The 57,671-nt window shown below is 44.7% G+C and carries 53 protein-coding genes (2 of these 53 only partly in view); 20 read left to right on the top strand and 33 right to left on the bottom strand.

Features of this window, described 5'->3' with window-relative positions:
* The 4 genes in view from OAG1_RS06005 to OAG1_RS05990 are tightly spaced (at most 54 nt apart) and all read right to left on the bottom strand, a layout consistent with a single transcriptional unit that may run on beyond the window.
* Nucleotides 1-2,182, bottom strand: partial view of an FAD-binding and (Fe-S)-binding domain-containing protein gene (locus OAG1_RS06005; RefSeq protein WP_338624846.1) — the 5' portion only. It extends 647 nt beyond the left edge of the window; 2,182 of the gene's 2,829 nt are visible here — the first part of the coding sequence; the start codon lies at nucleotides 2,180-2,182; its stop codon lies off the left edge, out of view.
* Between the two features lie 54 nt (nucleotides 2,183-2,236).
* On the bottom strand, nucleotides 2,237-2,902 hold the full coding sequence (locus OAG1_RS06000; RefSeq protein WP_338624844.1) for a lactate utilization protein: 666 nt from the start codon (nucleotides 2,900-2,902) through the stop codon (nucleotides 2,237-2,239).
* A complete protein-coding gene (locus OAG1_RS05995) occupies nucleotides 2,889-4,364 on the bottom strand; it encodes a LutB/LldF family L-lactate oxidation iron-sulfur protein (RefSeq protein WP_338624842.1) in 1,476 nt (491 codons plus the stop codon). The genes OAG1_RS06000 and OAG1_RS05995 overlap by 14 nt, the downstream gene beginning before the upstream one ends.
* Nucleotides 4,361-5,143, bottom strand: a complete 783-nt coding sequence (locus tag OAG1_RS05990; RefSeq protein ID WP_338624839.1) for a (Fe-S)-binding protein — start codon at nucleotides 5,141-5,143, stop codon at nucleotides 4,361-4,363. Before OAG1_RS05990 ends, OAG1_RS05995 begins: the two co-directional genes overlap by 4 nt.
* A 219-nt stretch (nucleotides 5,144-5,362) precedes the next feature.
* Between OAG1_RS05990 and OAG1_RS05985 the strand changes: the two genes are divergently transcribed.
* The 3 genes from OAG1_RS05985 (at nucleotide 5,363) to OAG1_RS05975 (ending at nucleotide 7,984) form a co-directional block, all read left to right on the top strand.
* Nucleotides 5,363-6,265 carry a LysR family transcriptional regulator gene (locus OAG1_RS05985; RefSeq protein WP_338624837.1) on the top strand — a complete coding sequence of 301 codons (903 nt, stop codon included), beginning with the start codon at nucleotides 5,363-5,365 and terminating at the stop codon, nucleotides 6,263-6,265.
* 88 nt (nucleotides 6,266-6,353) lie between these two features.
* On the top strand, nucleotides 6,354-7,046 hold the full coding sequence (locus OAG1_RS05980; protein ID WP_338624835.1) for a hypothetical protein: 693 nt from the start codon (nucleotides 6,354-6,356) through the stop codon (nucleotides 7,044-7,046).
* A gap of 125 nt (nucleotides 7,047-7,171) precedes the next feature.
* Nucleotides 7,172-7,984 (top strand): M14 family metallocarboxypeptidase, encoded by an 813-nt coding sequence (locus OAG1_RS05975; protein ID WP_338624834.1) that lies wholly within the window; start codon nucleotides 7,172-7,174, stop codon nucleotides 7,982-7,984.
* A gap of 269 nt (nucleotides 7,985-8,253) precedes the next feature.
* On the opposite strand, the gene OAG1_RS05970 is transcribed toward OAG1_RS05975, so the two are convergent.
* On the bottom strand, nucleotides 8,254-10,968 hold the full coding sequence (locus tag OAG1_RS05970; RefSeq protein WP_338624832.1) for a bifunctional acetate--CoA ligase family protein/GNAT family N-acetyltransferase: 2,715 nt from the start codon (nucleotides 10,966-10,968) through the stop codon (nucleotides 8,254-8,256).
* A gap of 323 nt (nucleotides 10,969-11,291) precedes the next feature.
* Here OAG1_RS05970 and OAG1_RS05965 point away from each other — a divergent pair, with 323 nt between their 5' ends.
* Nucleotides 11,292-11,696 (top strand): CBS domain-containing protein, encoded by a 405-nt coding sequence (locus OAG1_RS05965; RefSeq protein WP_016402709.1) that lies wholly within the window; start codon nucleotides 11,292-11,294, stop codon nucleotides 11,694-11,696.
* Between the two features lie 70 nt (nucleotides 11,697-11,766).
* Here OAG1_RS05965 and OAG1_RS05960 read toward each other — a convergent pair whose 3' ends face one another.
* The 4 genes from OAG1_RS05960 to pomA form a co-directional block, all read right to left on the bottom strand.
* Entirely contained in the window at nucleotides 11,767-12,270 is a 504-nt protein-coding gene (locus OAG1_RS05960; protein WP_016402708.1) for an ACT domain-containing protein, read from the bottom strand.
* Between the two features lie 198 nt (nucleotides 12,271-12,468).
* Complete coding sequence (gene thiI / locus OAG1_RS05955; RefSeq protein ID WP_338624831.1) at nucleotides 12,469-13,932, bottom strand: tRNA uracil 4-sulfurtransferase ThiI; 1,464 nt, start codon at nucleotides 13,930-13,932, stop codon at nucleotides 12,469-12,471.
* Nucleotides 13,933-14,090: 158 nt separating this feature from the next.
* Complete coding sequence (locus OAG1_RS05950) at nucleotides 14,091-15,008, bottom strand: flagellar motor protein MotB (RefSeq protein ID WP_040307387.1); 918 nt, start codon at nucleotides 15,006-15,008, stop codon at nucleotides 14,091-14,093.
* 10 nt (nucleotides 15,009-15,018) lie between these two features.
* Nucleotides 15,019-15,783 carry a flagellar motor protein PomA gene (pomA, locus tag OAG1_RS05945; RefSeq protein WP_221074381.1) on the bottom strand — a complete coding sequence of 255 codons (765 nt, stop codon included), beginning with the start codon at nucleotides 15,781-15,783 and terminating at the stop codon, nucleotides 15,019-15,021.
* Between the two features lie 223 nt (nucleotides 15,784-16,006).
* Between pomA and OAG1_RS05940 the strand changes: the two genes are divergently transcribed.
* From OAG1_RS05940 to dxs, 3 genes are read left to right on the top strand one after another with little or no spacing between them, the layout of a single operon-like run.
* A complete protein-coding gene (locus OAG1_RS05940) occupies nucleotides 16,007-16,252 on the top strand; it encodes an exodeoxyribonuclease VII small subunit (RefSeq protein ID WP_016402704.1) in 246 nt (81 codons plus the stop codon).
* Nucleotides 16,249-17,136, top strand: coding sequence for a (2E,6E)-farnesyl diphosphate synthase (gene ispA / locus OAG1_RS05935; protein ID WP_338624825.1), 888 nt, complete (start codon nucleotides 16,249-16,251; stop codon nucleotides 17,134-17,136). Before OAG1_RS05940 ends, ispA begins: the two co-directional genes overlap by 4 nt.
* Nucleotides 17,137-17,170: 34 nt before the next feature.
* Nucleotides 17,171-19,039: a 1-deoxy-D-xylulose-5-phosphate synthase gene (gene dxs / locus OAG1_RS05930; RefSeq protein ID WP_338624823.1), complete on the top strand. Its 1,869-nt coding sequence runs from the start codon at nucleotides 17,171-17,173 to the stop codon at nucleotides 19,037-19,039.
* A 4-nt stretch (nucleotides 19,040-19,043) separates the two neighbouring features.
* On the opposite strand, the gene OAG1_RS05925 is transcribed toward dxs, so the two are convergent.
* The 14 genes from OAG1_RS05925 to nrdR form a co-directional block, all read right to left on the bottom strand.
* Nucleotides 19,044-20,573, bottom strand: a complete 1,530-nt coding sequence (locus OAG1_RS05925; protein WP_016402701.1) for an ABC transporter substrate-binding protein — start codon at nucleotides 20,571-20,573, stop codon at nucleotides 19,044-19,046.
* Between the two features lie 98 nt (nucleotides 20,574-20,671).
* Nucleotides 20,672-21,706 (bottom strand): peptide ABC transporter ATP-binding protein, encoded by a 1,035-nt coding sequence (locus OAG1_RS05920; RefSeq protein ID WP_338624820.1) that lies wholly within the window; start codon nucleotides 21,704-21,706, stop codon nucleotides 20,672-20,674.
* Nucleotides 21,703-22,683, bottom strand: coding sequence for a dipeptide ABC transporter ATP-binding protein (dppD, locus tag OAG1_RS05915; RefSeq protein ID WP_016402699.1), 981 nt, complete (start codon nucleotides 22,681-22,683; stop codon nucleotides 21,703-21,705). The genes OAG1_RS05920 and dppD overlap by 4 nt, the downstream gene beginning before the upstream one ends.
* Before the next feature lie 10 nt (nucleotides 22,684-22,693).
* Nucleotides 22,694-23,596, bottom strand: coding sequence for a dipeptide ABC transporter permease DppC (gene dppC, locus OAG1_RS05910; protein ID WP_152781800.1), 903 nt, complete (start codon nucleotides 23,594-23,596; stop codon nucleotides 22,694-22,696).
* 13 nt (nucleotides 23,597-23,609) lie between these two features.
* Nucleotides 23,610-24,620 (bottom strand): ABC transporter permease subunit, encoded by a 1,011-nt coding sequence (locus tag OAG1_RS05905; RefSeq protein WP_016402697.1) that lies wholly within the window; start codon nucleotides 24,618-24,620, stop codon nucleotides 23,610-23,612.
* 58 nt (nucleotides 24,621-24,678) lie between these two features.
* Nucleotides 24,679-26,268 (bottom strand): ABC transporter substrate-binding protein, encoded by a 1,590-nt coding sequence (locus OAG1_RS05900; protein ID WP_016402696.1) that lies wholly within the window; start codon nucleotides 26,266-26,268, stop codon nucleotides 24,679-24,681.
* Nucleotides 26,269-26,658: 390 nt separating this feature from the next.
* Nucleotides 26,659-27,138 carry a phosphatidylglycerophosphatase A gene (locus OAG1_RS05895; protein ID WP_016402695.1) on the bottom strand — a complete coding sequence of 160 codons (480 nt, stop codon included), beginning with the start codon at nucleotides 27,136-27,138 and terminating at the stop codon, nucleotides 26,659-26,661.
* A gap of 24 nt (nucleotides 27,139-27,162) precedes the next feature.
* Nucleotides 27,163-28,140 (bottom strand): thiamine-phosphate kinase, encoded by a 978-nt coding sequence (gene thiL / locus OAG1_RS05890; RefSeq protein ID WP_338624814.1) that lies wholly within the window; start codon nucleotides 28,138-28,140, stop codon nucleotides 27,163-27,165.
* Between the two features lie 4 nt (nucleotides 28,141-28,144).
* Nucleotides 28,145-28,561 carry a transcription antitermination factor NusB gene (gene nusB / locus OAG1_RS05885; RefSeq protein WP_016402693.1) on the bottom strand — a complete coding sequence of 139 codons (417 nt, stop codon included), beginning with the start codon at nucleotides 28,559-28,561 and terminating at the stop codon, nucleotides 28,145-28,147.
* A 15-nt stretch (nucleotides 28,562-28,576) separates the two neighbouring features.
* Nucleotides 28,577-29,047: a 6,7-dimethyl-8-ribityllumazine synthase gene (ribE, locus tag OAG1_RS05880; protein ID WP_016402692.1), complete on the bottom strand. Its 471-nt coding sequence runs from the start codon at nucleotides 29,045-29,047 to the stop codon at nucleotides 28,577-28,579.
* Nucleotides 29,048-29,150: 103 nt separating this feature from the next.
* On the bottom strand, nucleotides 29,151-30,263 hold the full coding sequence (ribBA, locus tag OAG1_RS05875) for a bifunctional 3,4-dihydroxy-2-butanone-4-phosphate synthase/GTP cyclohydrolase II (RefSeq protein ID WP_016402691.1): 1,113 nt from the start codon (nucleotides 30,261-30,263) through the stop codon (nucleotides 29,151-29,153).
* Nucleotides 30,264-30,327: 64 nt separating this feature from the next.
* Entirely contained in the window at nucleotides 30,328-30,984 is a 657-nt protein-coding gene (locus OAG1_RS05870) for a riboflavin synthase (protein WP_338624809.1), read from the bottom strand.
* Nucleotides 30,984-32,117, bottom strand: a complete 1,134-nt coding sequence (ribD, locus tag OAG1_RS05865; protein WP_338624807.1) for a bifunctional diaminohydroxyphosphoribosylaminopyrimidine deaminase/5-amino-6-(5-phosphoribosylamino)uracil reductase RibD — start codon at nucleotides 32,115-32,117, stop codon at nucleotides 30,984-30,986. Before ribD ends, OAG1_RS05870 begins: the two co-directional genes overlap by 1 nt.
* The gene (gene nrdR / locus OAG1_RS05860; protein ID WP_016402688.1) at nucleotides 32,118-32,567 is read right to left on the bottom strand and encodes a transcriptional regulator NrdR; all 450 of its coding nucleotides are present in this window, start codon (nucleotides 32,565-32,567) and stop codon (nucleotides 32,118-32,120) included.
* A 354-nt stretch (nucleotides 32,568-32,921) separates the two neighbouring features.
* Here nrdR and OAG1_RS05855 point away from each other — a divergent pair, with 354 nt between their 5' ends.
* Both OAG1_RS05855 and OAG1_RS05850 read left to right on the top strand, forming a co-directional pair.
* A complete protein-coding gene (locus OAG1_RS05855) occupies nucleotides 32,922-33,482 on the top strand; it encodes a DJ-1/PfpI family protein (RefSeq protein ID WP_152781806.1) in 561 nt (186 codons plus the stop codon).
* A gap of 74 nt (nucleotides 33,483-33,556) precedes the next feature.
* Nucleotides 33,557-33,889 (top strand): ribbon-helix-helix domain-containing protein, encoded by a 333-nt coding sequence (locus OAG1_RS05850; protein WP_338624803.1) that lies wholly within the window; start codon nucleotides 33,557-33,559, stop codon nucleotides 33,887-33,889.
* Between the two features lie 617 nt (nucleotides 33,890-34,506).
* Here the strand turns inward: OAG1_RS05850 and glyA are convergent.
* Nucleotides 34,507-35,760 carry a serine hydroxymethyltransferase gene (gene glyA / locus OAG1_RS05845; RefSeq protein ID WP_016402684.1) on the bottom strand — a complete coding sequence of 418 codons (1,254 nt, stop codon included), beginning with the start codon at nucleotides 35,758-35,760 and terminating at the stop codon, nucleotides 34,507-34,509.
* A gap of 303 nt (nucleotides 35,761-36,063) precedes the next feature.
* Between glyA and OAG1_RS05840 the strand changes: the two genes are divergently transcribed.
* Together OAG1_RS05840 and OAG1_RS05835 are read left to right on the top strand one after the other, a co-directional pair.
* A complete protein-coding gene (locus OAG1_RS05840) occupies nucleotides 36,064-37,059 on the top strand; it encodes a ChaN family lipoprotein (RefSeq protein ID WP_338624801.1) in 996 nt (331 codons plus the stop codon).
* Nucleotides 37,060-37,307: 248 nt separating this feature from the next.
* Nucleotides 37,308-37,574 (top strand): Lpp/OprI family alanine-zipper lipoprotein, encoded by a 267-nt coding sequence (locus tag OAG1_RS05835; protein ID WP_016402681.1) that lies wholly within the window; start codon nucleotides 37,308-37,310, stop codon nucleotides 37,572-37,574.
* Between the two features lie 46 nt (nucleotides 37,575-37,620).
* Here the strand turns inward: OAG1_RS05835 and OAG1_RS05830 are convergent, their stop codons facing one another.
* Nucleotides 37,621-38,532: a L,D-transpeptidase family protein gene (locus OAG1_RS05830; RefSeq protein WP_016402680.1), complete on the bottom strand. Its 912-nt coding sequence runs from the start codon at nucleotides 38,530-38,532 to the stop codon at nucleotides 37,621-37,623.
* Nucleotides 38,533-38,805: 273 nt separating this feature from the next.
* Between OAG1_RS05830 and ettA the strand changes: the two genes are divergently transcribed.
* Nucleotides 38,806-40,470, top strand: a complete 1,665-nt coding sequence (gene ettA, locus OAG1_RS05825) for an energy-dependent translational throttle protein EttA (protein ID WP_338624797.1) — start codon at nucleotides 38,806-38,808, stop codon at nucleotides 40,468-40,470.
* A gap of 54 nt (nucleotides 40,471-40,524) precedes the next feature.
* Here the strand turns inward: ettA and OAG1_RS05820 are convergent, their stop codons facing one another.
* From OAG1_RS05820 to OAG1_RS05800, 5 genes are all read right to left on the bottom strand, one after another.
* On the bottom strand, nucleotides 40,525-43,320 hold the full coding sequence (locus OAG1_RS05820; protein WP_338624795.1) for a tetratricopeptide repeat protein: 2,796 nt from the start codon (nucleotides 43,318-43,320) through the stop codon (nucleotides 40,525-40,527).
* Between the two features lie 146 nt (nucleotides 43,321-43,466).
* Nucleotides 43,467-44,207 (bottom strand): exosortase-dependent surface protein XDP1, encoded by a 741-nt coding sequence (gene xdp1, locus OAG1_RS05815; RefSeq protein ID WP_338624793.1) that lies wholly within the window; start codon nucleotides 44,205-44,207, stop codon nucleotides 43,467-43,469.
* A 242-nt stretch (nucleotides 44,208-44,449) separates the two neighbouring features.
* Nucleotides 44,450-45,187, bottom strand: a complete 738-nt coding sequence (locus OAG1_RS05810; protein WP_338624791.1) for a ferredoxin--NADP reductase — start codon at nucleotides 45,185-45,187, stop codon at nucleotides 44,450-44,452.
* 24 nt (nucleotides 45,188-45,211) lie between these two features.
* Nucleotides 45,212-45,751, bottom strand: a complete 540-nt coding sequence (locus tag OAG1_RS05805; RefSeq protein ID WP_016402675.1) for a lipocalin family protein — start codon at nucleotides 45,749-45,751, stop codon at nucleotides 45,212-45,214.
* A 32-nt stretch (nucleotides 45,752-45,783) separates the two neighbouring features.
* Nucleotides 45,784-46,542 carry a sulfite exporter TauE/SafE family protein gene (locus OAG1_RS05800; RefSeq protein ID WP_338624789.1) on the bottom strand — a complete coding sequence of 253 codons (759 nt, stop codon included), beginning with the start codon at nucleotides 46,540-46,542 and terminating at the stop codon, nucleotides 45,784-45,786.
* A gap of 154 nt (nucleotides 46,543-46,696) precedes the next feature.
* Here OAG1_RS05800 and lhgO point away from each other — a divergent pair, with 154 nt between their 5' ends.
* The 4 genes from lhgO (at nucleotide 46,697) to OAG1_RS05780 (ending at nucleotide 50,440) form a co-directional block, all read left to right on the top strand.
* Nucleotides 46,697-47,902 (top strand): L-2-hydroxyglutarate oxidase, encoded by a 1,206-nt coding sequence (lhgO, locus tag OAG1_RS05795; protein ID WP_338624787.1) that lies wholly within the window; start codon nucleotides 46,697-46,699, stop codon nucleotides 47,900-47,902.
* A gap of 216 nt (nucleotides 47,903-48,118) precedes the next feature.
* On the top strand, nucleotides 48,119-48,592 hold the full coding sequence (locus OAG1_RS05790; RefSeq protein ID WP_338624783.1) for a peroxiredoxin: 474 nt from the start codon (nucleotides 48,119-48,121) through the stop codon (nucleotides 48,590-48,592).
* A 17-nt stretch (nucleotides 48,593-48,609) separates the two neighbouring features.
* Nucleotides 48,610-49,407, top strand: coding sequence for a S1/P1 nuclease (locus OAG1_RS05785; protein ID WP_338624781.1), 798 nt, complete (start codon nucleotides 48,610-48,612; stop codon nucleotides 49,405-49,407).
* Nucleotides 49,408-49,480: 73 nt separating this feature from the next.
* A complete protein-coding gene (locus OAG1_RS05780; protein WP_338624779.1) occupies nucleotides 49,481-50,440 on the top strand; it encodes a DUF523 and DUF1722 domain-containing protein in 960 nt (319 codons plus the stop codon).
* 15 nt (nucleotides 50,441-50,455) lie between these two features.
* Here the strand turns inward: OAG1_RS05780 and OAG1_RS05775 are convergent, their stop codons facing one another.
* On the bottom strand, nucleotides 50,456-51,355 hold the full coding sequence (locus OAG1_RS05775; RefSeq protein WP_338624777.1) for a carbohydrate kinase family protein: 900 nt from the start codon (nucleotides 51,353-51,355) through the stop codon (nucleotides 50,456-50,458).
* 202 nt (nucleotides 51,356-51,557) lie between these two features.
* Here OAG1_RS05775 and sigZ point away from each other — a divergent pair, with 202 nt between their 5' ends.
* The 4 genes from sigZ (at nucleotide 51,558) to OAG1_RS05755 (ending at nucleotide 55,792) form a co-directional block, all read left to right on the top strand.
* Nucleotides 51,558-52,097 (top strand): RNA polymerase sigma factor SigZ, encoded by a 540-nt coding sequence (gene sigZ / locus OAG1_RS05770; protein WP_338624775.1) that lies wholly within the window; start codon nucleotides 51,558-51,560, stop codon nucleotides 52,095-52,097.
* Between the two features lie 72 nt (nucleotides 52,098-52,169).
* Nucleotides 52,170-53,660, top strand: coding sequence for a glutathione synthase (locus tag OAG1_RS05765; protein WP_338624773.1), 1,491 nt, complete (start codon nucleotides 52,170-52,172; stop codon nucleotides 53,658-53,660).
* A 70-nt stretch (nucleotides 53,661-53,730) separates the two neighbouring features.
* A complete protein-coding gene (locus tag OAG1_RS05760; protein WP_338624771.1) occupies nucleotides 53,731-54,906 on the top strand; it encodes an aminotransferase class I/II-fold pyridoxal phosphate-dependent enzyme in 1,176 nt (391 codons plus the stop codon).
* Nucleotides 54,907-55,096: 190 nt separating this feature from the next.
* Entirely contained in the window at nucleotides 55,097-55,792 is a 696-nt protein-coding gene (locus OAG1_RS05755; protein ID WP_338624769.1) for a hypothetical protein, read from the top strand.
* 100 nt (nucleotides 55,793-55,892) lie between these two features.
* Here OAG1_RS05755 and OAG1_RS05750 read toward each other — a convergent pair whose 3' ends face one another.
* Together OAG1_RS05750 and OAG1_RS05745 are read right to left on the bottom strand one after the other, a co-directional pair.
* Nucleotides 55,893-56,729 carry a S1-like domain-containing RNA-binding protein gene (locus OAG1_RS05750; RefSeq protein ID WP_338624767.1) on the bottom strand — a complete coding sequence of 279 codons (837 nt, stop codon included), beginning with the start codon at nucleotides 56,727-56,729 and terminating at the stop codon, nucleotides 55,893-55,895.
* Between the two features lie 90 nt (nucleotides 56,730-56,819).
* Nucleotides 56,820-57,671, bottom strand: partial view of a methyl-accepting chemotaxis protein gene (locus tag OAG1_RS05745; protein ID WP_338624765.1) — the 3' end only. The gene runs 1,065 nt beyond the window's last position; only the last 852 of its 1,917 coding nucleotides appear in the window; its start codon lies beyond the right edge, outside the window — the gene reads right to left on this strand; the stop codon is at nucleotides 56,820-56,822.

Genomic DNA, 57,671 nt, shown 5'->3' with positions numbered 1-57,671 from the left:
CGGGCGGTGCCATAGTGCGCGAGGCACAAGACGGAATATACACCACCTTTTGTTTATGAAAGCGCGCTTGAGGTGGTTGATACTTGGCCCGACGCGGAAAACTAGGGTTCCAAGTAGGCACCTTACCCGCCGACACCTTAGTAATGCCTTTGCTAATGGCACCTAGGGCTTTGTCGCCCAGTATTTTATGGCCAAGCTCTGCCGTGCCTAAACCCAAGCGTGTCATTGTAGCTACGCTAGAAAAATGCTCCGCTGTCCAACGGGCAATGTTTTGATGTTTAGCATAGTGTTTTTCGCGCAGCTTACGCACCAAATCGCCGGTGTTAATGCCAACAGGACAACGATCGGCACACAAACCTACTGCTGCACAAGTATCTACGCCTTGGTACTTAAAGTCTTTTTCTAGCTCGGCCAAGCGCAGCGGCTTATCGCCATTTCGGCGTAATTCGCTTAATTCACGGTACAGAACAATGCGTTGCCGCGGGCTTAAACTTAGGCTGCGCGAGGGACAAACCGGTTCACAAAAGCCGCATTCAATACACTTATCCACTAGGTCATCGGCGGCTGGCATCGGTTTTAAGTTTGCTAAGTGGGCTTGGCTATCATCATTAAGAATAACACCGGGGTTAAGCAAACCTTGTGGGTCAAACAAGTGCTTAATTTGTTGCATTAGTGCAATGCCTTCGGCGCCCCACTCTAGCTCAACAAAGGGTGCCATGTTGCGGCCAGTGCCATGTTCGGCTTTTAGAGAGCCTTGATATTTAACCGCCACCAGCTGGCTGACTTCATCCATAAAACGGCCATAACGTGCCACTTCATCGGGGTCTTCGAAGCCTTGGGTGAATACAAAATGCAGGTTACCAGCTAGCGCGTGGCCAAAAATAATCGCTTCGTGATAACCATGTTTGGTGAACAATGCTTGCAGCTCGTTCACGCCATTGGCTAGGCGCTCTACTGGAAAAGCCACATCTTCGATAATTACCGTTGTGCCGGTTTCTCGCACTGCGCCCACAGCAGGAAACATGCCTTTGCGAATGGCCCACAAGGCAGCCGTTTCTGAAGATTTAGTGGTAAACGCAACCTCACCGATGCGGGGGAAATTAAGCAAACTGTCCATCACTTGTTGGCATAATTGGCTTAATTCATCGGCTTGGCTACCACGCGTTTCCACTAGTAAAGCGCAGGCTTGATTATCTAGGTCGGCGATAAACTTGGGCATACCCGCTTGGTTAGCCACTGATGCTAGCGCGCGGCCATCCATTAACTCCACTGCCGCAACCGCTTGCTTGGCTAATACTTCTACCGCTTTACAGGCCACATCACTATTTTCGAACACCAACAACGTTGAGGCTTTATGTGGATGCTCCACTACAGTGTTGTAGGTAAGCTCGGCGATAAAGGCCAAGGTACCCTCTGAGCCAATCATCAAGTGCTGCAAAATATCGAAGGGGTCGGTAAAGTCCACCAGCGCGTTTAAGCTATAACCCGTGGTGTTTTTTAGTCGATATTTATGGCGAATTTTGTCTGCTAAAGCGGTGTTTTGTTGGGTGGTTAGAGCCAACTCGCTCAGCTGATTTAACAAGCTAGCATGGCTTTGCTTAAAGGCCGCTACACTTTGTGGGTCAGCGGTATTAAGCACCGTTCCGTCGGTAAGCACCAAGGTAATTGATGCCATAGTGTGATAAGAGTTTTGAGCGGTGCCGCAACACATGCCCGAGGCATTATTGGCCGCAATGCCACCAATTTTACAGGCATTAATCGAAGCCGGGTCAGGGCCGATTTTTCGCTGAAAAGGCGCTAAATAACGGTTGGCGTCGGCGCCTATCACCCCTGGCTGCAGGCTAATCTTATTGCCATTATCCAATATTTTATGAGAGCGCCAATCATCACTAAGCAGAATAAGCACAGAATCACTGATCGCTTGCCCCGACAAACTGGTGCCTGCAGCACGAAAGGTATAAGGCAGCTGCAAATTAGCACAACTGGCCATTACTAATTGCAGTTGCTCTAAGGTGTTAACTTTAACCACCAGCTGCGGAATTAGGCGGTAAAAACTGGCGTCGGTTCCATAAGCTAAAGTTTGCGCTTCACTGGTCATTAGCTGCTCGGGAGCAAGCGTAAGTGACAAGTGCTCAAACAATTGTTGGTAAGGTCCGTCTAACTCGTTATGTGTTTGAGGCATATTTTTGGCTGCTCCACTGCTTCTGCTTGGTGTTAAAAATTGGTTTAATCTCGGCTACTCGCCACTTATCACAATCACAATTAGCTGGCTGGGGCCGTGTGCACCATAAGCTAAGGTTTGCTGAATATCGGCGGTTTTAGACGGCCCCGATATCAGCACTACGTTACTTGGTAATCCTTTATGCCAATGTTGCTCGCTGATTAATTGGCTAAAATTATCGACAATTTGGCTGGCTTTAATCACAGCCACATGACACGGCGCAATCAGCGATAAGCTGCGGGGCTCATCTGCACTGGGTTTAAGCACTAAAGTGCCGGTATCGGCAATACCGGCTGCACAGCCAGTAAAAGTGACATCGGTACTATCAAACAAGGCGGTTTTTAACTGCTCAAAAGGCTGCAAAAAGTGGTTTAGTTGTAAGTTATCGGCAAGCGCTAAACTAAAAGCTTTGCTCCATTCGCCGCCTTCCCCACATAGCGCAGTTTGCCATTGATGCTGTTGCTGTAACTCCAGCAAACAAGCTGATAATTGCTTAGCATTGTCTAGGATAATTACATCAGTATGGGCGGCCATTAAGCTTTGTTCAAAACGGGCTAAAGCCTGCTCTGGTGAAGAAGCCTGCCAGGCATTAGCACTGGTTTGGTTTGTCGGCGCTAAGGCCGCTACTGCAGCCAAGCGCTGCATAATGTTTTGCTTGGCACTTGAGTTACTCATCGCCATTAGCGTGCCCCCCAGTTGCTGAACGAGTTACCGACTTGCTAGCGCGGCGCTTCATAGTTTGGTGAAAGGTTTGGCTGGCTAACTCAGGTTTATTACGACAACGGGTCCACTCTCCCATTGGCATAGGTAAATATTTGGCAAGTTTTACACCAACAGCCATAGCCCAATTGTAGATACTAGGATGAGTACTCAACCAAGCCCACATCCGCCACGCGGTGTGCTCTGCCCAACTAGCGGCACTCGCTTGCCCTTTCAAACTTGGCGTTTGCTCTGCAGCGGGCAGCTTTGCATCGTGGCGCAAGCGCTGCAACAAACTAGGAATGGGGATCTTAACCGGACACACTTCTTCACAGGCACCACACAAGCTTGAGGCGGTTACTAGGTCACTGGTTTGCGCTAAACCCTGTAAATGGGGCGAAATTATTTTCCCAATAGGGCCTGGGTAAGTGGTGCCGTAAGCATGGCCACCAACGCGGGTATAAACCGGGCAATGGTTCATACAGGCACCGCAGCGAATACACTGCAGGGTTTTACGCAAGGCTTCGTCGGCATAGGCTTGTGAGCGACCATTATCGAGCAATACCAAATGCACTTCGTTTGGCCCGTCTCGCTCTGGCGCACGTCGTGGACCAGAGATCATATTGAAGTAAGTGGTAATATGCTGGCCTGTCGCCGAGCGAGTTAAAATGCTAAATAATGGTGGCACATCACTTAAAAACTCCACCACCTTCTCAATACCAGTAACCGCAATATGCACTGGTGGCACGGTAGTAGTCATGCGGCCATTGCCTTCGTTTTCAACCAAACATAAGGTGCCGGTTTCAGCCACCGCAAAGTTCACCCCAGATATGCCCACCTCTGCTTGCTTAAACTTGGTGCGCAAAGCTTCGCGGCCGGTTTGGATTAACTTGTCTACCGATAAGGTGTAATCGAAGTCTTTAATATGTTGCTGAAATAAATCGGCTACTTGCTGCTTATTTTTGTGAATGGCCGGCATGATAATGTGAGATGGCGTTTCTTTGGCCAGCTGCACAATGTACTCACCCATATCGCTCTCTACACATTCAATGCCTAGGCCTTCTAGATGTTGGTTAAGCTCGATCTCCTCGGTCACCATGGATTTACCTTTAACGACCTTAGTAGCGCCTTGGCTTTGAATTAACTCGGCAATTAACTGTTGAGCTTGCTTGGCATCTTCAGCCCAATGCACTTGTATGCCATTGGCTTGGCAGTTTTTCTCTAACTGCTCTAGTAGCTGCGGTAACTTGCTTAAACAGCGTTGGCGAATGTTCTCGGCGTGTTCACGCAATTGTGCGAGCTCTTGCGGATCGCTAAACGCGTCTTTGCGCTTTTGCTGCAAGTAATCCATAGCGCCGCGAAAGTTACTGCGTAAGGTTTGATTGGCTAAGGCATCGCTAGCTTGTTGTTTAAACTGGCTAGCCTGGTAATGCTGTACACTCATGCTTTAGCTTCCTTGGTGCGTTGCCATAAAAAGCTCGCGAGGTGCTGGCCGTTAAAGCGACTGGCTTCTCCTCGATAGGCCAAATGTCCGTTAATGTTAGCTAAGCAGCCCCAATCGGCACTCACTAAATAGCTGGCACCAGAGCCTTGCAAATGCCTGGCTTTGTCTTCCACCATGGCTTGGCTTATCTCGCTATGGCGCAGTGAGAAGCTGCCGCCAAAACCACAACATTCGCTTTCGTATTCAGCTTTTTTAAGTTCTACTTTATCCAGCTGAGACAGCAAAGCTTGCGAGCTGGCATGGACTCCCAACTCTCTTCGCCCGCTGCATGAGGTGTGTAACACAACCGAGGTTGAGGGCCCTTGGTCGTGTAATTTTGCCCGGCAAACATGGGCTAAAAATTCGCTAAACTCAAAAACCCGTTCAGCAAATGCTTCCGCTTGGTCGGCGTAAATATCATCATTAGCAAATAAGTGGGGATAGTGTTTAAACATCATTCCGGCACAAGAACCCGACATCACGACTATTGGATAATCTTCGGGAAATAGTGCCATTTGGCTTAGGGCAACGGTTTTTGCTTGTTCTTGGTAGCCAGAGGTATAGGCAGGTTGGCCACAGCAGCTTTGTTTTTCTACCCAAATAACCTCTACCCCTTCTCGTTCAATTAGCTCTATGGCGGCAATGCCTCCATCGGGATCGAGCAGGTCTAGCAAACAAGTTGCGTAAAAATACACCTTACTGGGTTTGCTGGGGTATATCCTTAATCCCGTTTGACTCATCCCTTTCCCTTACTAATAAACAACCAGCTATAAAACAAGGTTTAGCATTTCAGCTTTGATTTTAGTTAATCCTGCTCCGGCGGAAATCAGACCTTAGTACAAGTAAACCGTGAAGTACCAAGCAAGCCTTAGCTAAAACCACACTTTTAATTAACATTTACTTTACACCTTGGTGATTTATCCATATATAGAAACAAAGAAATTAATTATTTCCAAAATATGCCAAATGTAGATGATTTGATTTTATTTGCCGACGTGGTTGAGCAAGGCTCGTTCTCTCGGGTTGCAGAACAGCGCGGGTTAACTAATTCGGTAGTGAGCAAGCGCGTGGCTCGTTTAGAGCAGCAACTGGCGGTGCAACTGCTCTATCGCACTACCCGTAAACTCACACTCACCGAGGCTGGCCAAGCACTATATAGCCAAGCCAAACACATTGCGCTTAGTGCACAAGAAGCCTTTGCCGAAGTAGGCGAATATGGCGAAAGCCTAAGCGGCAAGATCCGCATTAGTGTGCCAACTATTTCGGGGGAACTGCTGCTTGCCGAAGCCTTAGCAGCATTTAGCGAACAACACCCAGAAATTAGCATTGAGATGTCGATGGATAATCGCTTTGTAGACTTGCTAGAAGATGGATTTGATTTAGTGATTCGCACCGGTAGCTTGCCTGACTCATCGTTAATTGCCAGGCATATTATTGACTCGCATTGGGTGGTGGTAGCCAGCCCAGCTTACTTAAAACAGCATGGCACTCCAAAAGCCCCAGATGAGCTTAAACAACATCGCTGCTTAAGTTATAGCTATCAAGAAGGTGGCGCCGAAGATTGGTTATTTAAAGTGAAAGAGACCACTCAAGCCATTCGCATTAACAGTGGCTTTAGCACCAACAACGCACGAGCATTACGCAAAACCGCGTTAGCTGGGCATGGTTTAATTTATGTGCCACGCTGTTTGGTGTACCAAGATTTAGCCAAACAAGACTTACAAGAAGTGCTAACGGGCCAAGCTGCAAAGGTGCTAGGCATTTACGCCATGTACCCTTTTACCCGCCAGCAGCCGAAAAAAATCAAATTGCTTATTGAACATATTCGACAGCAATACCTAGCCATTTCGGAGTATTTTTAGGCATTAAGCACAAAATGATCAAATAACAACCAGCGTTATTAAAATGCCCTCTATACTTTGCTTAAGCCAATAAAACGCTTGAGTAATAATGCCAACTCGATTGTTAATACTAAGCTTTTTGTTTACGCCTTTTTTCATTAATGCAGCGGCATTGATGAAAGTAGCCGTGCTCGACTACGACCTTGACTCCGGCGAAGATGAGCCCGGTTTAGATTATTTGGTAGAGGCCGCCGCGCAAATAGATATTGAGCTGGAACTTATCCCGCTGCCGGAAGCGCGTGCCCACCGCTTAGTGCAAAATGGTGAGCTAGACGGAGAGGCTTTCCCCTACGAAATTCCTACCCGTGATTCCAGCCACATGATAAAAATAGATGTGCCCATCGAGAGCTCATCATTATGGATTTGGGTTCCGCACGACCAAAACTGCGTGAATGACCCAAACCAGCTAAGTAACTTTAAGCCGGTAGGTTTAAATGGAATACCCTACTTTGATATCTTTTATCAATTGTCAGAAATGGGGTTTGAGAAAGTATCTACTCCGCACATAATGGTGGAGATGCTTCGCCGCGGCCGCGCAGATTACTTCCCAGCAACCAAACGCTCCATAGAGTTCTTACTTGATGAAACCGATCAGGCGCTAATTAAGCCTTGCTTTAATGAGCCCTTCATTACCATAACCAGCTACTTTTACTTGAATGAAAAACATCACGCAATTGCCGATTTGTTTCAACAAGAACTCGCCGAAGTAGTAAGCCTTCACCCCGACGATGACGACGATTAAACACTTAAGCTAAAGCGCTAATTCCTTTTAGAAAAACAAGTAAATACCGCTCAAGACTAGAGCCTAAGCAAAAGTACTGGTAGTGTTCGTTTAAGCAATCACTTAACCATGCAGGAGCTTAGGTTTTGAGCCGTTCTTCATTCCAACAGTTTCATTGGCAGTCTCAGCAGTTTGGCTGTGCCAGCAATGACATCGATAGATTCTATTCATTACTTCATGAACAAATGCAGCGCTTAGGCATGCAACAGCAAACACTTGGTAAAATTGAAAGCTACCCTGTTGATTTATATCGCTCTGCGGCGCCCAAGCAACATTTACCTAATATTCTTATTAGCGCGGGCTTTCATGGAGAAGAAGCAGCTGGACCATGGGGAATGCTAAAGTTTCTTAGCCAGCTTAACGATGATGTATTTCTATCAGTAAACCTAAGCCTATTGCCGCTAGTAAACCCTACTGGATTTAAAGCCGGACATCGCTTTAATCAATATGGCGAAAACCCCAATCGCGGTTTTGGAGTAGCCGACGGCACCGCAATTGAAACCGAAGAAAGCTCTAAAGAAGGCAAGCTGCTTATTAAGCAACAAGCGCTGCTAAAGGCACTAAGCAGTGACGGCATACTGACCTGCCACGAAGATGTATTGCAACACCACTGCTATGTGTATTCTTTTGAACCAGAGCAAAATGCTGGGCCTTTTAGCCTAGGTTTGCGAGATAGTTTAGCGCAGTACTTTAAGGTGGCAGAGGATAACAGCATTGACGGTTGCCCACTGGACAATGGTTTGATTCACAACCATTACGATAGCTCCTTTGAATCTTGCCTAGTGCGCATTGGCGCTAAACACGGCGCGTGCAGCGAAACCCCTGCACTAGAAGACTTTGACCAGCGCATTAATGCTAACTGCGCTGTGATGCAACAGTTTGTTAGTTCAAGCCAATAACTAAAAAGCTGCTAACTAGGGGCTGTTGATCTTTGCTGATGGTTTTTGCAGCAATTTATTAGCCATTTAGGCAAGGCAGTGAGTGTGCAGTTAAGTGGGCTTAATAATCACTCGCTAACGCTGAATAAATGGCTAAGAAATGCTGCCCGAAAGGTTCGGATAAGCGAACTTTACTCTTTGTTAAGCACTTCTTGCTTAGCCCACTAGGCTTCTAAGTGCTCGCCGCGATTAAAGCCCGCTTATCTCGAACAAAATTTCAACACCAAAGATCAACAGACCTTAGCCTCTGCTGGGGGATTGTTTTGTAGCTCAAGCTGCATTTCAATGACCCCATCTTCCAATTCAAACTTCACTTTAAAACCAAGGTGTTTGGCTAAACCCGCCATGCCACGGTTTTGGATCATGGTCATGCCACTTAAGGTTTGGGTGCCCATTTGTTGATAGTAGCGAATCATCTTTTGCAGCAAGTGTTTACCTAAACCTTGGCCTTGCAAATCGCTTCTCACCACCATGGCAAACTCGGCATCTAAGTTGTCGGGATCGATGCTGGCGCGCACTACCCCTAGTATCATCCGGTCGTCTTCGGCTTGCTCATCTACCGCAATAAAGGCCATTTCTCGGGCGTAATCAATTTGAGTGAGCAAAGCCATTTCTTCATGGGTCATTTGCCCACGCGCGCCAAAGTAACGCTTGTAGCGATCTTCTTCGGTAAGTGATGAATCGAAAGCTAAGTGGTTAGGCTCGTCTTCAGGCAAAATTGGGCGAAGTAATACTTTGGTGCCACTTTTGGTCTGGCAATACTCTTCCAGCTCTTTGGGATAAGGGCGAATAGCAAGGCGCTGGCTTGAACGCTGATCGGTTTTTTGCAAACGCATATTCACGTCAAGCAAGGTTATGTTATCGCCAGCAGCCAGCACCGGATTAAGATCTAAGCGGGCAATCTCTGGGCAATCGATAATCAAGTTTGATAGCCGAGTTAACATGCTGCAGAGCGCCTGCATTTTCAATCCGTTAGGCAAGCGCCTGTCTCGTATTTTTTCTGCTTTAAGTGCCGAAATAACTAAATAACGCGCCAAACTCATATTAAGTGGCGGCAGGGCCACCGCTGCATCTTGGGTTTCGTCCCACTCAGAGCCGCCTTCGCCCAAGAAAATAGCAGGGCCAAATACTGGGTCATTAATTACTGCCACACGCAGCTCTTGTGCGCCAGCAGTTAAGGCCATTCGTTGCAGGATCATGCCTTCAACCTTGGCTTGTGGGTAGGCTTGCTTAACCCTGTCGAGCATCGATTCTGCGGCTATTTCTAGCTCATGCTGGTTATTAATATTTAAGCTCACCCCATGCACATCAGATTTGTGCAGTATATCGGGCGACTGAATTTTTAAGGCTACCGGGTAGCCAATGGTGTCGGCGCAACTAATGGCTTCTTCAACATTGTGCACAAACCAAGTATCGATAGTTTGCAAGCCATAGGCATGCAACAAGGGCTTGGCATCATGAGTTTCCAGCACAAAAATATCTTTAGCAATCGCATGCTGGAGCAACTGCTTAGCATCTTGATCAACTAAGGTTTTGTCGGTAGTGCTGGGGGTTTCTGACAACAACTTTTGGTTGCGACGAAACTCAACCATATGCATGAATGCTCCCACAGCCCCTTCGGGGGTGCGGTAGGTAGGAATGCCTGCTTTAGTGAAGGCCAGCCGGCCAGAATAGGCGGTTTCTTCCCCCATCCAATTGGTAAGTATATTGAGGCGACGCGCCTTGCTGTCTTGCTTTATCACATTGATTAAAGCATCGGCGGTGGACTCTGCCCCCGCCAGCGCCGAAGGTGCGTGCATTAGCAGCAATGCGTCTGCTTCGCCTGAACTTGCAACAATATCTAAGGCTTTGGCATAGCGACTCGGGTCGGCGTCGCCAACAATATCCAAGGGGTTCTGTCCTGACCAAGCGCTTGGTAGCACCTCAGACAGCTTAGCCAAAGTATCCTCTGAGAACTCTGCCAGTTTCCCCCCGCGCTCCATTAAAGCATCTACAGCCAGCACCGCTGGTCCACCGCCGTTACTCAAAATGGCCAAACGCTCACCTTGCAAAGGATTGGCGTAAGTCAGTGTTTCTACCGCAGCAAACAGCTCATGTAAATCTTTTACGCGTAACATACCAGCACGCTTAAATGCCGCATCGTAAACCGCGTCGTTACCTACTAGTCCGCCGGTATGCAGGGCTGCCGCTTGCGCGCCTAAGCGGCTGCGGCCGGACTTAATCACCAATATGGCTTTGTTACGAGAGGCTGCTCGAGCCGCCGACATAAAGCGCTGGGTGTCCTTCACCGAATCGATATACAGCATAATCACTTGGGTTTTGGCATCTCTGGCTAAGAAGTCGAGCAGTTCGCCAAAGTCAATATCCAAGGCATCTCCCAATGAGATAAAAGATGAGAAACCAATGCCCTTATTATTTGCCCAATCGAGCACGGTTGTGCACACAGCAGCAGATTGCGACACAAAGGCTATCTTGCCTGGCTGGCTATTGGCGTGAGCGAATGAGGCATTTAATCCAATATTAGGTAGCATTAAGCCCAAGCTGTTTGGCCCTAAAATACGCATGCCGTAACGCTGGCCAAAGGCCAGAACCTGTTCCGCAATGGTTTGCTCTTGGTCGTCTAATTTAATATCTAAACCGCCGGCTGTAATAATGGCGGCTTTGCAGCCAAATTGGCCAAGCTTTTCCACAACATCTGGCAAACGGCTGGCGTTTACACAAACAATGGCGAGGTCTGGGCGCTGAGGGAGCTTCTCTATACTGGGATAAGCCAGTACACCTAACACCGCTTTATATTTAGGGCTCACCGGCATAACGGGACCATTAAAGCCGGCGCTCATTAGGTTTTTCATTACCACATTGCCAGGGCGTGAGGCACGATTAGATGCACCAATAACCGCGATAGACTTTGGCGAAAACAAATCATGCAGCTTGCGTTGACTCATTAGCGGGATCTCTTTGGCTGAACTTAAGCAATTATGCTCAAGTGTAACGTGTATCGACTAAGACTAAAGTATTCATTGTTCACACAATTTACATCGCTAGACCAAGGTAGTAGTAAGCGTGAGCTGAATAATAAGAGTGACTAGGAGCCAGATAATCTAATTACCCACAAAAAATACGACTATTGAGCAACATTACAACTACAATTAATTCAAAGTCACCCTGGTTTTTTTAAGTCGCACCAGTTTTTTATACAAACAACTGGACAAAAAGCATTTTTTTTATTCATATCTTAAAGAAACCCTGCAATTTTAAGGAAGAAAGCATGCCGTTAACCTCTATTCGAGCAATTGACTACATGACCAAAAATCCGGTTACGGTTACCCCTTCAAACTCACTATTTGAAGCCATTGATATCATGATTACCGCCAAGGTTTCTGGCGCAACCGTCATCAACGAGCGACGTGAAGTAGTTGGTGTTATTTCTGAAATTGACTGCTTACAGGCCATTTTAAAAGGCACTTATCATGGGGAGATTGGTGGTTCAGTCGCTGATTACATGAGTGAAGAAGTAGATATTATTGGTACCGACATGGATATTCTTGCTGTTGCAGAAAAATTGATTAAAGAAAAACGTCGCAGAATGCCAGTGGTGCAAAATGGCAAATTTATTGGTCAATACAGTATTCGCAGCATTCTTAATGCAGTGAAAGAATTTAATCTTAAATAACGAGTTCACTGTCTTTACTCACTAAAAAGGGCAGCTTAACTGCCCTTTTTTGCTCTTGGTAACATACCGATTAATGAACTTGGTTAACCACCATCTGAGATTGCAAACCTTCTATCTCGGCAATAATTCCTGCAGTGTTCTCACTGTCTGGCACCATGAGATCAAGCTCGGCAGTAAACACACTCCCCCCAGCTTCAGGTACGCTCATTCTATGGCATTCAAGCTTGTTAACATTAACGCCATGCCCCACTAGCAAACGCGTAATATCGTTAATTAGGCCGGGACGATCTTCTGCATCAATAACCAAACTTAATGATTCACTTTGAGATAAGTGGGCAGGTTTGCAGCCGTTAATACTTAGGTGTAAGTCATCTACCGCAAGCAAGGCTTGCTGCAAGGCCTGAGTATTTTTTTGCGGAACCTGTACTTTGAAGATACAAGCCACTTGACCATCTAAATTGACAACCCGACTACTTAACCACTTTCCTTGATGAGAGTGGGTAATATCGGCCAAGCGATTTAGTGTACCTGGCTTATCTTCACCGGTGGCAGTAACTAAAAATAGATCGCTCATACATCTACCCCTTTATGCTAAAACCTAGTTTAAGTTTATACCACCCAGCGGCAAAGGGTGTGACAAGACGCAGGATTTCAGCGGGTTAGCAGTAAAAGCTTGTAAAAATGCTAAGTGGGCAGAAAAATGCCTATTTTTTAATGAGTTTGCTTGGAATATCCAATAAAAAAGCCGACTTTCGTCGGCTCTATTTTATGCTTATTTGTTGCTATAAACACCGACATTTTTAAAACCAGCATCTTGCAAATACAAAGCTTGTAATTTGCTCATGACCCCACGGTCACAATACAGCATGTAATGCTTAGATTGGTCTAAATCGCCAAACTGAGTAGCTAACTTAAAGAATGGGATATGCTTAACTTCCACTTCTTCTAAGCTAAAGGGCTGTTGCTCTTGTTCTTCTATGGAGCGAATATCTAAAACAACCGCTTCTTTATCTTGTGCTAGCTCTTCTTCGCTAAGCACTTCGGTCACTTGCTCGTCGGCTTCTTTGGTCACATCATGAATATCGGTTATGCGGCATTCTTCTACTACCTTATCCAAAATCGCAAAGTCGAAGTTTTCTTCTTCAGCCAGTAGCTTAGACTCAACCGCTTTTACCGTTGGTTTGTTAGAAATAACGCCACAGTACTCTGGCATGGTTTCAGCAAAATCGTTGGTGCCAATATGCTTAGCCGTATCAATAATATCTTGTTTATCGGTGGCAATTAGCGGTCGAAGAATCAAGGTTTCTGACACTCGGTCAATCATGCTTAAGTTAACCAAGGTTTGGCTAGACACTTGACCTACCGCTTCACCGGTTACCAATGCGGGAATATCTAGATGCTGAGCTACTTTAGATGCTGCTCGCACCATCATACGCTTGAGAACTACGCCCATTTGGCCGTTGTCTACTTTTTCAAGTATCTCGTTCACCACTGGATCAAAGTCTACCGCAACAAACTTAACCCGATGCGACGAACCGAAGCGCTTCCAGAGGTGATGAGCAACCTGCTTAACGCCTAGCTCATGAGCGCGACCACCTAAATTAAAGAAACAGTAGTGTACTTTTGCGCCACGCTTGATGAGTTGATAGCTCGACACGCCCGAGTCAAAACCGCCAGAAATAAGCGACAATACACTTTCTTGTGTTGCGATTGGGAAACCGCCTAAACCTGGGTGCTTCTCTTGCACCAAATACATCACGTCGTCGGCGATTTCGATTTTCACCGTTACGTCAGGATTTTTTAAACGCACCCCATTGCTCTCACAATGTTGGTTTAAGCCACCACCAACGTAACGCTCTACTTCAATAGATGAGAAATCGTGTTTGCCACTGCGCTTAACCCGCACACAAAAGGTTTTGTCTATTAAACGATCTTTCCAAGCGTCAAAAGTTAACTCATAAATATTGTGTAAATCGGTATAGCTATGTTGTTTCACTTCCAAGAAGTGCACGATACCCGGTGTAGAAGAAAGCGCTTGAATCACCGCTTCGCGGTTCTCTTCGCTGTCGTTACGCGAAGTAACAACCATGCGATCCCAATCTAAACGCACTCGAATAGTTTCATCGATTGGACTAATTACATTGCGAATATTGCTTTGAAGAATTTTACTGAAGCGCTTACGAACCGGCTTACTCTTCATGGCAATTTCTGGAAATAGTTTAACGATGAACTTCATAACTCAAGGGCCTTGATAAATTTGGGCGCGAATTATACCGCGAGTTAAGGCAGCGAGCCAATATTGTTTAGTTTAGCTCGCCTTGGTAGGAATTTTGGGGAAAGTATAAATTGAGAACGTACAAAACTCGCTTAGCTCAGCTAAGCGAGTTGGCTGGTTTACTCTTCTCCAGAAACGGCTATCTCACCAGATTGAGAGGCCTTACCTTGCATAATACCGATTTCTACGCGGCGGTTACGGCGGCGATTCTCGATAGTATTATTTTTCATTAAGGGTTGAGTATCCGCTAATCCGCTCACGATTAAGCGCTCTTCGGCAAAGCCACGCACTTTAATGAGTTCATGAGCCACCGACACAGCACGCTGGCTAGATAAATCCCAGTTTGAGCGGTACAACTCTGACTCTGCTTGCTGGTTATCAGTATGGCCAGACACGGTGACAATACCAGGAATGTCTTTAATCACCTCACCTACACGGCGAATAACCGGGCGAAACTTAGGTTGTAAAAAAGCAGATCCTGAAGGGAAAGCGCCCTTCTCTCGCACCCGAATAATAATTTGCTGGCCAAGCGACTCCACTTCAATGGCGCCATCTTCAATTTGGTCACGCAACTGCTGGGCGATTCGCTTGGCCGTTTCATTTTGTTGGGCTTGGGTTTCGGACTGGCTTTGTGAGGACTGAGCTTGAGTAGCTGAAGCTCGGCCACCGGTTTGCTGGCCAGCAGCTTTTTGCTGACCACCAGCATCAGCTTCTTCGCCATCATGAAACTCAAGCTTGGCCTGAGTCATATCAATGGTTTGCTGCATGATGGTTTCGATAGGTGTTGGTTCAGGACGGCCCGGTCTAAACTCTTGCGCAATTACCGAGGTTCCTTTTGGAATATCTTTTACTTCCAGTAGGTTTTGCACACCAAAAGCATACTTCATTGAACCGGCAATTTGCTTAAACTTTAGTACGTCCATTTCCGAGAAAGCCAATAGCAATACAAAGAAGCACATCAACAGAGACATGAGATCGGCGAAGGTGCCCATCCATGCGGGCAGTCCTTCGGGGGGGCACTTGCAAGGTTCTTCCATACTGCGCTACCTACTCGTCTGTTGTGCCTAGTGAGCGTTTGCCTTCTGGCAAGTAGTTTTTCAAAACACCCTCAATCACTCGCGGGTTCTGGCCATCTTGAATACCCAATACAGCATCCAGAATCAAACTACGGTTAAGCTTTTCTTCACCCGCACGCAATAGCAGTTTTTCGCTAATAGGAATGGCCACCATGTTGGCAAGAATTGCACCATACAAGGTAGTCAACAAGGCTACCGCCATAGCTGGGCCAATGGATTTGGGGTCATCCATGTTAGATAACATGGCTACCAGACCAATCAGGGTACCAATCATTCCCATGGCTGGTGCTACATCACCTAAGGCTTTAAAAATACCGGCTCCAAATTCATGGCGCTCGGAGGTAAGCAAGATATCCTTTTCCATGGTGGCGCGCACGACGTCGGCATCATGGCCATCCACCAGCATATCGATACCTTTTTGCATAAAGGGGTTGGTGATCTCGGCTTCTTCTAGCGCCAAAAAGCCGCCTTTACGAGCGGCGTCGGCCATTTCTACAGAGCGCTCGATAAGATCGTCGGGCTTGTCAGCTTTAAACATAAAAGCCTTAGCCGCAATTTTAATCGCTCCCAAAAACTGACCTAGGTTGTATTTCATCAATACAACAAACAAGGAGCCACAAAAAACAATTAGTACCGAGGGAATGTCGATAAAAATCTCAATTCCGCCACCCATCACCATCGCCATAACAACAAAGGCGAAGGCGCCGATAATCCCAATCAGCGTTGCTAAATCCACTGCTTTTTCCTTTTAACCTGTAGCCTAGAGATTCTAATTAAACTAATACTAGTCTACTCGCAAAACAGAATCGAAGGTAATTTTGTGTTCTCATTTCAATATCTTGACCTACCAAGCTCTTCTATATTTATCGGCCAATATTAAAATACTTGAGTCGCAAGTTTGACCTACCCATACGGCTAAGGTAACTTTGCGCCAGAATACGCTTGATAGAGGCTCTAGCATGGTTGCAAAAAAACCAGAAAAGATGAAGTTTGAAGAAACCTTAAATGAACTTGAAGACATTGTTCAGCAGCTTGAACAAGGTGAGCTAAGCCTCGAAGATTCTCTTAAGCAATTTGAACGCGGCATCAGTTTAGCCAATGCAGGCCAAGCTAAGCTGCAGCAGGCTCAACAGCAAGTTGAGATACTTCGCCAAGGGCCAAATGGCGATTCACTAGAACCTTTAGTGCAGGAGCCTTCTGAGTGAATTCTAGTTTAGCTAGCACCATTGCTGACTACCAATCCCAAATAAACACCCATTTAGACAGTGTTTTAGCCAATCAAGTTGTTAATGATCCCAAACTACTAGCAGCCATGCGTCACGGTTTATTGCTAGGCGGCAAGCGAGTAAGACCGCTGTTAGTTTATTTGGTTGGGCAATCAAACAATGCGCCCAAAGACATACTTAATGCTGCAGCGGCGGCTGTAGAGTGCATTCACGCCTATTCGTTGATTCATGATGATTTACCCGCCATGGATGATGATGAGCTGCGCCGTGGCCAGCCTACTTGTCATATTGCTTATGATGAAGCCACAGCAATACTAGCGGGTGACGCCTTACAAAGCCTCGCCTTTAGCTTAATTGCTGAAGCACCGGCTAGCGACGCCCAAAAGGTGGCCATGCTAAAAATACTAAGCCAAGCGGCTGGTTATAACGGTATGTGTGGTGGTCAGGCACTAGATATTGCGGCAACCAACCAACAGGTTAGCCTAGAGCAGCTAGAAAGAGTGCACCAACACAAAACCGGTGCCATTATCAAAGCAGCGGTAATGTTAGGCGCAGTTTGTGGCAAGATTGAACAAGCAAATGAGCAGCAGGCTTTAGCTCGTTATGCAGATGCGTTAGGCTTAGCCTTTCAAGTTCGTGATGACATTTTAGATATAATTAGTGATACCGACACTTTAGGTAAACCACAGGGCTCAGATCAGGCCCTAAATAAGAGCACTTACCCGAGTTTACTGGGCCTTGAAGGCGCCATAGAAAAAGCTGAAAACCTAGGTAAAGAAGCGCTTCAAGCCTTAGAGAGTTTGCCTTACAATAGTGAGTTGCTAGCCTTATTAGCTGATTATGTCGTACATCGAAACAACTAGTCGTCAACAATAAGAATAATGATAAGCATTTTATATGACACTGAATATTAAAGATTACCCTACACTTGCTCTGGCTGACTTGCCTCCGCAACTTCGCCAGCTTGAGCAACAACAGCTACCTGAGCTGTGTGATGAACTTCGCCAATACCTTCTTAACAGTGTCAGCCAATCGAGTGGCCATTTAGCATCAGGTTTAGGTGCTGTTGAACTAACGGTAGCCTTGCATTACGTGTATAACACCCCGTTCGATAAACTGGTTTGGGACGTAGGCCACCAAGCTTATCCGCACAAAATTTTAACTGGTCGCCGTGAAAAAATGTCGACCATTCGCCAATTTAAAGGCTTGCACCCTTTCCCCTGGCGCGGCGAAAGTGAATACGATGTACTCAGCGTAGGCCATTCAAGCACTTCTATTGGTGCCGCCTTAGGTATGGCTATTGCGGCTGAAAAAGAACAGCAAGGCCGTAAAGTGGTTGCTGTAATTGGCGATGGCGCAATGACCGCAGGCATGGCTTTTGAAGCACTAAACCATGCTGGTGCTATTCATAACGACATGTTAGTGATTCTTAATGACAACGAGATGTCGATTTCTGAGAATGTTGGCGCACTGAATAATTCTTTAGCCAATATTCTTTCTGGCTCTTTGTATTCGTCGCTACGTGAAGGCGGCAAAAAAGTACTGAGTGGCATGCCACCGATTAAAGAGCTCGCTCGCAGAGCGGAAGAACACCTTAAAGGCATGGTAGTGCCGGGTACTTTGTTTGAAGAATTTGGTTTTAATTACATTGGTCCAATTGATGGCCATGATGTGAAAGGCTTGGTGCGCACTTTAAGCAATATGCGCGACTTAAAAGGCCCGCAAATTCTGCATGTAATGACCAAAAAAGGTAAAGGTTACCTACCCGCAGAGCAAGATCCAATTGGTTATCACGGGGTGCCTAAATTTGACCCTAGCCAAGACAACTTGCCTAAAAGCAAAGGCGCAGCCCCTACATTTTCTAAAGTTTTTGGTGACTGGTTGTGCGACATGGCAGCCAAAGATAAAAAGCTGATGGGAATTACGCCCGCCATGCGCGAAGGCTCAGGCATGGTGCGTTTTTCTAAAGAGTTTCCAGAACAATACTTTGATGTGGCCATTGCCGAGCAGCATGCTGTAACTTTTGCTGCAGGCTTAGCAATTGCCGGTTACCAACCGGTTGTTGCGATTTACAGTACCTTTTTACAGCGCGCCTATGATCAACTAATTCACGATGTAGCAATTCAAAATTTACCGGTTTTGTTTGCCATTGACCGTGCTGGCATTGTTGGAGCCGATGGCCCAACTCACCAAGGTGCTTTTGATTTAAGCTACCTACGCACCGTGCCTAACTTAGTGATTATGGCACCAGCTAACGAAGACGAATGTAGGCAGATGCTCTACACCGGCCACTTGCACCAAGGCCCAGCAGCGGTGCGCTACCCGCGTGGTGGTGCCGATAATACACCGGTAAATAGCGAAATGACCGCTATGGAAATTGGTAAAGCTCGGGTCATTAAAGAAGGCAAGAAAATCGCCATTCTTAACTTTGGTAGTTTACTGTGTAAAGCCGCACCAGTGGCCGAGCAACTAGATGCAACCTTGGTTGATATGCGCTTTGTTAAGCCCTTAGACGAAGCGTGCATTAAAGCCTTGGTTGCCGAGCATGATATGCTAGTGACAGTGGAAGAAAATGCAATACAAGGCGGCGCAGGCTCTGCAGTAAACGAATTCTTATTTGCTCAGCAGCTTAACCAAGTAAAAGTACTAAACATTGGCTTACCCGATAATTTTGTTGAGCAAGGTAGCCAAGAGCAAATTTATGACTTACTCGGTTTAGATAGCAAAGGCATTCAACAAAAAATTGAACGTTTTTGCCAAGCTTAAGCGACTAATCGAGCACCTGTAGCTGCTCAAACAATGGGAATGGACTAGCCCGATTCATATTCTTTATATCAATCCGCTGGTTCAAGGCCCAAATTTTTCGCTGCCAGTATAAGGGAACAAATACTGCTTCCTGATAGATTTGCTGCTCTAAGTACTGAATAATTTTAGCCCGTTTCTCCTCATCTAACTCTTGCTCACCGGCCAGAATAAGTTGGCTAATTTTATCATTTTGATAGGCTTTACAAGGTCCACCCTCATCGGTAATCGGTTCTCCCTCACTGAGAAACATCGCCCGCGCAATCGACAATACATTGCCCGCATCTCCCTGCCTACGTGTTAACACTAAGTCACTTGAACAACTATCCACTGCCAACTGGTAGTCTTGATCACTTAACCATTGCGGCTGCAAAGAAATATTCACCCGATCCAACATCGACACCAACTGTGAAACCACTTTAGATTGGTCACCAAATAATGACTCTGGCACAGCCATAGTTAGTTTAAAGCCTTTTTCGTAACCCGCTTGCTGTAACAATTGATGTGCCAACAACAAGTTATAACGTGGCAACAGCTCGGCATTGTAACCGGCTTGCCCAGGTATACTTAGCTGAGTAGAAGCCAAAGCATAAGGCCCTAACACCTCGGCTAAGCGAATATTGTCGATGGCTAAATTTAGCGCTTGGCGGACTCTACGATTATCTAAGGCTGGGTTACGCTGGTTTAATTCAATAGCTAACCACTTTAATCCTTCGGTTTGAATCACCGACAATTGCTTATCTTTATTGAGCAACTCTACGTAGTTCTCTGGCACGTGATCTACGATATCAACATCGCGAGAAAACAAGCTAGCCATGCGCATCTCGGCTTGTTTAATCGGCACCACTTTAATCCGTTGTACATTGCTACGATTAGTACGCCAGTAGCTTGAATGAATTTCAAACTCAGTAACAATACCCGGCACATAACGGCTTACTTTAAAAGGGCCAGTACCCGATACAGCAAAGGATGAGCTGGTATTTTCTTCAGCGGTGTAAAACTGCTTATCTGCCGGAAAAATAAAACTTAAACGTTGAATCAACTCAGAAAAAGGCCGATAAGTACGAACTTCAAATTGCAGGGTATTAAGCGCCTTTAAGCTCTTAATAGGTGCAAACAACGCATGTAAATGAGCTTGCTGAGAAATTTGTTGGAAGGTCCACTCTACGTCTTCAGCTGTGAGTGGGTTACCAGAATGAAACACTACGCCACTGCGTAATTCAAACTGAATCTGTGTGGGAGAAATAATTTTCCACTTGGTGATTAAACGTGGAGCAATACGCCCTTGTTGATCGAGTAAAAATAAGGGGTCGAACAACAAGTGATTAATAAAGTTACTATTGGCATCCAGTTCATCAACAAGTTGCTGTGGCTCGGCGTGAAAAGCGGTTCCCCAAACCAGAGTATTGGCCTTAGCTTGTTGCCAAGCGCCAAGGCTTACAAGCAACAACAAAGTAATAGGCAGGGATTTGATTTTCAACTTTGCTAACAACGCCAACGTCTTGAACCTTAAAACGATTAATGCTGCTAACTTACACGTGATGACGCAATAAAAAAAGCGGGACAAGCCCGCTTTTTGATTGGATAGCGTGCAAGTTAAGCGATTCGCCCTTCTTCTCGAGCAAAACACGCAACTTGCGCATTAGCTTCGCTTACCAAACTTGGCTGCTCTTTATTGCATCGTTCATTGGCATAACGACAACGCGCGTGGAAAGCACAACCTTTAGGTGGGTTAAGTGGCGAAGGCAGTTCACCTTCTAGCTTAATTTTCTCGCGGCGATGACTAGGGTCTAAGCGCGGCGTACTTGATAACAGCGCTTGAGTATAAGGGTGCTTAGGATTAGCAAACAGCTCCTCACAAGAAGCATATTCTACCGCCTTGCCTAAATACATCACCATCACTTCATCTGCAATGTGCTCTACTACTGATAAATCATGAGAAATGAAGATATAGCTTAGGCCCATTTCATCTTGCAGATCCATCATCAGGTTTAGCACCTGCGCCTGCACAGACACGTCTAGCGCCGATACGGGCTCATCGGCTACCACAACCTTAGGGTCAAGCATTAAACCACGTGCAATAGCGATACGTTGGCGCTGACCACCAGAGAACATGTGTGGGTAACGATCGTAATGCTCAGGGCGTAAGCCCACTTTGGCTAACATAGCTAAAGCTTTTTGCTTTCGCTCGGCCTTGCTCATATCGCTGTTAATAACCAAAGGTTCTTCGAGAATGGTCCCTACTTTTTTGCGCGGATTCAGCGAACCATAAGGGTTTTGGAAGATGATTTGGATTTTTTGACGCAAGGCTTTGGCGGCATCCTTACCCAAGCTAAGAATATCTTTGCCATCAAAGCAAAGCTCACCTGCAGTGGGCGTTTCAATCATGGTTAGTACCCGAGCTAAGGTCGACTTACCGCAACCTGACTCACCAACCACTGCTAGCGTTTTACCCTTCTCTAACTTAAAGCTCACACCATCTAGCGCTTTAACAGTAGCGTCTGGTTTAAACATACCGGCTTTTACGTGGTAATGCTTCTTAACCCCATTTACCGCTAATACCGATTCTTGGGTAGTTTCTTCTACTGGAGCAGCATCTAAAGCCGCTGCTTTCATAATGCTATCACTCATGCGCTTGGTCTCCCGCTTTCATCCAGTGGTGTAAAGCATCGCACTTGACGCATTCCTTCTCCCTGCATTGCAGGCTGTTCGTTTTGACAACGCTCGGTGGCATAAGGGCAACGCGGGTTTAACAAACAACCAATTGGTCGGTCAAACGCACCGGGCACTACACCAGGTAGTGCGTCTAAACGCTCTTTACCTGCCGATGATTCAGGTAGTGAACGGAGCAAGGCTTGGGTATAAGGATGTTTCGGCGTTGAGAAAATCTCTTCAGCTGGTCCGGTTTCTACCACTTGTCCTGCGTACATCACAATCACACGGTGAGCAGACTCAGCCACTAATGCTAAATCGTGAGTAATCAGCACCAAGCCCATGTTTTTCTGTTTTTGTAGATCCAACAACAAATCAACGATTTGCGCTTGAATGGTTACATCCAAAGCCGTGGTTGGTTCATCGGCGATCAACAGTTTTGGATCGCAGGCTATCGCCATGGCAATCATCACCCGCTGGCTCATACCACCCGACAACTGATGCGGATAGGTTTTTAAGCGCGATTCGGGATCTGGAATACCTACTTGCTCAAGTAACTCGATTACCCGTTTACGACGCCACTTTTTGTCACCGCTTTGATGAATTTTAAGGGCTTCGCTAATTTGGTATTCAACGGTATAACACGGGTTTAAGCTCGACATTGGCTCTTGGAAAATCATCGCGATCTCAGCACCGGTAATCGCGCGACGTTTATCCTCTGGCATGGCCAGTAGATCTTGCCCTTCAAAATTAAGGGTGTCGGCAGTCACTTTTCCCGGGTAGTCAATCAAACCCATGATGGACAAAGAACTAACACTCTTGCCCGAGCCAGATTCGCCAACAATACCTACAATTTCACCCTTTTCTACGCTGTAACCTACTTGGTCCACCGCACGAAATGGATTATCTCCATCACCAAACTCAACAGTAAGGTTATTCACTTCTAATAAAGACACAAGGCTTCTCCTACTGCTTCAACTTGGGATCAAGGGCATCACGTAAACCATCGCCCATTAAGTTAAAGGCTAATACCGTTAACAGAATCACTAAGCCTGGGAAGGTAACTACCCACCAAGCACGTTGTACAAACTGCAAGGCATCGGCCAGCATGCTTCCCCACTCTGGTGTTGGCGGTTGAGCACCTAAACCTAGGAAGCCCAGTGCAGCCATATCCAAAATAGCGTTAGAGAAGCCCAAAGTAGCCTGCACGATAAGCGGTGCAGTACAGTTAGGTAGAATTGTAATAAACATTAAACGCAGTGAGCCAGCACCAGCAACCCGTGAAGAAATCACGTAATCTTTGTTCAACTCGGCGATGGTTGAGGCTCGGGTTAAACGCACATAGTGCGGCATAGATACAATGGCAATTGCCATAGCTGCGTTGAAAATGCTTGGACCTAAGATAGCCACAATTGCAATTGCCAATAACAAGCTTGGCATGGCCAACATAATGTCTACCGCGCGCATGATGATGGTTTCAACATAGCCGCGGAAGAATCCAGCAATTAGCCCCAGAATAACGCCAATACCTAAGGACAGCGTTACCACTAAGCAACCAATAAACAATGATAGTTGCGCACCATGAATTAGACGCGACAAGATATCGCGACCAACATCGTCAGTTCCCAATAGGTGAGCGGTGGTACCACCCTCTACCCAAAACGGTGGTAGCAGCAAGGCATCACGATATTGTTCAATAGGAGAATGCGGCGCAATCACACTGGCTAATAAAGCCACCACAATCATTGTTGCGATGAATACCAAGCCAATTACAGCTCCGGTATTTTGACTAAAGTAGCCCCAAAATTCTTGTAACGGCGTTTGTACTTGTGGTCCAGTGGTGGCTGGAGTCGTTGTTTGTTCAGACATAATACACTCCTCCTTATTTGCCGTGACGGATCCGTGGGTTTACCACGCCGTAAAGAATATCGACAATCAAATTCACCACAATAATAATGGTAGCCACGATCAGAATGCCCCCTTGTACAACTGGGTAGTCGCGTCGACCAATAGATTCAATCAACCATTTACCAATGCCTGGCCAAGCAAAAATTGTTTCGGTAAGAATCGCACCCGATAACAAAATACCAACCTGCAAACCAATTACTGTAATTACTGGAATAAGCGCATTACGCAAAGCATGCACCACAATTACTCGCATCGGCGCCATGCCTTTTGAGCGAGCGGTACGAATGTAGTCTTCACCCAACACTTCAAGCATTGAAGAGCGGGTCATACGGGCGATCACTGCCATCGGAATGGTGCCCAATACGATACTTGGCAAAACTAAGTGATGTAGTGCCGATAGAAATGCGCCGTCTTCATCGGAGAGCAGCGTATCAATCAACATAAAACCGGTGACCTCATCTATCCAGAAGGTCACATCGAGCCGCCCGGACACTGGGGTTATCCCCAAGTTCACCGAGAACACCAGCATTAACAGCAAAGCCCACCAGAATATGGGCATGGAATAGCCGGTGAGAGAAAAGGTCATGACCGAGTGGTCAAATAAGGAACCCCGTTTCACAGCAGCAATAATCCCGCAGGGCAGGCCTACTAATATCGCAAAGATTGCTGCGCAGGTAGCCAACTCTACGGTGGCAGGAAACAAGGTCATAAATTCTTCGGTTACCGGCGTCTTGGTGATTAATGAACGTCCAAGATCGCCACTCGCAATATTCTTCACATAATCAAAGTATTGGACCAACAACGGTTGGTCTAAGCCCAACTCGGCACGCAAGGCTGCGTGACGCTCAGGAGACACGCCCCTTTCACCTGCCATTACTTCTATTGGGTCGCCAGGAATCAAGCGAATCAAAGTAAAGGTTAAAAGAGTAATGCCGATGAAGGTGGGTATCACCAACATCAATTTTTTTATAATAAACTGGAACATAACTACAGCTCTGTGTCTGAAGGAAGGAAAGGGGCTGTTGCCAGCCCCTTAAGTATATTTATTTTAGCGACACGCCATAGAAGTGGTGACCACCTAATGGATCAATCTTAAAGCCTTGAACTTCTTTACGAACTGGCTTGTAAGCCACTGAGTGAGCAATTGTTACCCACGGAGCTTGTTCTTTAAAGATTAACTGTGCTTCTTCGTACAGTGGTGCACGTTCAGCTTGAACAGAAATCTGTTTAGCTTTAGTGATTACGTCGTTAAATGGCTTATGACACCACATAGCACGGTTACCACCACCAACAGCATCACAGCCTAGTAATACGCTTAGGAAGTTATCTGGATCGCCATTATCACCGGTCCAACCAAGTAACACGGTATCGTGCTCACCTTGTTTAGAACGCTTAAGGTATTCACCCCATTCGTAGCTAACGATTTCAGCTTGTACGCCTACTTTTGCCCAGTCAGCTTGAATCACTTCCGCCATACGACGTGCGTTAGGGTTGTAAGGACGCTGTACTGGCATTGCCCAAATGTTAGTCTTAAGATCGGTCACACCCGCTTCGGCCAATAAGGCTTTCGCTTTAACCGGATCGTAAGGGTAATCAACGGTATCTTCGTTGTAAGACCACATTGTTGGTGGGATTGGGTTTTTAGCAATTTTACCGCTACCCTGGAATACCGCATCAATAATCGCTTGCTTGTTAACCGCTAGGCTAAGAGCTTGGCGAACTTTAACGTTATCAAATGGTGGTTTTTGGGTATTAAATGCCAAGTAACCTACGTTTAAGCCTTCTTGGCTCATTAGGTTGATGTCAGCATCTTTTTGCATTTGCTCAACATCAGCTGGGTTTGGATAAGGCATTACATGACACTCGCCTGCTTTAAGCTTGGCGTAACGTACTGATGCATCAGGTGTAATAGAGAATACCAAACGGTCAATCTTAGGCGCGCCTTGCCAGTAATCAGCATTACCTACGTAGCGAATAATTGAGTCTTTTTGGTATTGTACTTTTTGGAAAGGACCTGTACCCACAGGGTCTAAGTCTAGTTTCTCAGGAGTACCTGCAGCTAACATCGCATCAGCTTGCTCAGCAGAGAAGATAGATGCAAAGTCCATCGCCATGTTTGCAATAAACGGAGCTTCAGGCTTGCTTAGTACAAACTTAACCGTGTAATCGTCAACTTTAACGATCTCTTTAACCAAGTCGTTCATACCCATACCGCTGTAGTACTCGTAAGAACCACCCGATACTTTATGGTAAGGATGCTCTGGGTCATCTTGGCGTTCAAACGTGAACACTACGTCGTCAGCATTAAATTCGCGAGAAGGTTTGAAACCTTTTTTCTGACTGTGAAATTTTACGCCTTTGCGTAAATGAAAGGTGTACTCTAGGCCATCTTCAGAAACATCCCAAGACTCTGCCAAACCTGGAACAACATTGGTTGTACCTACTTCAAATTCAACCAATCGGTTAAAGATGGTCTTAGAAGACGCATCAAAAGTGGTTCCTGCTGTATATAAACTTGGGTTAAAACCTTCTGGACTGCCTTCTGAACAGAAGACAAATGTTTGCGCTTGAACGCCCACAGCTACCGCACTAGCTACAAGTGCAAGTGACAGCTTCGCCAATCCTTTCTTCATTATGATTCTCCGTGTGACATCTTGTCATGTATGCAACCGTTATGGCTGCATTTCCGGTGTGTTTGCGAATAGACTAATAATTATTGTTCTTGATAAATCTAGACCCTGCACTAGCAAATGTCGTTATACAAACAACAATTGTGAACTGAGCAAGACTTAATCAAGCCTGATCCGCTTTTTGCCCGTAATAAATTAGTATTTTTATCTGCCACTGTAAATAGCATAAACAGGATTTTATAATCCAAAAATCACTGAAGGCAGTGATAGTGATTAAGGATTCGATATAATGTCATATTTATGCAATAAAGAATAAGCTTATGCAAGGTTTGCATAAGCAGATTTAACTAAATTTAGGGGAGAACAAATTTAGCAAGCAGAGAGAATGCTCAGTTAAGCGAGGACAAACAGCACAACTTGCAAAGAAATAGCTGCAAACACACCGGCTAATACGTCATCTATCATTATACCAAAGCCACCGTGCACTTTTTTGTCCAAAATTTTGATGGGCCAAGGCTTCAATACATCAAAAAAACGAAATAATATAAAACCAAGTAGCACATTTAGGGGAGATAGCGGCACCATGAACATGGTAATCCAGTAGCCAACAAACTCATCCCACACAATCGCCCCATGATCATGTACCCCCATCGCATCACTTGCTTTTTGACAACACCAAACACCAAAAACAAAGCTCACTAGTAGCACTGCCACGTAGGCCCAAACAGGTAATGGCGCTAGCAGTAAATACAAAGGAATGGCAGCTAAGGTACCAAAAGTACCAGGTGCTTTGGGGGCTAAGCCACTACCTAAGCCAAGTGCGCATAAGTGTAAAGGGTTCCGTAAGCTTAATTTGGCTAAAGCTTTATCCATTGCAGTTCTCGCTACTCGCTAGGACTAGTTGAAGTGATCCCAACCAGTGGGTTCGATTTGATAAGGTTTATCTTGATATTTTAGCTTTATCTCGCCATGCCCAGGCGCTAACTGCCCGATACAAGTAAACTGTATTCCGCTAAAGGATAAAGATGTATCGACTGAACCTTTATTTGACTCAGGCACAGTAAAGCATAGCTCGTAATCTTCGCCACCATTTAGTGCTAAAGCAATACTTTGATCTACACCAACAGCTTCATTCATGGTTTCTGAAAGTGGCAGGCTGTCTAGGTTTAGTACCGCCGAGCAGTGGCTCTTTCTGAGGATATGCTGTAAATCGTTGTATAGGCCATCTGAAATATCAATAGTTGCAGAGGCTATATCACGCAAACCATAGCCAGCAAGCACTCTAGGTTGCGGGTAATAGTGCTGTTTTAGGCTTAGCTCTAACTGTTGAGGGTTTAAGCTGATTTTGTCTTGAAGATGCGCTAGCGCAAGGCCAGAGTCACCAATATTGCCAGTAACATATACCCAGTCACCAGGCTTAGCTCCGTCTCTGCGCAAGGCTTTACCTACAGGTACTACGCCATGAACCGTCACGGTAATACTTAAAGGGCCTTTGGTGGTGTCTCCACCAATTAAAGCGACATTGAAGTATTCAGCTAAGTCATAAAAGCCTTTGCTGAACTGGGCTAACCACGCTTCGTCAATTTCCGGCAAGGTGATCGCTAAGGTCACCCAACGCGGCTCTGCCCCCATGGCTGCCATGTCGCTTAAATTAACGGCAAGCGCTTTATGGCCAAGCGCGCGAGGTGGGATATCTGAGAAAAAATGTACGCCTTCTACCAAGGTGTCGGTAGAAATAGCAATTTGGTTATTCTCGGGAACAGTTACCAGCGCTGCATCATCACCTACACCCAGTAATACATCGGGGCGTGAAGCACTGCGCTGGAAGAACTTTTCGATGATATCAAATTCACCCAAAGGAGGCTGAGAAGACATGCAACTAAGACTTAAACTGCTGTAAACGTAGTACTTTATCTAGCACGCCATTAACAAACTTGTGGCTATCTTCAGCGGCAAATGACTTAGCTAATTCAATCGCTTCGTTAATTACAACTTTAGGTGGCACATCGCTCACCATTAATAGCTCGTAAACACCAATCAACAAAATTGCGTGTTCAACGATATCTAATTCTTCTAACTTACGAGAAAGCGAAGAGCTCATCGCTTCATCTAACTTTTCGCTGTTTGCTACTACGCCAGTCAGCAGAGTAGAAAAATACGGAACATCGGCCTTACTCATGTCTTGTTCGGTTAGGAACTGATGTTCGATGTTAGCAACGCTGTCCTTGGTCACCTGCCATTGATAAATTGCTTGAGTAGCAAATTGCCTAGCTTTACGACGTGCAGCTGGTTTCACAGAGAATTCCTCAAATTAAACTTCTATCTGATCAACTAAGTTGATCATTTCCAAAGCGCTTAGGGCAGCTTCGGTACCTTTATTACCCATTTTAGTGCCAGCGCGTTCAATCGCTTGCTCGATAGACTCAGTAGTAAGCACGCCAAAAGTTACTGGAATATCAAATTCCATCATAACTTGAGCTAAACCTTTGTGGCATTCGTTAGCCACTAATTCAAAGTGGTAAGTGCCACCACGAATTACCGTACCTAAAGCAATAATAGCATCGTACTTTTTGCTTGCTGCAATGCGTTTAGCAGCCAGTGGAATTTCTACTGCGCCCGGTACACGAACAACAGTAATGTTGTCATCGCTAATACCACCTTGACGAGTTAGCGTATCCACAGCGCCAGATAACAAGCTCTCGTTAATAAAGCTGTTAAAACGAGCGATAACAATAGCCACTTTAGCGTTTGGTGTAGCTAAATTTGCTTCAATTACTTTCATACTTAATTCTGCCTTTTCTTTGAGTCCATCAAAAAAATCGCGCTATTCTAGCACAACTAATCTGCTAGGCCCTTAATAAAATAATTTCTCACTAATACTCGAGTTATTCTTGGTCGATATACTCAACCACTTCCAAACCGAAGCCAGATAATGCGTGATAACGCTTAGGTGAGCTTAATAAACGCATTTTGCTTACACCTAGGTCGGCCAAAATCTGAGAGCCTACTCCAACTGTACGTGAAGCACTGTGCGCTTGCTTTTGTGCTGGTGTCTCACCGCGATCTTGCAGAGCAAAGGCTTTAACTTGGTCAATCAAATTATCAGCTTTATCATCGGTACTAAGTAGCACCAGCACGCCATTTTCTTGAGCAATTTTTTCTAGCGCTTTATCCAGCGGCCAGCTCATCTTTCCAGCCCGGTCACTACCTAATAAATCACTAAAGGTATTGTGCAAGTGCACACGTACAAGCGTGGCTTCATCTTCTTTTATCTCACCGGCTTGCATAACAAAGTGGACTTTTTCATCGATGGTATCGCGGTAGGTAATCAGCTTGAAATCACCGTGGCGGCTAGGCATTTTGCATTCTGCGACTCGCTCAATAGTGGTTTCGTTGTTATTACGGTATTCGATGAGATCGGCGATAGTGCCCATCTTTAACCCGTGTTCTTTACAAAACACCTCAAGATCAGGGCGACGCGCCATGGTGCCGTCTTGATTAAGGATCTCAACAATCACAGCTGCTGGTTCTCGGCCAGCTAACCTTGCCAAATCAGTTCCTGCTTCAGTATGTCCAGCGCGGGTAAGTACCCCACCTTCTTGCGCCATAAGCGGGAAAATATGTCCAGGCATAACAATGTCACTAGGCTTAGCATCGCGGGCAACTGCTGCTTGCACAGTGCGCGAGCGATCTGCTGCAGAAATCCCGGTAGTCACGCCTTGCGATGCTTCAATAGATACCGTGAAGTTAGTAGCAAACTGCTCGGTATTTACATCCACCATCAGAGGCAACTTTAGTTGCTGACAGCGTTGTTTAGTCATGGGCAAACAAATCAATCCACGCCCATAGGTAGCCATAAAGTTAATGGCCTCTGGTGTTACCATATCGGCTGCCATGATGAGATCGCCTTCATTCTCTCGATCTTCATCATCCATTAGCACCACCATTTTTCCATGGCGTAAATCTTCAATAATTTCTTCGATACTGCTTAGTGACATAGCAAAACCTTTCTTACCTTTGGGGATAGTATTTATTGTTATTAGCGCATCTTGATTGGGCGAGCTATTTCATAAAGCCGTGCTGCGCCAAAAATGCAGTATTTATTTTTGAATCGGTAGTATTCTCATCAGCATAGCCGATTAAACGCTCCACATAGCGAGCGATAACATCAACTTCTAAGTTAATTTTTTGCCCAGGCGACCAAGCACCAATGGTTGTTTGCTCAGCGGTATGGGGAATAATGGTTAAACGTAGCTGTTGCTGCTGTACTTCGTTCACCGTTAAGCTAATGCCATCTACGGTTACAGATCCTTTATGGACTATGTAACGGGCCAGATCATTAGGAACCTTTAGCCAAATATTAATCGCACGAGCGCTGGGGCTAATGCTTACTACCTCTGCTAAGCCATCAACATGACCACTGACAATATGGCCACCAAAGCGATTCGTCGCAAGCATGGCTTTTTCAAGGTTAACTTTGTCACCTTGTTTGCATTTAGCCAGTGAAGTTAAACTTAACGTTTCGGTAGATACATCGGCGCAAAAGTGCTCATTGCTAAAATCGACCACGGTTAAACATATACCATTTACCGCGATGCTATCGCCAAGCCTTACATCCGACATATCTAGACCAATGCTGGCGATGTTTAATCGTACGTCACCACTGCGTTTTTCAATGCGAGAAATCTTGCCTAGGGCTTCAATTATTCCAGTAAACATTAATGTGTGCCCTGTGCTTGCGGGATCCAGATAGTTTTAATGTCGGGGCCAATTCGGCGAGTTTCAAGGCATTGCCAAGAATTTAACGCACTCATCGACTGATAGCCCTCTAGCCCCACTAAACTGTGAGCATCGGCTCCCATCAATAAACCGGCTTGGTAACAAATAAGTTGATCAACCAAGTTGGCTTGAATCAGAGCTGCAGCAAAATTAGCCCCAGCTTCAACCCAAATATCATTTACTTCTGCTTCAGCTAGCTGCTGCATTAATTGCGGCAAAAAGCTTGGCGTGTCTTCAATCACCAGCTGTTTTGCGGCTGGAAGTTGCGTTTGTGATTGATGGCCAGCCAACCACAAAGACTCATTATTCTTAAAAATATTAAGGTCTTGAGCTGCTTCTACTAAGCGTTGTTTGCGGTCAATAATCACCCGTAATGGCTGACGCAGCAGTGTTTCATCAAGTTGCTCTGCAAGGCTACCGAGCTCATTAAATCTCACGTTTAGGCTGGCATTATCGCGAATAACCGTGGTGGCGGTGGATAATATAGCATGGCTAGCAGCCCGCTCTCGTTGCACATCGCTGCGAGAATGAGCCGAGGTAATCCACTTGCTTTCGCCATTGGCTAAAGCTGTTTTAGCGTCGATAGAACCAGCAAGTTTCAAGCGAACAAAAGGACGTTTACGCTCAACGCGGCTCAAAAATCCGGGGTTAAGCGCGCACGCAGAATGCTCCATTAGACCACTACGAACTTTAATACCAGCCTCTTCAAGGCGCTTAATCCCGCGCCCAGCAACCTGTGGATTAGGGTCAACCATAGCAATCACTACTTCGGCCACTTGTTGCTCTACTAACATGGTGGCGCAAGCGGGCGTTCTACCTACATGGCTGCAGGGCTCAAGGGTGACATAACAAGTCGCCCCTTTCAGGCTAAAGCCTCGTTGCTTGGCATCCGCTGCGGCATTCACTTCGGCGTGCCCTTCGCCGGCTTTACGGTGAAAACCTTCACCAATAATCTGACCGTTTTTTACCAATACGCAGCCCACATTAGGATTGGGTGCCGTGGTATATCTTCCGCGCTTGGCTAGAGCAATGGCCTTTGCCATGAACTGGCAATCTTGAACGCTAAAACTCACTTACTTTTCCAACTTAGCAATTTCGTCACTAAATTCTTTGATATCTTCAAAGGAGTGATAAACCGAAGCAAAACGCACGTAGGCCACTTTATCTAGGCCAATCAACTGTTCCATAACAATCTTGCCAATGAACTTTGTGGCAACTTCACGTTCGCCAGTCGCCCGCAGCTGCGACTTAATTTTGTTTACCGCTTGCTCTACTTGGTCAACGCTTACTGGGCGTTTTTCCAACGCACGCATCATACCAGCACGCATTTTCTCTTCGTTAAAAGGCTCTCTAATGCCATTGCCTTTAATCACTCTTGGCATTACCAACTCGGCCACTTCAAAAGAAGTAAAGCGCTCATGGCATTCTAAGCATTCACGACGCCTTCTTACTTGGTGGCCATCGGCAACCAAACGCGAGTCAATAACCTTGGTTTCATGAGCAGAACAAAATGGACAATGCATGGGCGATCCCTTATTCGAGTATCCGGCAATTTTATCTGCTAAACCGTCAGAGGTACAGGTTAGCTAAAGCGTAACTATCGAAAATGCCCACAATTCCTTTATTTAGATAAGGTCTTGTCTAAAGAGAATGGATCTAACCTAGTAAAGAAAGAAAAAATGAGTATTAGCTCTCAGTTTAATCACTGAGCCAATTACTTACTGTTTAGCCCTTAGCTTGTTAAGAGTCTGATTAGATTAAAATTAAGCTTGTTATATAAGCAAATAGCGCTTGCGTAGTAACCAATTACTACCGCTTAGCTTACCGCTCAAGTTAGGCTGCACTAGAAATGTAAACAACTTGTTAAGGAAAGAGTCATGGCGAAGATACTGATTATTGCAGGTGATTTTGTTGAAGATTATGAGTTAATGGTGCCATTTCAAGCACTGCAAATGGTAGGTCACGAAGTTATCGCAACTTGCCCAGAGAAACGCATTGGCGAACAAATTAAAACCGCCATCCATGACTTTGAAGGCGATCAAACCTATACCGAAAAACCGGGGCACAACTTCACCCTAAATGGCAATTTTGCTGACATCGATACCGAGGAATTTGATGCGCTATTATTACCCGGCGGGCGTGCCCCGGAATACTTACGCTTAAATGCTAAGGTATTAGAAATAATTCAAGCCTTTGCCGCTAAGCAACAGCCGATAGCGGCAATATGCCATGGCGCACAGCTATTAACAGCGGCAGGTATTGCCTCAGGCAGACACATTTCTGCCTACCCGGCTTGTGCGCCTGAAGTGACAGCGGCTGGCGGCGACTATGCCGATATAGCCGTTGACCAAGCCCTTACCGATGGGAACTTGGTCACCGCACCAGCCTGGCCAGCTCACCCGCAATGGCTAGCGCAATTTAATAAGCTATTGGCTTAATACTAAATTGAAACGGCAAAAGTTGATTTTGTATACCATGATTAGACTTCGGTTTGATCATGGTGGGATTGCCAATGTGTGAAATTTATTCTGGCGCAGAAGCAGAACTGTTTGAATTGAAGTCTCGGTCGGTGCGTTTAGATGGCGTAGTAACCAGTATTCGTTTGGAAGCGATATTTTGGCAACTACTGGAGCAAATAGCCGAAGAGGCCAACCTGAGTTTGGCGGGCTTTTTAACGCAAATTTACCATGAGGTATTACAACGAGAAGAAAAGGTAGGTAATTTTACATCTTTACTTAGAGTGGCCTGTACTACTCACCTTAATCAAGGCAAGCGCTTAACGCTCACTAATCCTTCGCTTAAACAAGCGGAATCAGGCAATTCCATTGCCAACGGATATCTTTAATCTGCAAAGATTAAGAAATGATGAACAACATAAAGCTGCCCCAAATTACAAACTGCATAATCATTAATCGTTTTGCACTAGCCACAGGATTCATGTCCATGGTGATTCTCTCTATTCTGCAATTACCCTTTAGCGCTGGTAATTTGACTTATCAATTAGGTCTTAAAAACTGAGCAATTTCAGTACCAACTGTCTAATTCTCAGGCTAAAACCCAGCCTATCCCTCCTTGGTTTGTGTTCCTATTCACATTTAGTCTTAATAATCCGTAGTTAAACTAGGGTCTGTTGATCTTTGGTGTTGAAGTTTTGTTCGAGATAAGCGGGCTTTAATCGCGGCGAGCACTTAGAAGCCTAGTGGGCTAAGCAAGAAGTGCTCAACAAAGAGTAAAGTTCGCTTATCCGAACCCTTCGGGCAGCATTTCTTAGCCATTTATTCAGCGTTAGCGAGTGATTATTAAGCCCACTTAACTGCACACTCACTGCCTTGCCTAATTGGCTAATAAATTGCTGCAAAAACCATCAGCAAAAATCAACAGACCCTAACAAACAAATACAAAAAAGGAGGCATAAAGCCTCCTTTCTTTTATCTCGTCAATCCCTGACGTTTACATGCTTACTTAAGCGTAGACCGGGAAACGCTGGCAAAGTTCTAACACTTGGCCTTTAACGCGCTCAATTACCGCTTCGTCTTGTAAATTATCTAATACATCACAAATCCAGCCAGCTAACTCTTTAGAAGCAGCTACATCTAAGCCACGACGAGTAATTGCTGGAGTACCAATACGTAAACCACTGGTTACGAATGGAGAACGCGGATCGTTTGGAACCGAGTTTTTATTTACTGTGATGTTTGCACGGCCTAGTGCCGCATCGGCATCTTTACCAGTGATGTCTTTGTCGATGAGATCAACCAAGAACAAGTGGTTTTCTGTACCGTTAGACACAATCTTGTAACCGCGCTCTTGCAGTACAGCTACCATAGCTTTGGCATTATCTAATACGTTTTGCTGGTATTGCTTGAACTCTGGCTCCATCGCTTCTTTGAACGCTACCGCTTTTGCAGCAATAACATGCATCAAAGGACCGCCTTGACCACCAGGGAATACCGCAGAGTTAAGCTTCTTCTCTACTTCTTCGTTGGCACGTGCCAAAATCAAACCACCACGTGGGCCAGCTAGTGTTTTGTGAGTAGTCGTTGTTACTACATCTGCAACTGGCACTGGGTTTGGATACAAGCCAGCTGCCACTAAACCAGCAATGTGCGCCATATCTACGAACAGGTAAGCACCTACTTCGTCTGCGATATCGCGGAAACGCTGCCAATCAACCACACCTGAGTATGCTGAGAAACCAGCAATAATCATTTTAGGTTTGTGTTCTTTAGCCAAACGCTCAACTTCTGCATAGTCTAACTCGCCAGTTTCCGGGTTAATCCCGTACTGAACGGCGTTGTAGATTTTACCTGAGAAGCTAACGCTTGCACCGTGAGTTAAGTGACCACCATGAGCCAAGCTCATGCCTAGCACTGTGTCACCGGCTTTAAGCAAAGCCATAAATACAGCTGAGTTAGCTTGTGAACCAGCATGTGGTTGCACGTTTGCATAGTCGGCACCAAATAGTTGCTTGGCACGCTCAATGGCTAGCACTTCTGCTTTATCTACATACTCACAACCACCATAGTAACGCTTACCTGGGTATCCTTCGGCGTACTTATTAGTAAGGTAAGAGCCTTGCGCTTCCATTACTCGTGGGCTGGCATAGTTCTCAGAAGCAATCAGCTCAATGTGCTCTTCTTGACGAACTTCTTCTTTAGTAATGGCTTGCCATAATTCGGCATCGTAATCGGCGATATTCATATCACGCTTTAACATCAGTATCTCCTGACTCTTTTGTTACATGTTGGTGGGTGATTTTTCGAAGGCGCATTCTAACCTGAGTCCTTTTCAGATCACAGCAAAATTTTTTACCATTAACGCTATTCAAATGAACAAATGTAACAATAAAACGCTAGCTGCCTTGGAAGCTATAGTGTGCGTTTAGCCTATTAAATTTGCAATTTTCTCACTAGCTGCTTTGATCTTTATGAAATAAATTCACGTTAATTTAAGCATTACATCTCAGCCCAACAAAGGTTAAGATGATAATGATTATCATCTACAATTAGAGTTTATATTATGTCACTTCGCCTCTCAGGCCTCATTTTGTCACTTTTCTTTCTATCGGCTTGCAGCGCTACTCCACCTGTAGAGCAAGCAACGCCATCTGCAGATATTCAACTGCAGACTTACTATGACTACGCATTGTACAACCCAAACGACCAACAAATTGTTGAAAATACCCAAGCACTTGCCAAGCAACTGGCTGATTCTCAAGTGATACTGTTTGGCGAATACCACAGTCATCCCGCTATCCACTTAGCACAGCTGCGTTTATTGGAAGCCTTATATCAGCAACAAAACCAAATTAGTTTATCGATGGAGCAATTTAATCGCAGCCAACAAGCTTTATTAGATAGCTACCTAGCTAACGAAATAGGTGAAGAATGGCTTATCAAACAAACCAAAGCCTGGGATAACTACCGCTCTGATTACCGGCCGCTAGTTGAATTTGCCAAAGATAAACAACTTACGGTAGTAGCAGCCAATGCGCCTCGCGAGCATGTTCGCTGTATTGGTCAGCAAGGCTTAGGCTATTTAGAGGGCTTAGAAGAATCTGAACGCAGCAAACTTGCCCAAGACTTTTCAACCAACGATCCGGCCTACCAACAGCGACTGTTTGGTAACGCCCACCATGGCGATAGCGAACAAAGCAAAAATCACTTTTTTGCCATGTTAGCTTGGGATGAAACAATGGCAGAATCTATCGCTCTACAACTGCAGTCTCAAACTACTCAACAAGTGATGCACACGGTGGGCAACTTTCATATTGAACAACGGCAAGGCACCTACTCAAGAGTAGAACAACGCCTCGAAGGTAAAAAAGTTAGTTCTTTAGTGACGATAAACCACAGTGAGTTTGTTGAGTTAAGCGAGCAACAAAAACAAGCATTAGGTGACTACTTAATTGTGGTAAAAAGCCTGCCTGTGCGATATCAAAACAAAGCCAATCAGCAAGCAGAATTTAAGCATATTAAGAAACAATCTAGTAAGCAGTGTAAAAGCGCTAACTAACAATTAGCTAGTGGTTATTTAAAATGTCTCTAGGCGGCGACGCCCTTTGTTAAATAAATGTTAACAAATCAACTTAAATAACTGTATTCGCCTTATTTTTTTTTGGTTTTACTAACAAACGCTTGCAGCTTGCTCATATTGAGCCATAATCATACCAGCGGCTCACTCAATTGCAGTGAATAGCTTTGCTTAAACGAATCAACGATTGCTAACAATCGTTAGAATTGAATATAAAGGACGGACTTACCATGAATAAGTTTTTAGTTGCAGGCGCTATTGCTTCTACCATTTTACTAGCGGGTTGTTCTTCAAACACTACCGCTTTAGAAAACAACGTACAATCTCTAAGCGACAAAGTTGATGCACTATCAAACGAAGTTGCAGCTCTTCGTGCAGAGCAAAGCTCTTTGAGTGGCGACATTAAGTCAGCTCAAATGAGTGCTGACCAAGCTAAAGCTGAAGCGATGCGCGCTAACGAACGTATCGACAACATCGCATCTTCTTACACTAAGTAAGTTTAAAGCGATGTGAAAAAAGGTGATGCTAAGCATCACCTTTTTTTTATCCTTGTTTTTCTCCTACCGACAAAGCAATGCCTTGCTGGTTTTTCAGCGCTTGATTCACCACCGACGAGTCAACCCCTGCTTGCGTAATAAACTTAATATCATCACGACTCAATTGTAAGGTAGTTGCTTGGGTCACTTCTTCTTCAGAGCGATTAAGCGGCTGGTGCACTTCTAACAAGTACTCCCCACTAGGTTCAAGTGAATGTTTAATCGATTGATTAATGATCCTCACTGGCGTTTTCAGATTAACCTGCGAAAACAGGTATTCGATATCGTCGGGAAACAAACGTATACAACCCGAACTAACACGCAGGCCAACACCAAACTCTTTATTGGTGCCATGAATTAAATACTCACCATTACCGTAAGCCAAACGCAGGGCGTATTCGCCCAGTGGATTTTCTGGCCCTGCCTGTACAACCGGTGGCAAAATAATCCCCTTGGCCGCATATTCATTACGAATATTTTGAGTAGGTGTCCAAGTAGGTTGCTCGCGTTTTTGACTAATGTAAGTGCTCATCTCTGGCGTTTCGCGGCCAATTCGGCCAATGCCAATGGGTAACACATCTACCTCGGTGCTATTTGGTCGGAAGTAATACAAACGCAATTCCGCAAGATTTACCACCACCCCTTTGCGCTCCACATCGGGCAGCAAAATTTGAGTGGGAATAAGAAGCTCGGTGTCTTCTTCTGGTAAGAAAGGGTCTACCCCTTTATTCGCCGCCATTACCGCTAAAAAACCTACACCATAACGCTCGGCAATAAGCGCAATAGTTTCGCCTTTTTGCACTCTGTGCCATTGGTTTCCGCCCAGCAGGCGACTACCATCTTCGGGTAAATCGTAAGTTAAGGCTGAAACTGAAAATGCCATACATAGGGCAACACAGGCCAATAAAATCTGTTTCATTTAATCTGCAGTGTCAAATTGTGATGATTCCAACATACCACTATTACTTTAGAAATTCGACAAGCCCTGCTGGCTATCTCTGTTAAAAACAAGCAGATAGTACCGCTTTATGCTGCTTCACTATGCAACATCAAAAAACCGCCGCATAAAGTGGCTTACAAAGCTAGCTTCCATCTACGAAGCCAGTATCATAGCGGAAGATAAAATTAGCGAATTTGGGTGTATGCTTTAGCGACACAAAAATTCGAATATAGACCCTTAAAGGAACGGCAAATGGCCCAATTTATTTATACGATGAACCGCGTTGGTAAAATCGTTCCCCCTAAAAAACATATTCTTAAAAACATTTCTTTAAGCTTTTTCCCTGGCGCTAAAATAGGCGTACTTGGTTTAAACGGCTCTGGTAAGTCTACCCTACTACGCATTATGGCGGGTATTGATACCGATATTGAGGGTGAAGCTCGTGCTAACCCAGGAACCAAAATTGGTTACCTTGCTCAAGAACCTCAAATGGACTTGGACAAAACGGTTCGCGAAGTGGTTGAAGAAGCAGTAGCGGTGGTAAAAAATGCCCAGACTCGCTTAGACCAAGTTTATGCCGAATATGCAGAACCCGATGCAGACTTTGACGCCTTAGCTAAAGAGCAAGGTGAACTAGAAGCGATTTTAGCCACTCATGATGCACATAGTTTAGAGAATCAACTAGAGCGCGCAGCCGATGCCTTGCGCCTACCAGAGTGGGACCAAAAAATTGAGAAGCTTTCTGGGGGTGAACGTCGCCGCGTAGCGCTGTGTCGCTTATTGCTTGAAAAACCAGACATGCTGCTACTTGATGAACCTACCAACCACTTAGATGCAGAATCTGTAGCTTGGTTAGAGCGCTTCTTACATGATTATGAAGGTACTGTTGTGGCGGTAACCCACGACCGTTACTTCCTTGATAACGTAGCGGGCTGGATTTTAGAACTAGACCGCGGTGAAGGTATTCCGTGGGAAGGTAACTATTCTTCTTGGCTTGAACAAAAAGAAGACCGCTTGAACCAAGAAGCCTCTCAAGAAAAAGCTCGAATGAAATCAATTCAGAAAGAGCTGGAGTGGGTTCGTTCAAATGCGAAAGGCCGTCAGAGTAAAAGTAAGTCTCGTATGGCTCGCTTTGAAGAGCTTAATACTCAAAGTTTCCAAAGCCGAAATGAAACCAACGAGCTATTCATTCCAGCTGCGCAACGCCTAGGTGATAAGGTTATTGATGTTAACAACCTAAGCAAGGCTTATGATGGACGAGTACTAATCAATGACCTGTCATTTAGCATTCCTAAGGGAGCGATTGTAGGTATTATTGGTCCTAACGGCGCGGGTAAATCGACTCTATTTAAGATGATTACCGGAGCAGAAAAAGCAGACTCGGGTAGCGTAGAAGTTGGCGAAAGTGTTCAAATAGCTAGCGTTGATCAGTTCCGTGATGCGATGGATGATAAAGCTACCGTATGGCAAGAAGTGTCTGGCGGTTCAGATATTCTAAAAATTGGTAATATCGAAGTACCAAGTCGCGCTTATGTTGGTCGATTCAACTTTAGAGGTGGTGACCAACAAAAACGTGTTGGAGAGCTATCGGGTGGTGAACGTGGCCGTTTACATTTGGCTAAGTTACTTCAAACTGGTGGCAACGTGCTACTACTAGATGAACCAACCAACGACCTAGATGTTGAAACACTACGTGCGCTAGAAAACGCACTCTTGGAATTTGCTGGCTGTGCCATGGTTATCTCGCATGACCGTTGGTTCTTAGACCGTATCGCAACTCACATTCTAGATTACCGCGACGAAGGACAAGTTAACTTCCACGCTGGCAACTTTACCGAGTACGAAGCTTGGTTAAAAGAAACCATTGGTGAAGAAGCCGCTCAGCCTCACCGCATAAAATACAAACGTATTAGCTAAGTATGAGCGACAAAAAAGGCCACTTACGTGGCCTTTTTTATTCCTCCAAGGAGCTTAGCCTAAGCTCTCTAATAATGCTTTAGCATCTTCATACTCAGAGAACTGCTGATCTAATTCCACTGCTGCTTCTGCTTCCGCTTTAGCCTCGGCCTTGCGGCCCAACTTACTAAGAGCGAATGCCAAGTGATAGCGAATTGCGGCATCTGATGCGTTCATTGTGTAGGCTTCACGTAAGTAAACTAAACCCTGGTCAACATTGCCACGCTGTACTTCAATCCAACCAATAGTGTCTAAAATAGCGGCGTTTTTAGCGCCTTGTTCTACTACCTGCGCAACGGTTTTATAAGCTTTATCTAAGTCTTGGCCAGAGTAGATATTTGCTAAGTTATTCAAAATACCGGGATCTTGCTTTAATGCTGGCAAGGCGAGCAAGTCTTCATAGTGTTGTTGAGCTTTAACAAGCTGCTTATGGTGCAAATAGCTATCGGCCAAAATACGTTTATGCCAAGCCAACTCTGCAGCGGTGGTAACTAAACCTTCCATTTGTTGATGAAAAGCATCATCGGCAATGCCTTGTTTAGCCAATTGATACAAACGCACTACCGCCTCTCGATTAAACGCATTCAACTCTACAGCTTTACTGTAATTTTGCTGCGCTTGTTCCTTTTGGCTTTTTTTGCGCATTTGAATATCGCCTTGCAAGAGAAACAACTGGCTACTTTCACCAAATTTGTTGGCTAAATCCGCCACCGTCTTTTCCGCAGCTTCCAAGTCATTTTGTTCCAGTTCTACTTTAGTTAACAGGATCAAAGTTGACATATTTTCCGGCGCCAACTGGTGAGACTTCAATAAAGAACTCTTAGCATTTGCTAACTGCTTGGCTTGGGCTTGCATTCTGGCTAAGCCTATTAACTTATTTGGCTGCTCTTTCCAAATACTGTCCAATAAACCTAAGGGGTAGTCTGCGTCTTCGTATCGCTCTAATCGAATAAGAATTTCAGCATAAGCACTTAAGTAACGCTCATTCAAAATATACTCTCGATTTAGCTTCTCAACTTCGGCTAAGGCATTCGACCATTGTGCTGTCTGCATATACGTATCAAGTTTTAGCTCGCGCGCCTGGCGATTGTCTTGTTCGTATAGTAAAACTTTATCAAGCTGTTCAGTCGCTTCTAGATAGTTTTTTTGCTCAAGGTGAATGCGAGCAGCCAAAAGGTGACTTGGCGTGTGCTGTTTGTTTACTGCTAACAAGGTGTCTAAGATTTGTAGTGCTTCTTCAGTGCTGCCCTGCGCTCTCAAGACCACTGCTTTGTTAAAGCTAGCACCTACATTATTGGGGTTGGTTGCTAACACTTCATCAAGATAACGCAGTGCCAATTCTGCTTGTTCAGTTTTAATGTAATAAGCAGCAATTAAATTTTGCGCATTAGCATTGTTTATGTTTCTGGCAATTAAACTCTCAATTACCGGGCTAGCTTGGTCAAACTTGTTCAGTTCTAAAGCTAATTCGCCTTTCAACTGTAACCACTTTATCGGCGCGTTATCCTCGGTAAAAGGAAGCTCTTCCAACAGACTTAAGGCCCGCTCGGACTCACCACTTGCCCGAGCCAATTCAGCATCCAAAATCACCATGTAATTTGAATCGCTATGGTAGGCTCTAATTTGCTCAAAAGCTTGTTGAGCCGCACGTAGCCTACCAGCGTCAATGTACAAATACACTAGTTGAACCGACAAGCCTAAATCGCGAATAATGTAATCGAAGTTATCTTGCAAAAGTAACTGCAGCTTGTAGGACTCATTATTACGAAGGTAGAGCTTAGACAGCATTCGGGTTGCCCCGAGATCACTGGGCTTTTGACGCAAGTACTGACTTAAGTACTGCTGGGCTTTCTCATCGTTTTCTAGAATAAATTCCGACGCCCCCTGAATAAATAGCAAGCTGTTTGCGTCTGTTAGCTCCTCAGTTTCTGCAGCTGAGACCTTTTGAGATAAATCCGCTAAGGCTCGCTCGGCCATTTCGGTATTGTCTTCACCGGCAAACAAAGTCGCACCGATCAATATCGCCGTGGGATCATTGGGCGTTTGTTCTTGGATCTGCTTTAAATAGCGTTTAGCTTGCTCAGTCTGATTGAGTTTAAGGTGAGTCATCACTAAACTTCGCAAGATTTTTGGGTCTTGAGGATCAAGTTGATAGGCAGTTTGATAGTGTTCCAAGGCGAGGGTTAAGTTGTTCTGACTCGCTGCTAAATCCCCTTTCAACAACCATGTTCTCTCATTATTTTTGGCTATTTGTAATGAGCGCTCTATCCACTGCTCTGCAAGTACGTATTCTTTTTGCCTTAAATATAAGGTTGCCAAGGTATTCATCGCACTTGGCTTATTCGGTATAAGTTTAGTAGCTTGCTCAAATTCATTACGTGCTAATTCTGGTTGAGCACTTTTCAAATAGATTCGACCACGCAATAACTTCCACTCAAACAAACTCGGCTTAGAGAACTCATTAATTCGCTCTTCAAACGCAAGCAGTTCGTTAGTTTTACCCTGCAACATTAGAATATTGCCAAGCAATGGCAACACCAAGTTAATGTCGGCCCCTAAGGCTAAAGCCTCTTCTAACTGTTTCTCAGCAGAACCTAAGTTATTTGCGTTAAAATAAACTTTGGCGAGCAGTAGCTTTGAGGAAAGGTGTTCAGGATTAGCTTTTAGTGCATTTTTTAAATGGATGAAGGCTTCATTCTCTTCTCCACTATGAAAGGCTTTAACGGCGAGTTCGTACTCGTTAGCCTGCTGATCAGCAAAGCTAAGATTTGTTACGCACAGTAAACACAGAGCTACTAAAGATTTGTTCATTATCAAAGCTAATTCCTTGTTGCTTCAAGGGCTAGTCAATTAAGCCTTAAACAGTATCTAATGAACAGGTAGTAAAAAAAAGACAAAAAAATACGAAATACAGAGTATTTCGTATTTTTGATTAAACAGGAAAAGGAAGTATTGGTTTAAGCTTGGCGCTTTCTGCTACGTAATGCGATGCCAAATAAACCAGCAGCAAACATTAAGACTGTGCCTGGCTCTGGCACGCTGGTAACTGGTACTTGAGGGCTATTCGCTTTAACACCGGCCAACTTAAAAGCATCGTTGGCGGTTGAGAACCCCATATCTCCAAAGATTGGGTTATATGCACCAATTAACCAATACTTAGAAGAAGCACTAGAGCTAATTGATTGATATGCATATGAGCTAGCATCGTCGACCTGAGCTTCAGTTGACCAAGCACTTGCCACGTCTCCCCAGTTACTACCCGCTAAAGTAGGAGTATCGTTACCAGAGTATGCTAATACAGTCACATCAGCCTCCCTGTTACGACCCTCTTTAGCCCAGCCCAACGAGAAACCAGCAAGGTTTACTGCTTCATCAAAGCTAAGTAAAACCATGTCATAATCTTTCTTCCAGTCACGATTGTTGTAGCTGTCGATTGCATGGTCTGGAGAGCCACCACCTTCATCACGGTTTTGTAATGTCAAACCATAACCGTTTGCGTAATCTAGCTCGCCACTTTCGATATTCTGAGCACCACCGTCGGTATTAGACCAGCCTGAAAGAGTAAGACCGTTACCACTGAAGGTATTCCCATCACCGCTTCCGCTTTCGGTAAATGTGCTAAAGTCCCATGTTTGCGTTGAGCCAAAAGCAGACAACGAAACCGCGCAACTTGCTACTAATAAAATTTGTTTAAACACAGTGCCCCCAAAATAGCAGTATGTATATCTTTAATATCACTAAGCAGATTAAAGCAAAAAGCAAGCCAAGATAAATAACTCTTTATATACAGCAACTTAAATAATAGATTTAAATTATTATTGTCATATTGTAAAAAATACCGACAACAATTGCTGAGTTTTTGTGCTTATTACTAATCAATGCATCAAATAAGTGACAAAACCTCTATCCGAAAGAGTAACATTTACGCTCAAAAAACACACTACCAATAGCGTTCTACCGTTACTTGCCCTGGCTTTCGTCGAAGGTTTTTCTTTAAGCCTTTATTCTCAAGTATGCTTTGAGCATCAGTGATCATTTGCGGATTACCACACATGATCACCTGAGAGTCTTGCGCATTAAGACTAAGCCCTATCGCATTCTCCAGCTGATCCGTTTCCAGTGCTGCTGGGATCCTAGCCCTTAGTGCGCCGGCGCAATCTTCTCTGGTTACCATGGCTTGAAAGACAAATTTATCCGCTTGCTCATTTAAGTACTTGTCAATCAGCTCTTGATAAGCAATATCCTTAGCTTTTCGTACACCGTAAACCAGCACAATTTTCTCGAATCGCTCCCAGGGCTCTAGAGTTTCCAACATTGAGAAAAATGGGCCTATTCCAGTGCCCGTTCCAATCAACCAAAGGTGCTTAGCGGGAGGGACTTCGTCTAGTACCATAAACCCTGCTGCTGCAGTTGAAACTTCGATGCTATCGCCAGCTTGCAATAAGTGTAAATTGGGTGACAACAGCCCATCTTCCACCTTAATAGCCAGTATTTCTAAATAGTCTGTGTTCGGAGGGTTAACCAGCGAGTAAGCACGGGCAATACGCTTGTCGTCTCGCATTTCAGACAACTTGATAAACTGCCCCGCCACAAAAGGATCTATCTCTGCTTTAATGCGTAAGGAAAACAGTTCATCGTTCCAATCAATACGTTGAATTACTTTACCTTCAGTCCACATAGTTGCTCCTGTTGTAAAACGTCTTCACTCTTTTGACGCTATCACGTCACCGTGGTGCTCTACAAAAATCAGTTCGCTAGTATCAAATCCAAGCTCTTTAGCTTGATGTACTAAATCGGTACGAATGGCGTGAGATAGCTCGGGGCTTCTGGCCAACAACCACAAATAATCTCGGTTTGGTCCTGCCACTAGAGCATATTGATAGTCTTTTTCGTCTAAAGCAAACACCACGTAAGCGCCGTAAAATGGCCTAAAGAATGACACTTTCAAGTGTGCAACATCAGGCTCACTAACAAACTGTGCAACACCTTCTGCTTCGAACCATTGGTGGTCTTGCTCGGAAAAGCCTTTATTCAGAACAGATACCTTGCCGTCATCACGCAGGGTATAAGTTGCAGTAACATGACTCATGCCGCGCTCAAATGAATGATCCAAGCGGGCGATTTCGTACCAAGTGCCTAAGTACTTATCTAGATTGAAATTCTGAACAGGTTCAATCCCTTCAGGCTTAGAACTGCAAGCACTCAATGCTAACATAGCAATGATAATTAACACTTTTTGCATACTACCTTCCTATTAATTTGCCGCTATAAGATCTAAAACCACAATGCGGCTATGCAGCCTACTAAGGTCATCACAAACAAAAACCATTTAAGCGTATTAGCGGCAGCTTTTATGGCAAATTTAACCGCGTAATGTGCGCCAATAATGTAACCTATGGCCAAAACCAAACCCGGTAGCCATAACACTTGGTCCCGTGCAATAAAGACCACCAAGGCCACACTAGTAAAAGCAATGGTACATACTAATTTCAGCGCGTTAGCCCTGACTAAATCGTAGCGCAAACTCCCTGCCAACGCGGCGACCAAAATAAATCCGACCCCAGCTTGTACAAAACCGCCGTAAAAACCGGCAATAGCCAAGCTCCATTTAGCCGAGGGAGTACCTTTCATTTTACGCGCTTCAGTTCCTGCCTCGGGGGCAACAACACTAGGTTTAATCAGCATTAATGCCGCCATCGCCAGCATGGCGCCAAGCAACAAATATTTAATGATCCACGAAGGAGCATAAGAGGCCGCTACTGCGCCAACCAAACCACCCACTAAGGTTGGCCATAAAATCGGGGCGACATCATCAGTATCCAATTTACCGTGTTTTTTAAAGCCCAATACCCCGGTTAAACACTGCAAAAAAATGCCCACCCTATTGGTTGCATTTGCAACCTCTGCTGGCATCCCCATTACCATTAACGCAGGAAGTGTTAGATTCGATCCCCCTCCCGCCAAGGTATTGATAACTCCAGCAAATAATCCTACTGTGAGTAACAACAATCCATGATAAATTGTGAAATCCATTTAGCGCCTCATTAGCCCTTTGGTAACTTTGACCTTATCACTGACGCAAGCTTTATTCAGTAGCAGATTTTTATCTTTAGTCTAAGCTGAAATTTTTCTATGCCAGAATTAAGCTTAACGTTATATGGATATAAGTAGTAAAAGGAATGGTTCAGTGAACTACGATTACAGCATTATTGGTGGAGGCATCGTAGGCCTCGCCAGCGCTTTAGAACTGATTAAGCGAAAACCTAGCGCCAAAATAGTGCTACTAGAAAAAGAATCTTCACTCGCCTTTCATCAAACAGGCCATAACAGTGGCGTAATTCATGCTGGAGTTTACTACCAGCCAGGCAGCCTAAAAGCCGAATTCTGTAAGCAGGGTTTATTAGACACCATCAGCTTTTGCCAACAACACGACATTCCTTACTTGCAATGCGGCAAGCTACTCGTGGCAACTAATCAACAAGAGTTGAGTGATATGCAAGCGCTAGCCACACGCTGTGAGCAAAATGGCATTAAGGTAAAACCGCTTAACGCCAAACAACTGCAGGAAATAGAACCTAACATCGTTGGCTTGGGTGCTTTGCAAGTAAAAGACACCGGCATCGTTAGTTATCCTCAAATCTGCCAAAAACTGGCCAAGTTATTTCAACAAGCGGGCGGCGAAATATTGCTGTCTCACCAAGTAACAGGATTGAGCGAACAAACCGATAAGATATTGATTGATACGCAGCATGGTCAAATCAGTAGCCAATACCTTATTGCCTGCGGAGGGCTTATGGCGGACCGCCTATGCAACATGCTTAAGCTAGATATCGACTTTCAAATTGTTCCTTATCGAGGCGAATACTATCAATTACAACCTCGTCATAACCAACTGATTAAACACCTTATTTATCCCATCCCTAATCCGGACTTGCCATTTTTAGGTGTTCATCTTACTAAGATGATAGATGGCAGCGTGACGGTTGGTCCCAACGCCGTACAAGGTTGGTCAAGAGAAGGTTACAACAAGGGGTCCTTTAGCCTTGCCGATACCAAGGAAATGCTCGGTTTCAAGGGTTTTTGGAAAGTGGCTAAACAGCATTTTCGTAGCGGTCTCAGCGAAACCAAAGACTCCATGTTTAAATCAGGATATCTACAGCGGGTAAGAAAATATTGCCCTAGCTTAAACATTCATGACCTTCGCCCTTATCCTAGCGGCATTCGGGCTCAAGCAGTGTTAAGAGATGGAACCTTGGTTCACGACTTTTTATTTGCAAGCAGCCCACGTAGCTTACACGTATGTAATGCGCCCTCACCCGCGGCTACTTCTGCCTTTCCTATAGGTAGGTATATTTGCGATAAGCTAGAGCAAGATTTAAGTCCATCGAAGTAAGTCACTAAGCTTAGCAGGGTAGCCAATCGGCTGCTCTTTTTAGTTTAAGCGGCATTAAGCTTGGCTATCTCTTATCAACAAACTGAGCTTAAACGCCTTATTGCGAAGCTTATAATTGTTATTTGCAACGCCACTTGCACTAAGCTCTTTTCCCCCCTAGGCTAAAACGTCTAAGCAAGCAATAGCTTGGTTTCACTACTCACTAGGAAGTGCAAGATGATAGAACTAGGGCAAGTTATTCCAGACACCCCGTTAGCCGAACTTAATCAACAAGGTATGCAGAATCACACCAGCCATGAACTGTTTGCGGGCAAAAAGGTGGTTCTATTTGCGGTACCCGGTGCATTTACCCCCACTTGTTCTGAAGCCCACCTCCCCGGATACGTCGTATTGGCTGACGAAATTAAAGCCAAAGGCGTAGATCTTATTGCCTGTGTATCAGTAAATGATGCCTTTGTTATGCAAGCATGGGGCGAAGCGCAAAACGCAGAAAATATACTGATGTTGGGCGATGGCGATGCCAGTTTTACTAAAGCACTAGGCTTAGATATGGACACCGCCAGTTTTGGCGGGGTACGTTCGCAGCGCTACGCAATGATAATTGATAACTTAACGGTTACTCAGCTAAATGTAGAACCACCTAAATCCTTTGAGGTGAGCAAGGCCGAACATATTCTTAGTCAACTATAAACATCAATAAGCTGGCAATGCTAAGTCGTCTAAATGCTCAACATCTAATGGCAGTGCGATTTAGTATTGTTTTTATCTGCCTATTGTCACTGTCTCAAAGCTGTTTAGCCTTTGGCATGAAAGGGCATCAACTAATCGCTTATATTGCCCAGCAACAACTCGACCCGCAAAGCCAAAAACACATCGAACAAATACTTGATGGCAAGAGTATGGTGGTACTTGCAACATGGGCAGACTATGCGAGAAAACAAAAAGCTTGGAAGCACACAGGCCCCTGGCACTACATTAATATTCCCAAAGGGCAGTCACTTGAGCAAAGCCAGCGAAACCCCAAAGGAGATGTACTCAGCCAACTGGAGTATTTTGAACAGCAGCTCAAGCAGCCGAATATAAGTAAGTTAGAGCGCCAACAAGCCCTAAAGTTTTATATTCACTTTGTCGGTGACATTCATCAACCCTTGCATGTGGGTTACGCAAACGATCGTGGCGGTAATAAGGTCTCAGTTAGTTGGTATGGAAAAAGCTCAAATCTACATCGGGTGTGGGATAGCCAACTACTTGATAGTAACAAGCTGTCTTTGGGCAAATATGCCGAGCAACTTCAGCGCCAATATCCTAGCAACGACCAGCTTTTTCACTATGAAGAATGGCTAAATCAAAGCCGTGAACTATTACCGGCTGTTTATCAATTTGGCGATAAAAACTTATCCGATAACTACGCAAACCAACATCGCCCTACTTTAGAGCTACAAATTGTTCGTGCCGGTAAGCGCTTAGCCGACAAGCTAAATCATATATTTAATAACAAGCTATAGAAATGCTGAGCTCTAAGTGATCCTAATTGTTTGAGCAACGTTATACTCAATATAATGTGAAGGAGCTGACAGCATGAATAAATTCTCTAGCGACAAAATTTCTGTAGGTATTAGTAGCTGCTTACTAGGTGAAGAAGTGCGCTACGATGGCGGACACAAACAATCGCGCTTTTGTCGCATCGAATTAGCCAAGTATTTTGATTTTGAACCCACTTGCCCGGAAATGGCTATAGGCATGGGCACCCCAAGAAAAACCATTCGTTTAGTTCAGCAAGAAGATGTTATAAGCATTCAAGCCAGTGACGGCAGCTTTGATGTTACCGAAAAAATGCAACAATACGCTAAGCGTCGCTTACCACAACTTAGCCATCATAGCGGTTACGTTGTATGTGCAAAATCTCCTAGCTGCGGTATGGAACGAGTCAGTGTTTATTCACCGGCTAAAAACAACGCCACCAAAGACGGTGTTGGGATATTTACTGCCGAATTAATGAAAGCTTATCCTTTATTGCCAGTTGAAGAAGACGGCCGTTTAAATGACCCCGTACTGCGCGAAAACTTTGTTAATCGCGTGTTTGCTTATCACCAATGGAAAACGCTTGAGCACGAAGGTTTTACCGTGGCTAAAGTGCAGGATTTTCACGCTAAATACAAATACTTATTGATGGCGCACCACCCTGCCAAGTACCGTGAGCTGGGCCCCTTATTAGCCAACATTAGCAGCAATCAAGACTTAGAAGGTTTCGCTAGTTATATCAAAGGTTTTATGGAGATTTTGAAACATAACTGCAGCCGTAAAAACCACTGTAATGTATTACAACACTTGCAGGGTTACTTTAAGCGAGAAATCACAGCCCAACAACGTGAAGAGCTGGCCGAACGTATTCATGAATATCGCGAAGGTTTATTGCCTTTACTGGTGCCAATTAGCCTTATTCAGCACTACTTACGAGAGCATCCGAACCACTACGTTGCTAAGCAAGCTTACCTAGCCCCTCACCCCAATGAGCTTAAGCTACGTTACAGTTTATAAGACTACTAGTCCCATCTACTTAGAAACAAAGTCTTCTAGCTGCTGATGGCTTAAAAAGCCTGAAGCAGCGCCCGCTTCTCCAATTTTGTAAGATGCAAACACCATAGCCCGACTGAGCGCCTTTTCTGGGTTATTTTCTAACAAGTAGTAATGTAAAAAACATGAAAATAACGCATCACCAGCACCAATAGTATTAAGCACTGGTCGTGTTGTTGTCGCGGGAAAATGTTGAATGGAATTTGCCTGTTGGGTATACAGCAAAGCACCGTTGCTGCCTAATCCCATCACAATAACCGAGTTGTGATAACGCTCCACCAACTGCCAAATAAACTGGTGATAGTCACCACTTACCTGCTCGTCACTCAAAAACAGCACATCGGCCATGGCAAGAAATTGCTGGTTATATTCGTCTTCAATGTTACCTAGGGTATGTACATCGGTAGCAATCAGTTTGCCAGCCTGCTTTGCCAGCTCTAGCATTGGTCGGGCAAAATTAATATTACAAGCAACAACCGCGTCGCTATATATAAGCTGTTTCTTAAAGCCTTGTTCCGAGTATCTGCGTTGCTGAATATCTTTCAGGTCTACATGTATTTGCCGCCGCCCCTCTGGGTCATACAAAATGACCGACTGTGGTGTATCTTGCATAGTTAGCTCAACACAAGCCTTCACTTTCGGTATTTGAGCTATGGCTTGTTGCACTTGCTCTCCTGCCATATCGGGTGCCAGCAGCGTGCATAAGTCAACCTCATCACCCAGGGTAGCAAGCGCTTTAGCCACATTAAATGCCACCCCAGACACACTGCTTTGAATACCGTCAAAAGGGTAAGTCACTGGATAATAGTGTTGAGGAAATCCTTCAATTTTTAAGGTGGTCTCAATATTGACTAAACCCGCAACCAAAATACGTGTCATAAAGCTAACTCATTGAATATGCATGACGAATAACGCTAACACATCAATAAGTAACAACAAGCTTAACTGCTCGATAGAGCGGCCCAAGTGATTTTTTGTTGCCTCCAGGCTTAATAAAAATCAGAAAGTTTTGCGTCTTTTAGTGAATTGCTTAGTCTTACTAAAAGTAATCAAAGATTCTTAACCTTGAGATCCAGTTTGTATGATATCTGAATGGCAAAACCACAAAGCCCAGCTTAGAAGCTATGTTAGCAAGCGGATAAATGACAGCCACGCTGTCGATGACATCTTGCAAGATGTTTACATCAAGGCCAGTAGCAATTTGCATCAACTTAAGTCAAAGGGCAGCTTAAAAGGCTGGTTATATCGTATCGCCCATAACACCATTATGGATTTTTATCGCCAGCAGAAACCCTATGAAGAATTGCCTGAAGACTTGGTCGCAGAAGATCACGATAGCGGTAGTCTAGCCCGTAAAGAGTTAGCAGAGTGCCTGCGCCCTCTCATCGATGAACTGCCCGAAAAATACGGCACACCGCTTCGTTTAGCCGAGTTAGAAGGTTACTCACAACAAAGTATCGCCGAACAGCTCGGTTTATCGCTCTCTGGCGCTAAAAGCCGAGTACAAAGAAGCCGAGTGAAGTTTAGAGAACAAATGATGGCTTGCTGTGACTTTGAAGTAGGACAAGAGGGCATCACCGACTACTCCCCAAAAAAGACAAGCTCATCAAGTAAATGTTAAATGCTGTTTGTCTGCAACAAAGCGGTTAACAAACAAATAAATGCTCGTTCCCACGAGTACTTTGGAGAATACATGCCCAATACAACGCGCCCTATTATTTCAGCTCAAATAATCCAAGAAATAACTGAATGGGCCATTATGCATGGCGTAGCTTTTCGTCAAGCTGATAACTCTGCCAGGCATTGTCCGTTTAGTATTGCGCCAATAACTATGCCGCATGAAGTATTCGAACACCTGCGTAGAGCGACATCTCTTATTACAAGGCTAATTAACAATGTGTCAGAAGATCACGACTTTCTTCAGTCGTCGCTCGCTAAAGTGGCAAAAGCAGAGCCCTTTTTTGAACGTTTATTAGCCCTGCACCAACAAGCCCATGGTGACTCAGCACATCGCTTATCACCTGCTAGAAAACCGCTGCTAATAATGCGTACCGATTTTATGGACGACCGACAACATGGTCCAAAAGTTATCGAGTTTAATGGTATTGCTGCAGGCATGGCGCCGTTTGGCCAACGCGCAACAGAGCTGCATGCTTTTATACAAAATCAATGGCCTCAGCTTTACCAAACCTACCTAGAAGATAAGGACGCCTCACCAGCAGAAAACCAAGCTATTGAACAGCTCGCCCTTGCGATCGTTAAAGCTGCAAACAGCATTAAAGCAAGCTTTGAATCACGTGCTCAAGCTTCTTTAGACGGTTTAGCGAGTAAACCAACTTTCTTAATGGTGATACAAGAAAATGAAGACAATGTGTACGACCAACATCTTCTGGAACTAGCTTTACAGCAACAAGGGGTTCGCACCGTAAGGCGTGCCTTCGAGCAACTTAGTACCCAATTATCCAGCGGCGATAATCAACGCCTACTGTTAAACGACGTAGGCGCTATTGATGTGGTATATCTTAGAGCTGGTTACCAATACGCTGACTACTATTCAACAACACGCAGTGAGAGAGTTTGCTGCGAAACCCTTAGCCAAACTAGGCTATTTATCGAGCAACACAAAGTGGCAGTGAACGCCACGTTTAGCCAGCAACTCGCCACCAGTAAAACCATGCAAATGCTCCTAACAACCATGCCAGCAGAAGACTATGCGCGCTGGGGGTTAAACCTAGAAGATGCCAAGCTAATCAAAAGTGTCTTGGCTGATATGAAACCAATAAACCAAGCAACCATCGACTGGTTTAATATGCAGGCAAATAAGCAACAATGGGTACTAAAAAACCAAGGAGAAGGTGGTGGACATTGCGTTTTTGGTGAAGATATAACTAATAAACTTCAACAGTTGGCTCCTCATGAGTATGACGCTTGGGCTTTAATGCAGCGCTTATATCCATACGAACGCGAAGTCTCCACCATCGCAGTGCGTAATAGCACACAAACCCACGTAGACGATCTGGTGAGCGAGATAGGCTTATTTAGTGCTTATTACGATGAAGAACCAGCAACACCACTAAACGGATATGCTGGCTATCTTATTCGTAGTAAACCCGCGAGTGAGAACGAAGGCGGGATCCACAGCGGTAAAGGTATTTTAGATTCCTTGGTTTTAAGTGATGCATAAGCTAAAAACTTGCGTCTTTTTTGTTAAGGCTGCGTCCTAACACTATCAACCTAAATCGATGGAAAACTTAATGTTTCAAACCACCCCGAGCCACCAAGGTATTAGCGACAAATTTATTAAGCATGATAGTAAAATGCTAAAGCAAATTTATGGCAGCGACCAGCTGACACCTTATTGGATAGCCGATATGGATTTCCCCATTGCCTATCCAATCAGCCAAGCTATGCAGCAATTAGTAAACCGCGAGCAATACTCTTACGAATTTGATTCACAAACCGTATTTAAGGCGATTGCTCATTGGAATCAACAGCGCCACCAGCTTGACCTAAATCCTAATCATTTTGTGCAAGTTCCTGGGGTACTCAGTGCAATAGCATTGCTAATTCGCGACTTTACTCAAGAAGGCGACGGCGTATTAATTCAAACTCCGGTGTACCACCAATTTCGCCGTTTAATTGAATCTGCCGGGCGCAAAGCTGTGACTAGCCCGCTTAAGCTAGAGGGAGATCGTCACCTATTTGATTACCAAGATTTTGAGCGGCAGCTAAGCAGCGGCAAAGTACGCATGGTGTTGTTATGTAACCCTCATAATCCGGTAGGTAGAGTGTGGACTAAACAAGAGTTGCAACAGTTAGTTACCATTGCCAAAAAGTACCAGGTAATGATTATAAGTGATGAAGTTCATGCCGATATCGTGTTTGAAGGTGCAAAGTTCACCAGCATGGCCTCGTTAAACTACGACAACAGCCTCACCATTATTGGCTCCCCTGCTAAAAACTTTGGCTTAAATAGCATTGCTAATGGCTATATCTATAGTGATAACCAAGCCTTACGAGAAACAATCAAAGCAAGCTCGGTGTCTATGTCACTCGACCACGGCAATGCATTTAGCATGTATGCCACCATTGCCGCCTACCGGCATGGCAAAGAGTGGTTCGAAGAGTTTTTGGCTTATACCCAAGAAGTAAGAAACTGGATTATGGCATTTATGGCCAAGGAACTCCCCCAAGTTAAAGCCTTTCTACCCGAAGGTACCAATCAAATATGGTTTGATTTCTCCGGCTTAAACTTAACCCCTGAGCAATTAAAAGAGCTATTAAGCCAGCATGCTAAACTCGCGCTAACACCCGGCACCTGGTTTGGTGAAATGAACGAAAATTATTATCGGATGAACTTTGCCTCACCGTTAGAAAAAGTCCAAGCGTCACTGCAGCAACTCAAAACATCAATTAGCCAATATCGCTAGTCATTTAGATAAAGGCAGAGGCCGGCGATTAAAATTACCAAGCTCTGCCTTTATGATAACTAAATAGCCAAACTGGCAAACAGCTAGAGAGGAAAGCTCTGAGCGTTTAAATAGTATTTTCTTTTTTAATTAATAGCTTAGTGGTAGCTTTATTCACATAAAAAAGACGCAAGCTCACTTAGGAATGAAGATGGAAGAAAGCAAACTCTTCAAAAATATATGGCGATTTAATGCCATCGTAATTATGTTAGTTGGAATTGTAGGTCTAGCGCTAAGCCTATTCGCTGCCATTACAATCTACCAAGACATTACACGTGATAGAAACGTAAGAAACATTGTTAATATTGAAGAAACACAGGAAGACAAAGAAAAGTGGCGGCTAGGAAATCTAATAAGCATTAATGGTTCTAGCGTAATAATGGTCCCACTCTATTCAGAGCAAAATATAAGCACAGCGTCATACAGCAAGTCGGCATCGTCAACCAGAAACTACCTCTTCATTAATGTAGAAACAAATAGTAAGTATTGGTTATTTGATAAAAATGACTACTTGATAACAAGCATTCATCAGTTACCAAATACCTCTTATTCAGAGCAAACCAAAGAAACTAAAGCCATTCTTTATTACGTGGTTAAGTCGGACACTAATAACAATAATTCGTTAACATCATCTGATCTAAAAACAGTGGCTATATCGAAGCCAAATGGCCAAGAGTACCTTGAATTACTAAAAGATATCGACTTTGTAAATGGATACAAAATTGTCGGCGAGCACTCTGTAATCATCGTGTTTCAACGCGACAATATCGCTTATTCGGCAACTATTAATTTAGACAATTTAACAGTCTCTAACGAGGAGCCATTGCCTAGCATGGAGCCCAAGTAAAACCCATCTTCGTATAAAAAATACTGTCGCTCAACGCTATATGCCAGCTACAAAAAAGCCCGCTAAGTTGCGGGCTAATCTGGCTAATGAAAAACGCTCACTATTCTTTGTCGTTTAACACTATGCCAGTTTTACTAATGGTGATTAAACCTTCTTTATAAAGCTTACCAATGGCTTTTTTAAAGGTACCTTTACTTACACCAAAAATAGCAGAAATGGCTTGCGGGGTACTTTTATCACTCAAGGCCAAGTAGCCTTGCTCTTCGCGAAGCTTAGTTAAAATGGTGTCGCCAATATCAATGGCTTTTTGTATGCCAATGGGCTCTAAACTTACGTCTAGCTTTTGGTCTTCTCGTACTTTTTGAATATAACCAGTACCTGCATAACCCGCGCGAATACGCTTAAACACTTGATCGTAATACAGTACGCCCCAGTGCTTGTTATTTACCACGGCTTTGTAACCTAGCTCGGTACGCCCAGCAACCAATAACTCAACTTTGTCGCCACGCTTATACTTGTGGTCTGACTTATCGATGTAACGATCAAGCTTATTGCTGGCGGTAATGCGTTGCTCATTGTCTAAGTAGACATACACTACGTAATGACGATCAACTTCCATTGGCTGCTGTTGCTCACCGAAAGGCAAAAATAAATCTTTGTCTAGGCCCCAATCGAGGAAGATGCCAACATCGTTAATGTCCTTCACCTGCAAGTTAGCGCATTCGCCTACTTGCACCAAAGGCTTCTGTAAGGTCGCTAATAGGTTACCTTGGCTATCTCGGTAAACAAATACCTCTATTTGCTGACCAATGCTTAAATCAGCAGGCAGCTCTTTGCTTGGAAGCAAAATATCACCGAACTCGCCACCTTCTAGGTAGGCACCTAAGTCAGCCATTTCAATCACGGCTAGTTGATTAAGGCGTCCAATTTCTAGCATTTTATCTCTCTTTTCACATTCGATAAGCTCAGTATGAGCCAATGCGCGAGTATAGCATGCAAAGGCCGAGATGCACTTGGCTTAATTGGCTTAGGCTGGTTTTAAGGCGTTAACAATAGTAGAGACTTGCTGGCTTACATCCGATTCAATTTTAGTCGCTAATTTGTAGGCCGACTCTACTTGCGTTTTCACCGTGCTCATTTTGGAAGTGAAGCTACCTACATGCTCACTTTGTTCACGAATATACTCACTGGCTTGATGTGCCACTTGGGCAGAGGTTTCTGCTTGCTCACGCACCTGATGAGTGGTTTCCATTAGCTTAGATGAAATAGCCTGCTGATGTTCACTGGCTTCTTCTATTCCACCAATGTTTGACTCTAGGCTAGTCGAAGACTGTTTTAGCTGATTCAAAATACCGGTTATTTCTTCTAGTGAAGTTTGAGTACGCATTGATAGCGTTCTAACTTCATCAGCCACCACGGCAAAACCACGGCCATGTTCACCGGCCCGAGCCGATTCAATAGCCGCATTTAAAGCTAGCAAGTTGGTTTGCTCGGCAATGCTACGAATAACATCCAAAATTGCACTTACATCAGTTACCGCTTTAACCAAGGTAGCCAGGGATTCTCGCCCTTCGGTGACCGCGGTACTGGTGCGCTTACTGGCATTCATCACCTGTTCTACATTTTGCTGCGATTCGTTCATCGCGCTCTGGGTAGCGTTGGCATTGTGCTCTACGTCGCTAGATACCTGATTAAGCTGCTCTGTTAATGAACGCAGTTGTTCCATCAGCAATTGAGATTCAGCTACTTGATGATCGGTTTGCTCTGAGGTTAAGTACACTTCACGTACCTGTTTAGTCACCGAATCGAGTGAATTGGAAACAACAGATAACTGCTTGTTCTTAAGCTCTTCTAAGTCTTCTTGCTTGGCCAATAGCTG

The organism is Agarivorans sp. OAG1 (assembly GCF_037076485.1).
Lineage (GTDB): Bacteria > Pseudomonadota > Gammaproteobacteria > Enterobacterales > Celerinatantimonadaceae > Agarivorans > Agarivorans albus.
Note: the sequence above shows the minus strand (reverse complement) of the source record. Positions and strands in the feature narration are given on the sequence as shown.

What these genes read in the sequence shown, in the direction of transcription:
- glyA (WP_016402684.1), bottom strand. Translation starts at nt 35,760, where the DNA reads ATGTTAAAGCGTGATATGAATATCGCCGATTACGATGCCGAATTATGG.
- OAG1_RS05940 (WP_016402704.1), top strand. Translation starts at nt 16,007, where the DNA reads ATGGTTGCAAAAAAACCAGAAAAGATGAAGTTTGAAGAAACCTTAAAT.
- OAG1_RS05960 (WP_016402708.1), bottom strand. Translation starts at nt 12,270, where the DNA reads ATGAGCGATCTATTTTTAGTTACTGCCACCGGTGAAGATAAGCCAGGT.
- OAG1_RS05980 (WP_338624835.1), top strand. Translation starts at nt 6,354, where the DNA reads ATGCCAACTCGATTGTTAATACTAAGCTTTTTGTTTACGCCTTTTTTC.
- OAG1_RS05900 (WP_016402696.1), bottom strand. Translation starts at nt 26,268, where the DNA reads ATGAAGAAAGGATTGGCGAAGCTGTCACTTGCACTTGTAGCTAGTGCG.
- dppC (WP_152781800.1), bottom strand. Translation starts at nt 23,596, where the DNA reads ATGTCTGAACAAACAACGACTCCAGCCACCACTGGACCACAAGTACAA.
- OAG1_RS06000 (WP_338624844.1), bottom strand. Translation starts at nt 2,902, where the DNA reads ATGGCGATGAGTAACTCAAGTGCCAAGCAAAACATTATGCAGCGCTTG.
- OAG1_RS05800 (WP_338624789.1), bottom strand. Translation starts at nt 46,542, where the DNA reads ATGGATTTCACAATTTATCATGGATTGTTGTTACTCACAGTAGGATTA.
- OAG1_RS05810 (WP_338624791.1), bottom strand. Translation starts at nt 45,187, where the DNA reads ATGTGGACTGAAGGTAAAGTAATTCAACGTATTGATTGGAACGATGAA.
- OAG1_RS05965 (WP_016402709.1), top strand. Translation starts at nt 11,292, where the DNA reads ATGCCGTTAACCTCTATTCGAGCAATTGACTACATGACCAAAAATCCG.
- sigZ (WP_338624775.1), top strand. Translation starts at nt 51,558, where the DNA reads ATGATATCTGAATGGCAAAACCACAAAGCCCAGCTTAGAAGCTATGTT.
- OAG1_RS05835 (WP_016402681.1), top strand. Translation starts at nt 37,308, where the DNA reads ATGAATAAGTTTTTAGTTGCAGGCGCTATTGCTTCTACCATTTTACTA.
- OAG1_RS05765 (WP_338624773.1), top strand. Translation starts at nt 52,170, where the DNA reads ATGCCCAATACAACGCGCCCTATTATTTCAGCTCAAATAATCCAAGAA.
- OAG1_RS05895 (WP_016402695.1), bottom strand. Translation starts at nt 27,138, where the DNA reads ATGGATAAAGCTTTAGCCAAATTAAGCTTACGGAACCCTTTACACTTA.
- OAG1_RS05755 (WP_338624769.1), top strand. Translation starts at nt 55,097, where the DNA reads ATGGAAGAAAGCAAACTCTTCAAAAATATATGGCGATTTAATGCCATC.
- dxs (WP_338624823.1), top strand. Translation starts at nt 17,171, where the DNA reads ATGACACTGAATATTAAAGATTACCCTACACTTGCTCTGGCTGACTTG.
- OAG1_RS05790 (WP_338624783.1), top strand. Translation starts at nt 48,119, where the DNA reads ATGATAGAACTAGGGCAAGTTATTCCAGACACCCCGTTAGCCGAACTT.
- OAG1_RS05950 (WP_040307387.1), bottom strand. Translation starts at nt 15,008, where the DNA reads ATGGAAGAACCTTGCAAGTGCCCCCCCGAAGGACTGCCCGCATGGATG.
- OAG1_RS05995 (WP_338624842.1), bottom strand. Translation starts at nt 4,364, where the DNA reads ATGAGTGTACAGCATTACCAGGCTAGCCAGTTTAAACAACAAGCTAGC.
- ettA (WP_338624797.1), top strand. Translation starts at nt 38,806, where the DNA reads ATGGCCCAATTTATTTATACGATGAACCGCGTTGGTAAAATCGTTCCC.
- OAG1_RS05855 (WP_152781806.1), top strand. Translation starts at nt 32,922, where the DNA reads ATGGCGAAGATACTGATTATTGCAGGTGATTTTGTTGAAGATTATGAG.
- OAG1_RS05970 (WP_338624832.1), bottom strand. Translation starts at nt 10,968, where the DNA reads ATGAGTCAACGCAAGCTGCATGATTTGTTTTCGCCAAAGTCTATCGCG.
- OAG1_RS05820 (WP_338624795.1), bottom strand. Translation starts at nt 43,320, where the DNA reads ATGAACAAATCTTTAGTAGCTCTGTGTTTACTGTGCGTAACAAATCTT.
- OAG1_RS05905 (WP_016402697.1), bottom strand. Translation starts at nt 24,620, where the DNA reads ATGTTCCAGTTTATTATAAAAAAATTGATGTTGGTGATACCCACCTTC.
- ribBA (WP_016402691.1), bottom strand. Translation starts at nt 30,263, where the DNA reads ATGTCACTAAGCAGTATCGAAGAAATTATTGAAGATTTACGCCATGGA.
- thiI (WP_338624831.1), bottom strand. Translation starts at nt 13,932, where the DNA reads ATGAAGTTCATCGTTAAACTATTTCCAGAAATTGCCATGAAGAGTAAG.
- OAG1_RS05780 (WP_338624779.1), top strand. Translation starts at nt 49,481, where the DNA reads ATGAATAAATTCTCTAGCGACAAAATTTCTGTAGGTATTAGTAGCTGC.
- OAG1_RS05775 (WP_338624777.1), bottom strand. Translation starts at nt 51,355, where the DNA reads ATGACACGTATTTTGGTTGCGGGTTTAGTCAATATTGAGACCACCTTA.
- OAG1_RS05830 (WP_016402680.1), bottom strand. Translation starts at nt 38,532, where the DNA reads ATGAAACAGATTTTATTGGCCTGTGTTGCCCTATGTATGGCATTTTCA.
- OAG1_RS05870 (WP_338624809.1), bottom strand. Translation starts at nt 30,984, where the DNA reads ATGTTTACTGGAATAATTGAAGCCCTAGGCAAGATTTCTCGCATTGAA.
- OAG1_RS05805 (WP_016402675.1), bottom strand. Translation starts at nt 45,751, where the DNA reads ATGCAAAAAGTGTTAATTATCATTGCTATGTTAGCATTGAGTGCTTGC.
- OAG1_RS05985 (WP_338624837.1), top strand. Translation starts at nt 5,363, where the DNA reads ATGCCAAATGTAGATGATTTGATTTTATTTGCCGACGTGGTTGAGCAA.
- nrdR (WP_016402688.1), bottom strand. Translation starts at nt 32,567, where the DNA reads ATGCATTGTCCATTTTGTTCTGCTCATGAAACCAAGGTTATTGACTCG.
- OAG1_RS05785 (WP_338624781.1), top strand. Translation starts at nt 48,610, where the DNA reads ATGCTAAGTCGTCTAAATGCTCAACATCTAATGGCAGTGCGATTTAGT.
- OAG1_RS05850 (WP_338624803.1), top strand. Translation starts at nt 33,557, where the DNA reads ATGTGTGAAATTTATTCTGGCGCAGAAGCAGAACTGTTTGAATTGAAG.
- ribE (WP_016402692.1), bottom strand. Translation starts at nt 29,047, where the DNA reads ATGAAAGTAATTGAAGCAAATTTAGCTACACCAAACGCTAAAGTGGCT.
- OAG1_RS05750 (WP_338624767.1), bottom strand. Translation starts at nt 56,729, where the DNA reads ATGCTAGAAATTGGACGCCTTAATCAACTAGCCGTGATTGAAATGGCT.
- OAG1_RS05990 (WP_338624839.1), bottom strand. Translation starts at nt 5,143, where the DNA reads ATGAGTCAAACGGGATTAAGGATATACCCCAGCAAACCCAGTAAGGTG.
- OAG1_RS05920 (WP_338624820.1), bottom strand. Translation starts at nt 21,706, where the DNA reads ATGAGTGATAGCATTATGAAAGCAGCGGCTTTAGATGCTGCTCCAGTA.
- thiL (WP_338624814.1), bottom strand. Translation starts at nt 28,140, where the DNA reads ATGTCTTCTCAGCCTCCTTTGGGTGAATTTGATATCATCGAAAAGTTC.
- OAG1_RS05840 (WP_338624801.1), top strand. Translation starts at nt 36,064, where the DNA reads ATGTCACTTCGCCTCTCAGGCCTCATTTTGTCACTTTTCTTTCTATCG.
- OAG1_RS05760 (WP_338624771.1), top strand. Translation starts at nt 53,731, where the DNA reads ATGTTTCAAACCACCCCGAGCCACCAAGGTATTAGCGACAAATTTATT.